This window comes from Paraburkholderia sp. J41 (genome assembly GCF_905220235.1).
Classification (GTDB): domain Bacteria; phylum Pseudomonadota; class Gammaproteobacteria; order Burkholderiales; family Burkholderiaceae; genus Paraburkholderia.
The window spans coordinates 170,753-226,808 of sequence record NZ_CAJMZE010000009.1; the positions used below are offsets into that span (position 1 = coordinate 170,753).

At 67.5% G+C, this 56,056-nt stretch carries 49 protein-coding genes, 1 tRNA gene and 1 pseudogene (1 of these 51 only partly in view); 27 read left to right on the top strand and 24 right to left on the bottom strand.

Annotation, left to right across the window (positions count from 1 at the left end):
• The 4 genes from U5805_RS12125 to U5805_RS12140 form a co-directional block, all read left to right on the top strand.
• Window positions 1-728: the 3' portion of an SPOR domain-containing protein gene (locus U5805_RS12125; protein ID WP_322103714.1), read on the top strand. Its footprint begins 97 nt before the window's first position; 728 of the gene's 825 nt are visible here — the last part of the coding sequence; the start codon falls outside the window, past its left edge; its stop codon occupies window positions 726-728.
• A gap of 161 nt (window positions 729-889) precedes the next feature.
• On the top strand, window positions 890-1,543 hold the full coding sequence (locus U5805_RS12130; protein ID WP_322103715.1) for a thiol:disulfide interchange protein DsbA/DsbL: 654 nt from the start codon (window positions 890-892) through the stop codon (window positions 1,541-1,543).
• Complete coding sequence (locus U5805_RS12135; RefSeq protein WP_322103716.1) at window positions 1,543-2,331, top strand: SDR family oxidoreductase; 789 nt, start codon at window positions 1,543-1,545, stop codon at window positions 2,329-2,331. Before U5805_RS12130 ends, U5805_RS12135 begins: the two co-directional genes overlap by 1 nt.
• Window positions 2,332-2,616: 285 nt before the next feature.
• On the top strand, window positions 2,617-4,224 hold the full coding sequence (locus tag U5805_RS12140; protein ID WP_322103717.1) for an ABC transporter substrate-binding protein: 1,608 nt from the start codon (window positions 2,617-2,619) through the stop codon (window positions 4,222-4,224).
• A 108-nt stretch (window positions 4,225-4,332) separates the two neighbouring features.
• Here the strand turns inward: U5805_RS12140 and U5805_RS12145 are convergent, their stop codons facing one another.
• A complete protein-coding gene (locus tag U5805_RS12145) occupies window positions 4,333-5,454 on the bottom strand; it encodes a hypothetical protein (RefSeq protein ID WP_322103718.1) in 1,122 nt (373 codons plus the stop codon).
• Window positions 5,455-5,836: 382 nt separating this feature from the next.
• Here U5805_RS12145 and U5805_RS12150 point away from each other — a divergent pair, with 382 nt between their 5' ends.
• A complete protein-coding gene (locus U5805_RS12150) occupies window positions 5,837-6,142 on the top strand; it encodes a hypothetical protein (protein ID WP_322103719.1) in 306 nt (101 codons plus the stop codon).
• Between the two features lie 256 nt (window positions 6,143-6,398).
• Here the strand turns inward: U5805_RS12150 and U5805_RS12155 are convergent, their stop codons facing one another.
• The 3 genes from U5805_RS12155 to U5805_RS12165 form a co-directional block, all read right to left on the bottom strand.
• Complete coding sequence (locus tag U5805_RS12155) at window positions 6,399-7,409, bottom strand: sulfate ABC transporter substrate-binding protein (RefSeq protein ID WP_322103720.1); 1,011 nt, start codon at window positions 7,407-7,409, stop codon at window positions 6,399-6,401.
• A 150-nt stretch (window positions 7,410-7,559) separates the two neighbouring features.
• Window positions 7,560-8,339, bottom strand: coding sequence for an enoyl-ACP reductase FabI (gene fabI, locus U5805_RS12160; protein WP_322103721.1), 780 nt, complete (start codon window positions 8,337-8,339; stop codon window positions 7,560-7,562).
• A 315-nt stretch (window positions 8,340-8,654) separates the two neighbouring features.
• Window positions 8,655-11,486 carry a DUF3141 domain-containing protein gene (locus tag U5805_RS12165; RefSeq protein ID WP_322103722.1) on the bottom strand — a complete coding sequence of 944 codons (2,832 nt, stop codon included), beginning with the start codon at window positions 11,484-11,486 and terminating at the stop codon, window positions 8,655-8,657.
• 755 nt (window positions 11,487-12,241) lie between these two features.
• Here U5805_RS12165 and U5805_RS12170 point away from each other — a divergent pair.
• Both U5805_RS12170 and U5805_RS12175 read left to right on the top strand, forming a co-directional pair.
• The gene (locus tag U5805_RS12170) at window positions 12,242-13,183 is read left to right on the top strand and encodes a phosphate acetyltransferase (protein ID WP_322103723.1); all 942 of its coding nucleotides are present in this window, start codon (window positions 12,242-12,244) and stop codon (window positions 13,181-13,183) included.
• Window positions 13,180-14,436: an acetate/propionate family kinase gene (locus tag U5805_RS12175; RefSeq protein WP_322103724.1), complete on the top strand. Its 1,257-nt coding sequence runs from the start codon at window positions 13,180-13,182 to the stop codon at window positions 14,434-14,436. The genes U5805_RS12170 and U5805_RS12175 overlap by 4 nt, the downstream gene beginning before the upstream one ends.
• Before the next feature lie 17 nt (window positions 14,437-14,453).
• Here the strand turns inward: U5805_RS12175 and U5805_RS12180 are convergent, their stop codons facing one another.
• The gene (locus tag U5805_RS12180; protein ID WP_322103725.1) at window positions 14,454-15,056 is read right to left on the bottom strand and encodes an alpha/beta hydrolase; all 603 of its coding nucleotides are present in this window, start codon (window positions 15,054-15,056) and stop codon (window positions 14,454-14,456) included.
• Between the two features lie 185 nt (window positions 15,057-15,241).
• On the opposite strand from U5805_RS12180, the gene U5805_RS12185 reads away from it, so the two are divergent.
• Genes U5805_RS12185 through U5805_RS12210 form a run of 6 tightly spaced genes read left to right on the top strand, consistent with a single transcriptional unit; the run spans window position 15,242 to window position 19,385 of the window.
• Entirely contained in the window at window positions 15,242-16,189 is a 948-nt protein-coding gene (locus tag U5805_RS12185; protein WP_322103726.1) for a glyoxylate/hydroxypyruvate reductase A, read from the top strand.
• A 37-nt stretch (window positions 16,190-16,226) separates the two neighbouring features.
• Window positions 16,227-17,150, top strand: coding sequence for a hydroxymethylglutaryl-CoA lyase (locus tag U5805_RS12190; RefSeq protein ID WP_322103727.1), 924 nt, complete (start codon window positions 16,227-16,229; stop codon window positions 17,148-17,150).
• Window positions 17,151-17,208: 58 nt separating this feature from the next.
• Window positions 17,209-17,727, top strand: a complete 519-nt coding sequence (locus U5805_RS12195; RefSeq protein ID WP_322103728.1) for a YbaK/EbsC family protein — start codon at window positions 17,209-17,211, stop codon at window positions 17,725-17,727.
• A gap of 20 nt (window positions 17,728-17,747) precedes the next feature.
• Window positions 17,748-17,954 carry a DUF1289 domain-containing protein gene (locus U5805_RS12200; protein ID WP_322103729.1) on the top strand — a complete coding sequence of 69 codons (207 nt, stop codon included), beginning with the start codon at window positions 17,748-17,750 and terminating at the stop codon, window positions 17,952-17,954.
• Window positions 17,951-18,400 carry a MaoC family dehydratase gene (locus tag U5805_RS12205; RefSeq protein WP_322103730.1) on the top strand — a complete coding sequence of 150 codons (450 nt, stop codon included), beginning with the start codon at window positions 17,951-17,953 and terminating at the stop codon, window positions 18,398-18,400. Before U5805_RS12200 ends, U5805_RS12205 begins: the two co-directional genes overlap by 4 nt.
• Window position 18,401: 1 nt before the next feature.
• Complete coding sequence (locus U5805_RS12210) at window positions 18,402-19,385, top strand: MBL fold metallo-hydrolase (RefSeq protein WP_322103731.1); 984 nt, start codon at window positions 18,402-18,404, stop codon at window positions 19,383-19,385.
• 207 nt (window positions 19,386-19,592) lie between these two features.
• Here the strand turns inward: U5805_RS12210 and U5805_RS12215 are convergent, their stop codons facing one another.
• Entirely contained in the window at window positions 19,593-20,912 is a 1,320-nt protein-coding gene (locus U5805_RS12215) for a DUF445 domain-containing protein (protein ID WP_322103732.1), read from the bottom strand.
• 349 nt (window positions 20,913-21,261) lie between these two features.
• Entirely contained in the window at window positions 21,262-22,155 is an 894-nt protein-coding gene (locus U5805_RS12220) for an alpha/beta hydrolase (RefSeq protein ID WP_322103733.1), read from the bottom strand.
• 326 nt (window positions 22,156-22,481) lie between these two features.
• Between U5805_RS12220 and U5805_RS12225 the strand changes: the two genes are divergently transcribed.
• Window positions 22,482-23,450 carry a nitronate monooxygenase family protein gene (locus tag U5805_RS12225; RefSeq protein WP_322103734.1) on the top strand — a complete coding sequence of 323 codons (969 nt, stop codon included), beginning with the start codon at window positions 22,482-22,484 and terminating at the stop codon, window positions 23,448-23,450.
• Between the two features lie 458 nt (window positions 23,451-23,908).
• Here the strand turns inward: U5805_RS12225 and U5805_RS12230 are convergent, their stop codons facing one another.
• The 3 genes from U5805_RS12230 to U5805_RS12240 form a co-directional block, all read right to left on the bottom strand.
• Window positions 23,909-24,868 carry a LysR family transcriptional regulator gene (locus U5805_RS12230; RefSeq protein ID WP_322103735.1) on the bottom strand — a complete coding sequence of 320 codons (960 nt, stop codon included), beginning with the start codon at window positions 24,866-24,868 and terminating at the stop codon, window positions 23,909-23,911.
• Window positions 24,869-25,028: 160 nt separating this feature from the next.
• A complete protein-coding gene (locus tag U5805_RS12235; RefSeq protein ID WP_322103736.1) occupies window positions 25,029-26,126 on the bottom strand; it encodes a porin in 1,098 nt (365 codons plus the stop codon).
• Window positions 26,127-26,823: 697 nt separating this feature from the next.
• Window positions 26,824-27,408, bottom strand: a complete 585-nt coding sequence (locus U5805_RS12240; protein ID WP_322103737.1) for a hypothetical protein — start codon at window positions 27,406-27,408, stop codon at window positions 26,824-26,826.
• A 720-nt stretch (window positions 27,409-28,128) separates the two neighbouring features.
• Between U5805_RS12240 and U5805_RS12245 the strand changes: the two genes are divergently transcribed.
• The 3 genes from U5805_RS12245 (at window position 28,129) to U5805_RS12255 (ending at window position 31,523) form a co-directional block, all read left to right on the top strand.
• On the top strand, window positions 28,129-29,184 hold the full coding sequence (locus U5805_RS12245; protein WP_322103738.1) for a bile acid:sodium symporter family protein: 1,056 nt from the start codon (window positions 28,129-28,131) through the stop codon (window positions 29,182-29,184).
• A 16-nt stretch (window positions 29,185-29,200) separates the two neighbouring features.
• Window positions 29,201-29,548, top strand: a complete 348-nt coding sequence (locus tag U5805_RS12250; RefSeq protein WP_322103739.1) for a hypothetical protein — start codon at window positions 29,201-29,203, stop codon at window positions 29,546-29,548.
• Window positions 29,549-29,672: 124 nt separating this feature from the next.
• Window positions 29,673-31,523 (top strand): phosphodiesterase, encoded by a 1,851-nt coding sequence (locus tag U5805_RS12255; RefSeq protein WP_322103740.1) that lies wholly within the window; start codon window positions 29,673-29,675, stop codon window positions 31,521-31,523.
• Window positions 31,524-31,664: 141 nt separating this feature from the next.
• Here U5805_RS12255 and U5805_RS12260 read toward each other — a convergent pair whose 3' ends face one another.
• Entirely contained in the window at window positions 31,665-31,820 is a 156-nt protein-coding gene (locus tag U5805_RS12260; RefSeq protein WP_322103741.1) for a DUF3309 family protein, read from the bottom strand.
• A gap of 223 nt (window positions 31,821-32,043) precedes the next feature.
• Here U5805_RS12260 and U5805_RS12265 point away from each other — a divergent pair.
• The 5 genes and pseudogenes from U5805_RS12265 to U5805_RS12285 all read left to right on the top strand — a co-directional run.
• Window positions 32,044-33,045: pseudogene (locus U5805_RS12265) on the top strand (LacI family DNA-binding transcriptional regulator); the annotation flags it as partial.
• 280 nt (window positions 33,046-33,325) lie between these two features.
• The gene (locus tag U5805_RS12270; RefSeq protein ID WP_322103742.1) at window positions 33,326-34,615 is read left to right on the top strand and encodes an AGE family epimerase/isomerase; all 1,290 of its coding nucleotides are present in this window, start codon (window positions 33,326-33,328) and stop codon (window positions 34,613-34,615) included.
• Window positions 34,616-34,626: 11 nt separating this feature from the next.
• A complete protein-coding gene (locus U5805_RS12275; protein WP_322103743.1) occupies window positions 34,627-35,613 on the top strand; it encodes a carbohydrate kinase in 987 nt (328 codons plus the stop codon).
• Between the two features lie 334 nt (window positions 35,614-35,947).
• Entirely contained in the window at window positions 35,948-36,169 is a 222-nt protein-coding gene (locus U5805_RS12280) for a hypothetical protein (RefSeq protein ID WP_322103744.1), read from the top strand.
• An 80-nt stretch (window positions 36,170-36,249) separates the two neighbouring features.
• Window positions 36,250-36,495: a hypothetical protein gene (locus tag U5805_RS12285; protein ID WP_322103745.1), complete on the top strand. Its 246-nt coding sequence runs from the start codon at window positions 36,250-36,252 to the stop codon at window positions 36,493-36,495.
• 197 nt (window positions 36,496-36,692) lie between these two features.
• Here U5805_RS12285 and U5805_RS12290 read toward each other — a convergent pair whose 3' ends face one another.
• A complete protein-coding gene (locus tag U5805_RS12290; protein WP_322103746.1) occupies window positions 36,693-36,974 on the bottom strand; it encodes a hypothetical protein in 282 nt (93 codons plus the stop codon).
• Between the two features lie 158 nt (window positions 36,975-37,132).
• Here U5805_RS12290 and U5805_RS12295 point away from each other — a divergent pair, with 158 nt between their 5' ends.
• Window positions 37,133-38,134, top strand: coding sequence for an ion channel (locus U5805_RS12295; protein WP_322103747.1), 1,002 nt, complete (start codon window positions 37,133-37,135; stop codon window positions 38,132-38,134).
• A 188-nt stretch (window positions 38,135-38,322) separates the two neighbouring features.
• Window positions 38,323-41,949 carry an indolepyruvate ferredoxin oxidoreductase family protein gene (locus U5805_RS12300; protein WP_322103748.1) on the top strand — a complete coding sequence of 1,209 codons (3,627 nt, stop codon included), beginning with the start codon at window positions 38,323-38,325 and terminating at the stop codon, window positions 41,947-41,949.
• 70 nt (window positions 41,950-42,019) lie between these two features.
• Here U5805_RS12300 and U5805_RS12305 read toward each other — a convergent pair whose 3' ends face one another.
• On the bottom strand, window positions 42,020-43,303 hold the full coding sequence (locus U5805_RS12305; protein WP_322103749.1) for an EAL domain-containing protein: 1,284 nt from the start codon (window positions 43,301-43,303) through the stop codon (window positions 42,020-42,022).
• A gap of 865 nt (window positions 43,304-44,168) precedes the next feature.
• Between U5805_RS12305 and U5805_RS12310 the strand changes: the two genes are divergently transcribed.
• The gene (locus U5805_RS12310) at window positions 44,169-45,839 is read left to right on the top strand and encodes a Na+/H+ antiporter (RefSeq protein WP_322103750.1); all 1,671 of its coding nucleotides are present in this window, start codon (window positions 44,169-44,171) and stop codon (window positions 45,837-45,839) included.
• Between the two features lie 494 nt (window positions 45,840-46,333).
• On the opposite strand, the gene U5805_RS12315 is transcribed toward U5805_RS12310, so the two are convergent.
• The 5 genes from U5805_RS12315 to U5805_RS12335 form a co-directional block, all read right to left on the bottom strand.
• Entirely contained in the window at window positions 46,334-47,638 is a 1,305-nt protein-coding gene (locus tag U5805_RS12315) for a solute carrier family 23 protein (RefSeq protein WP_322103751.1), read from the bottom strand.
• Window positions 47,639-47,997: 359 nt separating this feature from the next.
• A complete protein-coding gene (locus tag U5805_RS12320) occupies window positions 47,998-48,669 on the bottom strand; it encodes a DUF2239 family protein (RefSeq protein ID WP_322103752.1) in 672 nt (223 codons plus the stop codon).
• Between the two features lie 111 nt (window positions 48,670-48,780).
• A complete protein-coding gene (locus U5805_RS12325) occupies window positions 48,781-49,764 on the bottom strand; it encodes a putative DNA-binding domain-containing protein (protein ID WP_322103753.1) in 984 nt (327 codons plus the stop codon).
• Window positions 49,761-50,639 (bottom strand): DUF692 domain-containing protein, encoded by an 879-nt coding sequence (locus tag U5805_RS12330; protein ID WP_322103754.1) that lies wholly within the window; start codon window positions 50,637-50,639, stop codon window positions 49,761-49,763. Before U5805_RS12330 ends, U5805_RS12325 begins: the two co-directional genes overlap by 4 nt.
• A 28-nt stretch (window positions 50,640-50,667) precedes the next feature.
• Window positions 50,668-50,922, bottom strand: coding sequence for a DUF2282 domain-containing protein (locus tag U5805_RS12335; protein ID WP_322103755.1), 255 nt, complete (start codon window positions 50,920-50,922; stop codon window positions 50,668-50,670).
• A 250-nt stretch (window positions 50,923-51,172) separates the two neighbouring features.
• On the opposite strand from U5805_RS12335, the gene U5805_RS12340 reads away from it, so the two are divergent.
• Complete coding sequence (locus U5805_RS12340) at window positions 51,173-51,481, top strand: DUF4148 domain-containing protein (RefSeq protein WP_322103756.1); 309 nt, start codon at window positions 51,173-51,175, stop codon at window positions 51,479-51,481.
• 311 nt (window positions 51,482-51,792) lie between these two features.
• Here U5805_RS12340 and U5805_RS12345 read toward each other — a convergent pair whose 3' ends face one another.
• A complete protein-coding gene (locus tag U5805_RS12345) occupies window positions 51,793-52,176 on the bottom strand; it encodes a hypothetical protein (protein WP_415914578.1) in 384 nt (127 codons plus the stop codon).
• A gap of 202 nt (window positions 52,177-52,378) precedes the next feature.
• Here U5805_RS12345 and U5805_RS12350 point away from each other — a divergent pair, with 202 nt between their 5' ends.
• Entirely contained in the window at window positions 52,379-52,825 is a 447-nt protein-coding gene (locus U5805_RS12350; RefSeq protein WP_322103757.1) for an SRPBCC family protein, read from the top strand.
• Between the two features lie 202 nt (window positions 52,826-53,027).
• On the opposite strand, the gene U5805_RS12355 is transcribed toward U5805_RS12350, so the two are convergent.
• The 5 genes from U5805_RS12355 to U5805_RS12375 all read right to left on the bottom strand — a co-directional run bounded on the left by U5805_RS12355 (window position 53,028) and on the right by U5805_RS12375 (window position 55,559).
• Window positions 53,028-53,103: transfer RNA gene (locus U5805_RS12355), tRNA-Ala, on the bottom strand.
• 78 nt (window positions 53,104-53,181) lie between these two features.
• Window positions 53,182-53,544: a c-type cytochrome gene (locus U5805_RS12360; RefSeq protein ID WP_322103758.1), complete on the bottom strand. Its 363-nt coding sequence runs from the start codon at window positions 53,542-53,544 to the stop codon at window positions 53,182-53,184.
• Window positions 53,544-54,326, bottom strand: a complete 783-nt coding sequence (locus U5805_RS12365; RefSeq protein ID WP_322103759.1) for a BON domain-containing protein — start codon at window positions 54,324-54,326, stop codon at window positions 53,544-53,546. Before U5805_RS12365 ends, U5805_RS12360 begins: the two co-directional genes overlap by 1 nt.
• A gap of 28 nt (window positions 54,327-54,354) precedes the next feature.
• The gene (locus U5805_RS12370; RefSeq protein WP_322103760.1) at window positions 54,355-54,942 is read right to left on the bottom strand and encodes a phosphoheptose isomerase; all 588 of its coding nucleotides are present in this window, start codon (window positions 54,940-54,942) and stop codon (window positions 54,355-54,357) included.
• A 137-nt stretch (window positions 54,943-55,079) separates the two neighbouring features.
• The gene (locus U5805_RS12375; RefSeq protein ID WP_322103761.1) at window positions 55,080-55,559 is read right to left on the bottom strand and encodes a YraN family protein; all 480 of its coding nucleotides are present in this window, start codon (window positions 55,557-55,559) and stop codon (window positions 55,080-55,082) included.
• Window positions 55,560-56,056: the final 497 nt, after the last annotated feature.

Below are 56,056 nucleotides of genomic sequence, written 5' to 3' on the forward strand. Positions count from 1 at the left end.
CGGTGGTCGTGGCGCTCTACATCACGCGCGCGCCCACGCCGTTCGTCTCGAAAGTCGCGCCGCCCGCCGCTTCCGACGCGAGCCAGAACGGCCAGTACGACCCGAACCGCGCGTTGCAGGGCAAGTCGCCGGGCCAGCCCGTGCCGCAGGCCGCGCAGAGCACGCCGCCCAACACGGCGCCGGGCCAGACCACGAACCAGTCGCAGTCGTCGGGCATGCTCGACGAGCCGCAGATCGTCGAAGTGCCGCCTTCGGGCTCCGCCGACAACGGCGCGAACAACAACGGCGTGGCGGTCGCGCCGAAGCCCGCCACCGGCGACACGGTGACGAGCGGCACGGCCATCGCGAAGAAGCCGCAGGCGCCTTCGTCGGCCGCCAACCCCGCGCAGATTCTCGCGGGCAACCAGCCGCAGAAGCCCGCCAACGCGGTGCCCACGCCGCCGCCCGCCAAGGCCGCGCCGGGCAGCAACGCGGCCGCCGCCGACGCCGGCACGGGCTATTTCCTGCAAGTGGGCGCGTACAAGACGTCGGGCGACGCCGAGCAGCAGCGCGCGCGCCTCGCGTTCCAGGGCTTCGAATCGAAGGTCACGCAGCGCGACGCCGGCGGCGTGACGTACTTCCGGGTGCGCATCGGGCCGTTCTCGAAATTCGACGACATGAACTCGACGCGCCAACGCCTGTCCGACGCCGGTATCGACACCGCCGTCATCCGTTTCACGAAGCAGTAACCGCTGTTTTCGCCCGGCGCGGCGCGCGGCTGTTCCGCCGCCGCCCGTCAACGCCGGGCCGCGCCACTCCGTTCTTACGCACATGCCGGCCGGCGCACGCGCCGCCCGCTCGAAGCCAGATGACCGGCCGCCCGATCTTGCCCTGTGGGAATCCCAACGCCATGAAACGACTTATCGGAACCCTTCTGCTCTCGCTCTCCCTCGCCGCCGGCGCGGCGCACGCCTCGCCCAGCGCGCCCGTCGCGGGCAAGGAATACACGGTCCTCAAGACGCCGCAGCCGCTCGACGTGCCCGCCGGCAAGATCGAGGTGATCGAATTCTTCTGGTACGGCTGCCCGCACTGCAACGCGTTCGACCCGACGCTCGAAGCCTGGATCAAGAAGCAAGGCCCCGACGTCGTGTTCAAGCGCGTGCCGGTGGCGTTCCGTGACGATTTCATCCCGCATTCGAAGCTCTATTACGCGCTCGACGCGCTCGGCCTCGCGCAAAAGCTCACGCCCGCCGTGTTCCACGAAATCCACGTGAACAAGAACTACCTGCTCACGCCGGAAGACCAGGCGAAGTTCCTGCAAACCCAGGGCGTCGATCCGAAGAAGTTCATGGACGCGTACAACTCGTTCTCGACGCAAAGCGCGCTGCAACGCGACAAGGCGCTGCTCGACGCGTACAAGATCGACGGCGTGCCGACCATCGCGATCCAGGGCAAGTACGAAACCGGCCCGGCCATGATGCAGATGGGCGAGCAGCAGGCGCTGCCCGCCACGGTGCAAGTGATGGACTTCATCGTTTCGCAGATCCGCGCGAAGAAGATGTAATGCGCAGCCCAACGGGCGGCGCGCCGCTGAAGGTCTTCATCACCGGCGCGTCGAGCGGTATCGGCGCCGCGCTCGCCGCCGAATACGCGCGGCGCGGCGCCGTTCTCGGGCTGGTCGCGCGCCGCGCCGACGCCCTCGCCGCTCTGCGGCAGGCTCATCCCGATCGCGCGATCGACTTCTATGCCGCCGACGTGCGCGACGCCGGCGCGCTCGCCGCCGCCGCGCGCGACTTCATCGCGAAACACGGCTTGCCCGACGTCGTGATCGCCAACGCGGGCGTGAGCCGCGGCGCGCTCACGGGCGAAGGCGAACTCGCCACCTTCCGCGACGTGATGGACACCAACTACTTCGGCATGGTCGCCACCTTCGAGCCGTTCGCGGCGCAGATGGCGAAGGCGCGGCGCGGCACGCTCGCCGGCATTGCGAGCGTCGCGGGCGTGCGCGGGTTGCCCGGCTCGGGGGCGTACAGCGCGTCCAAGGCCGCGGCGCTCGCCTATCTCGAAGCGCTGCGCGTGGAAATGCGGCCGCACCGCGTGCCCGTCGTGACCATCGCGCCCGGCTATATCCGCACGCCGATGACGGCGAACAATCCCTACCGCATGCCCTTCCTCATGGACGCCGACCGCTTCGCCGCGAAAACGGCCGACGCCATCGCGCGCGGCGCTTCGTTTGCGGTTTTTCCGTGGCCGATGCGCGTGGTCGCCATGCTGTTGCGCGCGCTGCCACGCTGGCTTTACGACTTCGCGTTCGTGAAGGCGCCCCGCAAGCCGCGCTCGGCCGGGCACTAGCGGCAATCCGCGCGCCATATCGGTATCTGGAATAAATGGTTGTCCCGGCAATTTCCCTTCAGTAAGCTTGCCTGATCCGGGCGCCTGGGCACAGCGGATCGCCGGATCGCCGCTTGGGCGTTTTGCCCGATGCCGGCGAAACCCCGCTCAAGCTCAGGCAGCACCACGCAGCACCAGACAACGCCACGCAACGCCCGCAACACCACGCAAGAAGGCACCATGCGGCAACCGAACAGGCAGCGGCCTGGCGGGTGCCGCCCGTCACCGAAGAACCACGGAGATCCCATGCGCTTCACCCCGCCCGCCCTCGTGCTCGCGACCGCGCTCGGCGCCGCGTGCGCCTTCGCGTCCGCGCCCGCGTTCGCCAAACCGCTGACGGTCTGCACCGAGTCGAGTCCCGACGGTTTCGACGTCGTGCAGTTCAACTCGCTCGTCACCACCAACGCTTCGGCCGACGTCATCTTCAATTCGCTCGTCTCCTACGACGAAGCGCGGAAGAAAGTCGTGCCCGCGCTCGCGCAGAAGTGGGACGTGAGCGCCGACGGCCTCACCTACACGTTCCATCTGCGCCCGAACGTGCAGTTCCAGACCACGGAATGGTTCAAGCCCACGCGCACGCTGAACGCCGACGACGTGGTGTTCACCTTCGCGCGCATGCTCGACGCGAACAATCCGTGGCACAAGGTGGCGGGGCCGAGCGGCTTTCCGCATGCGCAGTCGATGGGGCTCGTGAAACTCGTGAAGAGCGTGACCAAGGTCGACGCGAACACGGTGAAGTTCGAACTCAACGAGCCCAACGCCACCTTCCTCTCGATCCTCACGATGGGCTTCGCGTCCATCTATTCGGCCGAATACGCCGATCAGCTTCTGAAGGCGGGCAAGCAGGTCGATCTCAACGCGAAGCCGGTGGGCACGGGTCCGTTCGCGCTCAAGAGCTACACCAAGGACGCCGTGATTCGCTACGACGTGAACCCGACCTACTGGGGGCCGAAGCCGAAGGTCGATCGCCTGATTTACGCGATCACGCCCGACGCCGCCGTGCGCGCGCAGAAGGTGAAGGCGGGCGAATGCCAGATCGCGCTGTCGCCCAAGCCGCAGGACGTGGCCGACGCGAAAAAGGACAAGTCGCTCAAGGTGGTCGAAACGCCCGCGTTCATGACGGCGTTCGTCGCGCTCAACACGCAGAAAAAGCCGCTCGACAACCCGAAGGTGCGCCAGGCGCTGAACCTCGCGTTCGACCGCGCGACGTATCTCAAGACCGTGTTCGACAACACGGCCACGGCCGCGTCGAACCCGTGGCCGCCCACCGCCTGGGGCTTCGACAAATCGGTTCAGGCGTATCCGTACGACCCGGCGAAGGCGAAGCAACTGCTCGCCGAAGCCGGCGTGCCGAACGGTTTTGCCACCACGATCTGGGTGCGCCCGAACGGCAGCGTGCTCAATCCTAACCCGCGCGCGGGCGCCGAATTGCTGCAAGCGGATTTCGCGAAGATCGGCGTGAAGGCCCAGATCAAGGTGATCGAATGGGGCGAGCTGATCAAGGAAGCCAAGCAAGGCCAGCACGACACGCTGTTCATGGGCTGGGCGGGCGACAACGGCGACCCCGACAACTATCTCTCGCCGCTCTTTAGCTGCAACGCGGTGCAGTCGGGCATCAACTTCGCGCGCTACTGCGATCCGAAGCTCGACAAGCTCATCGCCGACGGCAAGGCCACCGCCGATCAAGCCAAACGCACGCAGCTTTACGACGCCGCGCAGAAGATCATCCACGACGAGGCGCTGTGGATTCCGCTCGGCTACCCGACCGCCTCGGCCATCACGCGCACCAACGTGAGCGGCTATCAGGTGAGCCCGTTCGGCCGCCAGAACTTCGGCAACGTGGCGGTGCAGTAAGCCGTTACCGCCGCGCGATCGCCGGCGCTCGCACGCCGACAAAAAGCCGGGCGCAGCCGGGCGCTTGCCGCCCGGCTTTTTTATGCGCCGTCGCTCGTGAGCGCGCGCTTACGCGACCAGCGCGCGGGCGGGCGCCGTCTCCCGCATGGCATGGCGCGCGGTTGGGCGCAGCAGCGTTTCCCAGGCGCGCTTCGGCATGACGTCCTCGCCGAGCGCGCTGTGCATCGACAGGTTCGTCACGCTCACGCCGCGCCGCCGCAGCAGCGCGGCCGCGTGCCGGAACGAAGGCGCGATCACGTCGCGCAAGTGCGCGTCGAGCTGGCTCGCCTGCATCGCGCCCGGCTGCTCGTAGAAGCGCGGCGTGCGCGCGGCATCGACGAGATCGAGGCCATGCACGTAGATGTCGCTGAAACCGAGCGACGCCAGCACCTGCAAGCCCGTGTACGCGACCGTGCGCCCTTCGAACACGCCGCGCCGGATGTCGAGGCTGAAGCCGAGCGTGCGCCGCGCGTCGAACCAGGCGAGCGCCGCGGCGTCGCGCGCGGCCAGCAGTTGCGCATCCAGTTGTTCGGTGGTGAGCGCGCTTCGGCCGGCCGGGAACAGCATCTCGTCGAGCAGGAACACGCGGCAGCGCATGCGCGAAGGCGCGCAGCGCTGCGCGATGTGCCACATGACGCAGGGCGTCGCGAACAGCGTAAGCGGCTCGGCGACGATCTGATCGACGAGTTCGCCGTGATTGCGCACGAAACCGGCATCGACGATGCAGTAATAATCGAAACGCACGTCGAACCTGCGCCGCAGCGCGATCGCGCCGTTCACGCCCATCGCGCGCCGCATGTCGAGCGCCTCGTAGTCGATGCCGTTGATCGACGGCCCCGTGGCGATCAGGTGGCATTCGCCGTTGTCGCTGAAGGTGCCGGCCTTGCGGCCCGCCGCCATCGGCATGCCGTTCACGCACGGCACGCGCTCGCCGCGAATGCGCATGCCCGCGAGACGCCCGGCTTCGTCGCGCTCGATCGACACGCCGAACCCGAGCCGCTCGTTGTGCTGGTACGCGCGCGAATGCGTGTAGCGATAAAGCAGCTTGAACAACGTGTTGCGGGCGCGCTTGAGCGGCTTGAGCGGCTTGAGTGGCGTGAGCGGCGTGGGCGCGTGCGGACGCGGCGGGCTCGGCTCGCTGCGCGCGGCGGACTCGCGCACGGGCCGAATGGCCTGGACTTCGGAAATCATCGACAAACCCCGTATCGAATCGAAGCCGCTCGCGTGGCGCCTTCGTTATTGAAGGGCGAGTCTAAATTTCGTGTTCGTTACAAGGGTTACGAGACAGGCCCGCAAGATTACGCACGTTTACAGGAGACGCTTAAAACGAGGCGCGACGGGCCGCGTGAAAGGGGTGGTAATCATTACAGCGCTTCGCCGACGATATCGAATTGCAACGGCGCGCGCGCGGGCCAGCGCCGCGAAGCCGCGCCGCGCGGCCCTCGCGCCCGAATCGGCGGCGCGCGCCGCGTAAGATTCGCGCGCACATTGTTGCAGTTTGGTAACTCAAGCCGGCGCGCGCGCCGCTACATTGAATCCATCGCAACGCCATCTCTCAACGAAGGGGGCACACATGAAAACGAAACTCTTTGCCGCACTGGGCGCCGGCGCCCTGGTTCTCGCCGCTTCGCAAACCGCCATGGCCGGCGTCGCGGTGGGCTTGAACATCGGCGTGCCCGCTCCGGTTTATGTGGCGCCCGCGCCGGTGTACGCGCCGCCGCCCGTTTATGTCGCGCCGCGCCCGGTTTATGTGGCGCCGCCGCCGGTGCGCGTCGCATACGCGCCGGCTGTCGTGATCGGCTGGCACGGCGACCGCTACTGGGACGGCCACCGCTGGTACGGCCGCCGCGAATGGAACGCGCATCGCCGCTGGTATTGAGGCGCGCTGGTTCTGACGTGCGCTCCTATCGACGTGCGCTGGTATTGACGCGCGCCGATTCTGACGTGCGTTGCTATTGACGTGCGCCCGGGCGTCGAGCGCCTGCGCCGCGGAAGTACACGCGATCGCCCCACAAGCCGCGCCGCCGCCGTGCCGCCGTGCCGCCGTGCCAAAACAAAACGCCTCACAGAAAACCTGCGAGGCGTTTTTCATGCGCGCCCGGCTTGACCGGGATGCGTTGCGCCGCCGAAACGCGCTACTTGCGATCCGCGACGATCTGGTCGTAGGTGCCGCCGTCGGCGAAATGCGTGGCTTGCGCCTTCTGCCAGCTACCGAACACCTGCTCGACGGTGAAGGTCTTGATCGGCTTGAACTCGCTCGCGTGCTTCGCGAGCACCTGCGCATTGCGCGGCCGCAGATGATGTTCGGCGATGATCTCCTGCGCCGCCGGCGTCCAGAGATAGTCGAGATAGGCCTGCGCGACCTTGCGCGTGCCGCGCTTGTCCACGACCTTGTCGACGATCGTGACGGGCGGCTCCGCGAGCAGGCTCACCGAGGGATACACGGGTTCGAAGTCCTTCGCGTCCCCGCCCGTGACGATCAGGTTCACCTCGTTTTCGAACGTCACGAGCACGTCGCCGATCCCGCGCTGCGTGAACGTCGTGGTCGCGCCGCGCCCGCCCGCGTCCAGCACCGGCACGTTCTTGATGAGCGCGCGCTCGAAGTCGAGCGCCTGCGCGTCGGTCGCGCCCTGCTGCTTGCGGTAGCCCCACGCCGCGAGATACGCGTAGCGGCCGTTGCCCGAGGTTTTCGGATTGGCGATCACGACCTGCACGCCCGGCTTCGCGAGATCGTCCCAGTCCTTGATGTGCTTCGGGTTGCCCTTGCGCACGAGGAAAACCATCGTCGTGGTGTAGGGCGCGCTCGCGTCCGGCAGGCGCGTGCGCCAGTTCGCGGGCACGAGATGGCCGCGCTCGGCGAGCAGGTCGATGTCGTTGGGCTGGTTCATCGTCACGACGTCGGCCTGCAAGCCTTGCAGCACCGAAAGCGCCTGCGCGCTCGAGGCGCCGTGCGACTGCCGGATCGACACCGTTTCGCCGCCCTTCTTCTGGTAGTCGGCGATAAAGCTCGCGTCGATGTCCTTGTACAGCTCGCGCGTCACGTCGTACGAGACGTTGAGCAGCGACGTTTCGGCGTGCGCCGCCGTCACCGTCAACGCGATGATGCCCGCGCCGAGCCAGCGCGCCGTGCGTCCCAAACCTGCCATGGTGATCCCCGTTTTCGTTGAATGGCGTGGCGGCCTGCCCGCGAGAACGCTCAGGAGACCGAACGCCCGATTCTAGCGAGCCGGCGAAAACGGATTAGATGGATGTGAAATATGCATATGCCGGCGCCTCGCGTCATGCGGCGCCGCGCGTCACGCCATGATGTGCGCGCCGCCGTCGATATACACCGTGTTGCCGCTCATGCGGCGCGCGTAGCGCGTGGCGAGGTACGCGGTGGCGTAGCCCACGTCCATGATGTCGACGAGTTCGCCGAGCGGCGCGCGATCCACGGCGTCGGCGAGCATGCGGTCGAAGTCGGGCAGGCCCGAGGCCGCGCGCGTCTTGAGCGGTCCCGGCGAAATGGCGTGAACGCGAATGCCGAGCGGCCCGAGTTCGTAGGCGAGATAGCGGCACGACGCTTCGAGCGCCGCTTTCACCGGTCCCATGAGGTTGTAGCTGGGCACGACGCGGTTCGCGCCGTCGTAGCTCATCGCGAACAGCGTGCCGCCGTGCGGCATGAGCGGCGCGGCGCGCTGCGCCATGCGAATGAACGAATGGCACGAGATATCCATGGCCCGGGCGAATCCTTGCGCCGACGATTCGAGCAGGCCGCCTTGCAAGTCGGCCCTGGGCGCGTAGGCGATCGAGTGCAGCGCGATGTCGAGCGTGCCCCAGGTCGCGCGCACGGCGTCGAATACGGCGTCGAGCTGCGCGTCGTCCTCCACGTCGAGCGGCAGCAGCAACTGCGCGCCCAGCTCGTTCGCGAGCGGTTCGACGTAGGGCTTCGCCTTGTCGTTGAGATAGGTGAGCGCGAGTTGCGCGCCGAGATCGGCGAACGCGCGCGCGCAGCCGTAGGCGATGGATTCGGCGTTCGCGACGCCCGTCACGAGCGCGCGCATGCCGGCAAGCGGCCGGTCGGGAAGTGTCTGCATGGCTGACCTCGCTGGGGTGGTTATGCGGACGGCTGCGCGGGTTGAGGCGTGGGTTTGCGCGTGGTTCGGTGCGTTGGCTTCGGCGCTTGGGTTTCGGCGCTTGGGTTTCGGCGCTTGGGCTTCGGTGCTTGGGCTTCGGTGCTTGGGCTTCGGTGCTTGGGCTTCGGTGCTTGGGCGTGGCTCGCTGTTTCGGCGTTTGACGCGTTACTGGCGGCGTTGCCTGCGCTGCGGCTTTTCAGGGCGCGAAACGCCGCAGCGCGATTGCAGCACGACGGCGCGCCGCGGAGCGCGCTCGCGCGCGGCGTTCATGCACGTCTACTCGCCCGAGCCGCGCGTTGAACGGCGGCGCGTGGCCGGCGTGCCCGCCGCGCGTGTCGGCGTGGGCGCGGCGGCCGCGCGCGCCTTGCGCGGCGTTTTCGCAGCGGCAGGCGTCTTTTTTGCCTCGGCGGACTCGGCCTTCGCGCTCACCGCACGCGCCGCGCGGCGCGCCTTGGCCGGCGACGAATGCGGCGCGGCGCCCTTCGCCTCCTTCGCCTCCTTCGCCTCCTTCGCCTCCTTCGCCTCCTTCGCCTCCTTCGCCTTCGCCTCCTTCTCTTCCTTCGCTGCGGACACGCCGTGCGATTGCTCAGCCTCGCTCGCCGCAAGCCCGCCCGGCCCGGCGTCCGCCGCCGAATCGCCCGCCGCCGATCCCGCGTCTTGCGCCGTCAAGCCCGCCTTCTCGCTGCCCGGCTCCACGCCCAGCGCGCGCTGCACGTCGCGGAACCGCTCGCGGCGCTCGCCTTCTAGCGGCCCGGAAACCGTCGCGATGCGATACACCGCCGCGAGCAGCGCGCGGCGCGTCGGCATGTCGGGCACGAGCGCGGGCAGCGCCTCGATCGCCGCTTGCGGATCGAGTTGCACGACCGCGCCCTGGCGGCGCGCGGCCTCCTTGAGTTCGGCGATGGTGGGTTGCCGCTCGCCCAGATACTCGCGCGCGAGTTCGCGCATGCGCTGGAACGGCCGGTACTGCACCGTGTGCATTTCGTCGGTGAGATACGCGGCAATGCGCATGAACGCATCGACGAGCGAGCCCGTGGTGAGATGCGCGCGCGCCGCGCGCAAGCGCGACTGCGCGAGTTCCTTGCGCAGCATCGCGAGCGGCGGCGCGATCGGGTCGAGCGGCGTGTTGGGCGCCACGCCCACCCACGCCTGCACCCACGGCGCCGTATAAACGCTGTAGAACGTGCTCTCGACCCACGCATCGCGCGCGTCGCGATAGGCGTCCCAGGCAGCCTCGATGCTCGCCGAAGCCTGCTTTTCCAGCAGCGTGAACGGATTGTCGGGCGCCGCGGGCCTGCGATGCGCGCGCACCGCTTCGGCCACGGCGGGCAGCATGGCGAGCGCGGGATTCGCGTCGCTCAGCACGCCGCGCTCCACGCGCGAGGGCGTCGCCTCGCGAATCGCATGCGCCGTGAACGCATTGCTCGAAGCGCGCACGAACGGCGAAACGAACAGATCGTAAAGACGCTGATTGTTCTCCGCGATGCGGCGCACGACCTCGAACGGCTGCTCGTCGTCGCGGCCGTCGTCGAGCGCGAGAATGTCGTCGATGGTGCGGCGCTCGAAGTGAATCTCGTAGCGCCCTTCGAGCGCCTCGAGGCGCGCGGCGTCGGGCGTCGTGTCGCTGATCTTCGCCTCGTAGAGTCCCGGCGGCAGCACGTCGATGAGATCGAGCGCCGAAAATAGTTCGGTGTGCTCTTTATTCGCCACGCTCGCCGAAACGAAAATGCCCAGGTGTCCCACCTTGTCGTGCAGGCAATACACGATCACCTGCTCGTTCGCGACGATCTCGTCCACGCTCGCGTAAAGGTCGGGAATCCAGTTGAGCGCCTGTTGCGGCGGCGTGATGTTGTCGCCCCACGAAGCGAGCACGATGATCGGCGTGCGGATATTGCGCAGGTCCACCGGCGCGCGCGCGTGCTTCGCATAGACCTCGTTGCGCGTGAGGTGATTGCCGACGAACAGGTTCTGCACGATCCAGTCGATTTCGGCGCGATTCAACTGGAAGTGGCCGCCCCACCAGCGCTCGAATTCGAGAAAGCGCTCGCGTTCCGTATCGACTTTCGAATAGAGGCCGTAGAGCTTGCCCCAATACGTGTTGGCCGGATTGAGGTTTTCGAAGTTCTGCACCAGATGCGCGCCGTCGAAGCGTCCGTCGCCGAGATCGGCCGCGAACGACGACATCCACGTGCCGCCGAGCATGCCGCCCGAATAGCGCATGGGGTTCTTGCCGCGCACGCCGGCCCAGTACGAAAGCGGCGAGCCCGCGAGCATCAGCGGCCCGACCAGCGCGGGCGCGGAAGCGGCGAGCAGCGCGGCGGCCCAGCCGCCCTGGCAATTGCCGATCACGAACGGCAGGCCGTCGGACTCGGGATGCAATTCGCGCACGCGGCGCAGGAACACCGCTTCGGCCTTGCCGACCGATTCGATGGTCTGCGTGTCGCACGGCACCGGAAAGAACGTGACGAAGTAGACCGGATGCCCCTTGCGCAGCGCGATGCCCACTTCGCTGTCCATCTTGAAGCCCGCGATGCCGGGGCCGTGGCCCGCGCGCGGGTCGATCACGACGAACGGGCGCATGCGCGGGTCGGTGGGCGCATCGGCGTCGGGCTTGATGCGCAGGAGTGCGTAATTGCAGGGATCGTCGAGTTCGCGGCCGTCGGCGATCACGTCGTAGTCGAACGCGAGCACGGGCGGCATGCCGGCCTGCTCGTGCAGATACGTCTGGTTGCCGCGCTCGCGCAGCACGTCGAGAAACAGCACGCCGCGCTGCCATGCGTCGAACAGGTAATCGTAGAGCGGCTGCGCGGCGGCGGGCGCGAGCGGCTCGGCCTGCCTTGCCGCGCGGGCGCCCGCACCGTCGCCCTTGCCGGCGGCGCCTTCGGCCGCGGCGTGGACGGCGGCGGCCGTCCCGGTGAGCGAGGTCGCGGGCGTCATGGCGTTGCGAGGCGCGGCGGCGAAGGGCCAGAACGGCGTGAACGTCGGCAGCGACGAAAGCGACGCGAAGGGCCAGAAAGGCGCGCCGGCGTCGAGCGTCGGCAGGAACGAAAACGGAGAAGGCGACGAAACCAGCGGCGACGAGAAAGACTGCGGAGTGGAAACTGCCACGAGACGAATCTCCTTTAAGGGAGCGCGGGGAACGCGGGTGCCGCAGGCGGCGGCTGCGTCGAACCGGTGCGGCGCGCGACGCGGGCGAAGGCGGCGCGCGTCGCGATCGGGCGCACGGGCCAGGCGAACCGCGAGCCGTACGGAAAACGGCGAAGCGACGCGACTTGCGAAGCGGCGAAGCGGCGAAGCGGCGAAGCTTCGAAACGACGAAGCGACGCAGCGGCGAAGCAACGAAGCGGCGCGACCTGCGAAGCGGCGAAGCAACGCGACTTACGAAGCGTCGAAGCAACGAAGCAACGAAGCAACGAAGCAACGAAGTGCAGCATGAACCATCGCACGCGAAAACAGCCACGCGGCTGCTCAAGCCGCCCAAGCCGCCCAAGCCGCAACCCCAGCGCAAATCGCTCGGGCCGCGACATTTCACGCCGAAGCCACGTTCGAGCCGCGCAAGCCCGCCCTTCACGGCGCACGCGCCGCACCATGCTGCACTGCGGCATCTCAAAATCTAGGCAGCGCGCGCCCGAAAGTCAAGGCGCGCGAGCGCCGCCCGTCGGCCGCCAGATTCAGCGCCGATCATCGCGCCGCGCCGTGAACGAAGCGTGACAAGCGCGAGCGGCCTGCCTGCGTCACGATGCCGCCTACAAATCGCGTGCAGGTTTCTGACCAGCCACATCGCACTGGACTACACTGTTAGCGCCTTGCGCGCCGCAGCAATCCGCTCGTTCTTCCTGCCTGGATTTCGTCTGGAGTCCGTCATGACCGCATCGCCCGACAAATATTCGGTTCTGCTCGCCCGTTGCGGCGGGCTCGCGCCCGTGCCCACGGCCGTCGCGCATCCGTGCGACGTTGCCTCGCTCGCCGGCGCGCTCGACGCCGCCAATCTGGGCTTGATCGTGCCGATCCTCGTCGGCCCGGAGGCGAAGATTCGCGCCGTGGCCGAGGAAGCCGACCTGCGCCTCGACGGCGTCCGGATCATCGACGCGCCGCACAGCCACGCCGCCGCCGCGCGCGCCGTGCTCGCGGTGCGCGAAGGCGAGGCCGAACTGCTCATGAAAGGCAGCCTGCACAGCGACGAACTGTTGCACGAAGTCGCGCTGGGCGCGAACGGCCTGCGCACCGAGCGCCGCCTTTCGCATGTGTTCGCGATGGACGTGCCCTCGTATCACAAGCCGCTTTTCATCACCGACGCGGCCGTCAACATCTTCCCGAAGCTGGCCGACAAAGCCGACATCGTGCGCAACGCCATCGAACTCGTGCAGGCGCTCGGCATCGGCACGCCCAAGGTCGCCATTCTCGGCGCGGTGGAAACGGTCTCCGACAAGATGCCTTCGACCATCGACGCCGCCGCGCTCTGCAAGATGGCCGACCGCGGCCAGATCGTCGGCGGCCTGCTCGACGGCCCGCTTGCGTTCGACAACGCCATCAGCGCCGAAGCCGCGCGCATCAAGGGCATCCGCTCGCCGGTCGCGGGCGACCCCGACATCCTGCTCGTGCCCGACCTCGAAGCGGGCAACATGCTCGCCAAACAGCTCACCTTTCTCGCGGGCGCCGAAGCGGCCGGCATCGTGCTCGGCGCCCGCGTGCCCATCATCCTCACGAGCCGCGCCGACAGCGTGCGCTCGCGCATCGGCAGTTGCGCGATTGCCGTGCTGGTCGCGCACGCGCGGCGCGCGCGCAAAGCCACGGAGATCCTGTGAATCACGCTCATGACGGACACAGCTTGCCCGGCCACGTCGTGCTGGTGGTGAACGCGGGCTCGTCGAGCATCAAGTGCTCGGTGTATCGCGTGATCGAGGATGCGGGCGTGGAAGGCGGCGCGCGCGCGATTCACGGCGCGGGCGGCCAGATCGAGGGCATCGGCGTGGCGCCGCGCGTGGTCGCGCACATGGCGGACGGGCGGCTGATCGTCGACGAAAAATTCCCGGTCGCGCAAGTCGCCGACCACGACGCCGCCTTTCGCCTGCTGCGCCTCGTGCTCGCCGTGGGTTTGCGCGACACGCCGCCCGCGGCGATCGGCCATCGCGTCGTGCATGGCGGCGCGCAATACCGCGAAGCCGTGCTGATCGACGACAAGGTGATCGGCGATCTCGACGCCCTCACGCCGCTCGCGCCCTTGCACCAGCCGCACAATCTCGCGGCCATTCGCGCGGTGCGGCTCGCCGCGCCCGAGTTGCCGCAGGTCGCATGTTTCGACACGGCGTTTCACGCGACCAACGGCATCATGGCGCAACTGTTCGCGCTGCCGTATCACTTCTACGACGAAGGCATTCGCCGCTACGGCTTTCACGGTCTCTCGTACGAATACATCGCGAAGCATCTGCATCAAGTGGCGCCCGAAATCGCGCGCGGGCGGCTCGTGGCCGCGCATCTCGGCAACGGCGCGAGCCTGTGCGCGATGCACGACGGCAAGAGCGTGGAAACCACCATGGGCCTCACCGCGCTAGACGGCTTGCCGATGGGCACGCGCAGCGGCGCGATCGACGCGGGCGCGGTGCTCTGGATGATGGCGCGCGGCATGGACTATCACGCGATCGAAAAACTGCTTTATCAGGAGTCCGGATTAAAAGGGCTTTCGGGCGTGAGCAGCGACATGCGCGAACTGCTCGCGAGCGACGCGGATCGGGCGAAGCTCGCGATCGACTTCTACACGTATCGCATCGCGCAGGAAGTGGGCAAGCTCGCAACCGTGCTGGGCGGCCTCGACGGCCTCGTGTTCACGGGCGGGATCGGCGAACATGCCGCGCCGGTTCGCGCGCGGGTGTGCGAGCGCCTTGCGCCGCTGTTCGGCGTGACGCTCGATGCCGAAGCCAACCTCAAGGCGAACGCCGGCGGCCAGGAACGCGTGAGCGCGCGCGACAGCCGCGTGCCGGTGTTCGCCGTGCCCACCGACGAGGAAGGCATGATCGCGCTGCACACGGCGCGCCTGTTGCGCACCGCGCCCGCGCACTGAAGCCGCGCCGGCGCGCGTCAGGCGAACGCCGGTCCGCTCGCGTCGAACGCCTCGTCGCGCAGGCGCGCGGGCGCGGCGCCATGCACGAGCGTATCGACGAAATACCTCGCGCGCGGCCACGGCCCGAAACCGGCCGCCGTGTTGATATGCCCCGCGTCGCCGAGATTCACGAATGCGCTGCCCAACTGCTGCGCGAGCGTGCGCGCGCCTTCGAGCGGCATCCACGGATCGGTTTCGCTGCCGATCAGAATCGACGGCACCGCGAGCTTCGCGGCCTCGAACAGCCCGGCGAAGCGAAACTTTTCCGGGCTCGCGGGCGCGACGAACAGCACGCCGACGATATCGGCGTCCAGCACGCCTCGCAGCAACGCATGCGCCGCGACGAGGCAGCCGAAGCTGTGCGCCGCCAGCAGAAACGGGCCGCGCTCGGCGGCGAGACAGTTGGCGAGCGCCGCGCTCCAGACCGCGAGATCGGGCGCGTCCCAGTCGTCCTGCCCGGCGCGCAGCGAGCGCGCGAACTGGCGTTCGAGCCAGCTTTGCCAATGCGCGCCGTCGCTGCCGTGCAAACCGGGCACGGTGACGAGGCGGGGCGGCCAACGCGTTTGCGCGCACGAAAGCATGATTTTTTCCTCGCTGAATCATGGCGTGATTCGATTGTGGCGTTCGCGGGCCTCGGGCCGAACCAATTTTTTTTGCTTAGCTATTTCGCGGCCGCGCCGCAACGGCATCGGGAGAAAACCGCGCGGCGGGCGCGGGCCCGAAAACGTAGAATGTGACCCATGCCCAGTTTTTTGCGCCTCGCCCCATGAAAATCCTGTTCTGGCTCCCGCAAGCCGATGCGTCCGCGTGGCTGCACGGCCTCGCGCGCGCCCTGCCCGACGCCGAATTGCGCGAATGGCAGCACGGCGACACGGCCCCCGCCGACTACGCGGTCGTCTGGCAGCCGCCGCGCGAAGTGTTCGCCGCGCCGGGCCTGCGCGCGATCTTCAACCTGGGCGCGGGCGTGGATGCGATCCTCGCGCACGAACGCGAAGCGCCGGGCACGCTGCCCGCGAACGCGCTGCTCGTGCGCCTCGAAGATTCGGGCATGGGCTCGCAAATGGCCGAATACGTGCAGCACGCGGTGCTGCGCTATCTGCGCCGCTTCGACGAGTACGCGCTCGCGCAGGCGCGCCGCGAATGGCATGTGCTCGCGCCGCATCCTCGCGAGACCTTCACCGTGGGCGTGCTCGGGCTCGGCGTGCTGGGCGCGCAGGTCGCGCGCGCGGTGGCGTCGCTGGGCGTGCCGGTGCGCGGCTTCGCGCGCAGCGCGAAGACGCTGGACGGCATCGAGACCTTTTCGGGCGCGCTGCACGGCCCGCAATTCGACGCGTTTCTCAGCGAGGTCAAGCTGCTCGTGAACCTGCTGCCCGCCACGCCCGACACCGAAAACGTGCTCGACGCGCGCACCTTCGGCAAACTCGCGCGCGGCGCGTATCTCGTGAACGTCGCGCGCGGCACGCATCTGGCCGAAGCCGACCTGCTCGACGCACTCGAACGCGGCACGCTCGCGGCCGCCACGCTCGACGTATTTCGCGAGGAGCCGCTGCCCGCCGACCATCCGTTCTGGCGCGAGCCGCGCATCACGATCACCCCGCATAGCTCCGCGCTCACCTTGCGCGACGAAGCCATCTCGCAGATCGCCGACAAGATCGGCGCGCTCGCGCGCGGCGAAGCGGTGAGCGGCGTGGTACACGTGCAGCGCGGCTACTGAACACGCCCTTATCAGACAGACACAGCAGGAGACGAACATGGCCTTACCGAACGCAGTGAAAATCGTCGAAGTCGGTCCGCGCGACGGCTTGCAGAACGAAAAGGAATTCGTTGCCACCGCAACCAAGATCGAACTCGTGAACCGTCTGTCGAAAGCGGGCTTTCCCAACATCGAGGCCGCTTCGTTCGTTTCGCCGAAATGGGTGCCGCAGATGGCCGACGGCGCCGACGTCATGGCCGGCATCGAGCGGCGCGCGGGCACGATCTATTCGGTGCTCACGCCGAACCTGCGCGGCTTCGAAGGCGCACTGGCCGCGCGCGCCGACGAAATCGTGATTTTCGGCGCGGCCAGCGAGGCGTTTTCGCAGAAGAACATCAACTGCTCCATCGCCGAAAGCATCGAGCGTTTCGCGCCCGTTGCGCAAGCCGCGAAAGAACACGGCGTGCGCATTCGCGGCAGCGTGTCGTGCGCGCTCGGCTGCCCGTATCAGGGCGAAGTGCCGGTGGCTTCGGTCGTCGACGTGGTGGAGCGCTTCGCCGCGCTCGGCTGCGACGAGATCGACATTGCCGATACCATCGGCGTGGGCACCGCGAAGCGCGTACACGAAGTGTTCGCGGCCGTCACGCAGGCGTTCCCGCGCGAGCGGCTTTCGGGCCACTTCCACGACACCTATGGCCAGGCGCTCGCGAACATCTACGCGGCGCTCGAAGAAGGCATCGCGATCTTTCATGCTTCGGTGGCCGGGCTGGGCGGTTGCCCGTACGCGAAGGGCGCGACCGGCAACGTCGCGACCGAGGACGTGCTGTATCTGATGAACGGCCTCGGCATTCGCACCGGCATCGACCTCGATCAGGTCGTCGCCGCCGGCGACTTCATCTCGAACGCGATCGGCCGCGCGAACGTCTCGCGCGCGGGCAAGGCGCTGCTGGCGAAAGCGCGCAGCGAAGCCGCGTGCGCCTGAATCCGCGGAATCCGCGCTTCCACATCCATTCGATCGGCAGTCCGAAGGAAAACGATTCATGACCGAAACCCTCGCTACCCACTCCGGCAATCTCGACGATCTGCCCGATTCCGCGCGCCGTGTCGCGCTGCTGCTGCGCGAGCGCGGCCACGCCAAGCCCGTGGTGATGCTGCCCGAAACCGGCAAGACCTCGGCCGAAGCCGCCGCGGGCCTTGGCTGCGAAGTCGCGCAAATCGCCAAGTCGATCCTGTTTCGCCGCCGCAAGGACGATGCGCCCGTGCTCGTGATCGCGAGCGGAGCGAATCGCGTCGACGAAAAGAAGGTCGCCGCGCATGTGGGCGAAATCGGCCGCGCCGACGCGAAGTTCGTGCGCGAGAAAACCGGCTATGCGATTGGCGGCGTGTGCCCGATCGGCCACGCCACGGCGCCCGTCACGCTGATCGACGCCGATCTTCTCGCGCTCGACAGCCTGTGGGCCGCCGCCGGTCATCCGCATGCGGTGTTCAATCTTTCGCCGCGCGAACTCGTTGCGCTGACCGATGCGCCGGTGGTGGACGTCGCGTTGCGCGACGCGTGAGCGCCTTGCCCCGCACGCCGATGAGCACGCCCTCGCCCTGCATCAACATCTGCCGCATGAACGCGCGGACGGGCTTGTGCGAGGGCTGCCTGCGCACCATCGACGAGATCGCGTCGTGGTCCGCACTCGACGACGAAGCGAAGCGCGCCGTGTGGGACGCCATCGAAGCGCGCCACGCGCAATGGCTCGCGCGAAATCAGTCAGCACAACCAGGAGATTTGCCATGAATGCGCCCGCGCGCGTCGTGACGATCGGCGAGACGTGCCGCTCGACGCTCGCGCTCACGCCCGAGTCGGTGAAATCGTTCACGCTGCTCGTGAACGACCTCAACCCGCTCCATCTCGACGATGCCTACGCGGCGCAAAGCCGCTTCGGCGGCCTGATCGCCTCGGGCACGCAGCCCACGGCGCATTTCATGGCGCTGCTCGCCACGCATTTCTCGCAATACGCGCAACCGCTCGGGCTCGAATTCGACATCAAGCTCAAGCGCGCCGCCTATGCCACCGACGTCATCACGTTCGAATGGCGCGTGCAAGAAGCGTACTGGAAACCGAGCCTGAACGGCGATCTCGTGAAGCTCTCGGGCGAGGCCAGAAACCAGCACGGCGCGACGCTCGTCGTGGGCCACGCGACCATTCTCGTCATGCCGAAACCCACGCACGCCGCGCACTGACATGAGCACCGTGCCTGCCGCTTCGTCTGCTTCCTTGCCCGCGCCCCTGCCTGCCTCCCTGCGCGTGTTCGAGCGCGGCTGGCTCTCGTCGAACAACGTGCTGATGATCGACGAACACCGCACGGCGCTCGTCGATACGGGCTACGCCACGCATGCGGAGCAAACGCTCGCGCTCGTGCGGCACGCGCTCGATCATGGCGGCAACCGGCGCGCGCTCGATCTCATCGTCAACACCCATCTGCACTCGGATCACTGCGGCGGCAACGCGCGTTTGCAAGCGCAATGGCCCGCGTGCGCCACGCTCGTACCGGCCGCCGGCGCGAGCGCCGTGCGCGAGTGGGACGAAGCGCGCCTCACGTTTCGCGCGACGAGCCAGACCTGCGAGCGCTTTGGCTTTACCGGCACGCTCGCGGCGGGCGACCGGCTCACGCTCGGCGGCTTCGAATGGCAGGCGATCGGCGCGCCGGGCCACGATCCCGATTCGCTGATGCTCTACGCCGCCGAGCCACGCGTGCTCATCAGCGCCGACGCGCTCTGGGAAAACGGCTTCGGCGTGATCTTTCCCGAACTCGACGGCGCGAGCGGTTTCGCCGAACAGCACGCGGTGCTCGAAGCCATCGCGCAACTCGACATCGGCACGGTGATTCCCGGTCACGGCGCGCCGTTCGCGAACGTGGGCGCCGCGCTCGAGCGGGCGTTCTCGCGCCTCGCGTGGCTGCGCGCCGATCCCGCGCGCAACGCCAGGAACGCGCTCAAGGTGCTGATCGTGTTCAAGCTGCTCGAAGTGCGCGCGATGAGCTTCGACGCGCTGGAAGCGCTGGTCGGCGAGGCGTCGATGCTGCGCGCCGCCGCCGCGCAACTGGCGCCGCGCGCGGCGTGGCCCGCGCTGCTGCGCGGCCTGGCGGCGGAACTCGTGAAGAACGGCGTGCTCGTCGCCAACGGCGATCGGCTCGAAGTGCCCGTTTCGGCGGTAAAAGTTTCGTAACCGGCGCTATCGCGGACGAAAAAAAACGCTCGTCCGTTTCCGGGCGAGCGAATTAGCTCTGACGTGATCAAACTGTCGAGCGCATGATACTCGCGCAAAAAATGGCGCAGCATCGGTGATTTCCCTAAAAATTACGGACGTTCGCGGCGAATGACTTCGCCATGCGACTTCGCGGATTACTCTCGCCGATTTATTTCGGATTCCCGATCAATAGCCGAGATGCAGCCGCAGCAGCTCGAACAGGTGCGAGCACAGATACAGCCCGAGCCCGATCGCGCCGCCGATCACCGTGCCGTTCACGCGTATTTCCTGCAAGTCCTTGCCGATCTTCAATTCGATGAGCCGCGCCGTGTCGCGCGTGTCCCAGTTGCGCACGGTGTCGCGAATGTGATGCGTGAGATAGCGCGCGAAATCGGGCGCCATGGCGCGCGCGGCGTCTTCGAGATGCGCGTTGATCGAGGCGCGCAACGCCGCGTCGGCGGCCAGCGTTTCGCCGAGCCAGCGCCCCGTCGCGGCCACTTTCGCGTGCAGCGACGAATCCTCGCGCGCGAGGTCGTCGCGCAGCCACGCGCGCAGGCTGTCCCACAGTTCGCGCGTGTAGTCGTTGAGCGCGCTGCCTTCGCGCAGACTCGCCTTCAGTTCCTCGCCCTTGCGCAAGAACGCGGGATCGCTCTTGAGCTGCACGATGAGCTTGTCGACCACTTCGTCGAACTTCTGCCGCAAATGATGCTCGCGGTCCTCGCTCACCTGGAGCAGCAGGCGGTTCACCGCGCTTTCCAGCACGCGCGCGCCGCTTTCGCCGATCCACTCCGAGGGCAGAAACTTCTCCGTCTTCGGAAACTCGCCCTTCAGGCCGTCGACGATACGCGCCGCCACGAACGTGCGCGTGCCTTCGTCGCGCAACAGCGCGCCGAGCTGATCGAGCATCTGGTCGAGCAATTCCTGGTGACGGCCGTCTTTCGTGAGCGTGTCGAGCAGCGCGCCCGCCGACTTCGAGAGATCGACGCGCGCGAGCGCCGCGTGCAGGCCGTCGCGGATGAACGCCTGAATGCGCGCGTCGTCGGTGAAGCCGAGCACGCCCGACATCATGCGCACCGCGTAGCCGCCGAGATGGCGCGCGTTTTCTGGCGCGGCGAGCCACACGGCCAGCCGCTCGACGGGATCGTGACGGCGGATCAGCCCGACGAGCGAGCCGACGTCGAGAAACTTGTCGCGCACGAACACGGCGAGTTCGTCGGCGATGCGGTCCTTGTTGCGCGGAATCACGCCCGTGCGCGCGGAAACGAACGGAATGGGCACGCGCCGGAACAGCGCGACCACGGCGAACCAGTCGGCGAGCGCGCCCACCATCGCGGCTTCGCTCACGGCTTTTACCCCGTCGATCACGAGGCCGGGCGGCGAAAGCGCGGTGCCGACGAACACGATGGCCGCGACGATCAGCAGCAGCAGCGCGCGGCGCTTGGCGCGCGCGAGTTCGGCTTCGTCGCGGGAAGAGGTCGAGGCGGGAGATTCGTGCGGGGGCGTCATGCGCTGGGCGTGGCGGGTGGGCATCGCCACATTATGCGGCCGGGGCGCGAATGGCTTTGCGCCAGCGCACGGCGGGGGACCGTTGCGGGGGCGCTGCGAGATCGCTGTTCGGTTGGCCGCGCAGTTTGGCCGCGCAGTTTGGTCGCGCCGTTTGCCGTTTGCCGTTTGCCGTTTGCCGTTTGCCGTTCAAGGCACAACGCGCCGAAGGGTTCTACCGAATGCTTCGGCGAACGGCTCGCACCGCGTCCGCATCGCGTCGTCTGTCGCGTCGCTCGCCGCATGGCTCGCCACGAAACCGTCCGCTTGCCCGACCGCCGCCCAAACCGCGCGCCCGGCCTCCAGCCTCCACTCAGCGCTCGGTCGTCTCGAAGAAAGCCAGCATTTCCTCCACGAGCGCGTCGCTCGCCTCCTCGGGAATGTAGTGGCCGCACGGCAGCGCGCGGCCGCTCACGTCGCGCGCGACCTTGCGCCATTCCGCGAGCGGGTCGAAGCAGCGCTCGATCACGCCTTGCTCGCCCCACAGCACGCGCAGCGGGCACGCGACCTTGTTGCCGCGTTCGAGATCGGCGCGATCGTGTTCGAGGTCGAGGGTGGCCGAAGCGCGATAATCCTCGCACATCGCATGCACCGCGCCCGGCTGGCGCAGCGCGGCGCGATACGCGTCGAGCGCGTCGGGCGAGAACGGCGCGAGACCCGCGTGGCGGCTGCCCATCACGCGCTCGATATAAACGTCGGGGTTCGCCGCGATCAGCGTTTCCGGCAGCGGCTCGGGCTGGATCAGGAAAAACCAGTGGAAATAGAGCGTGGCGAACTCGCGGTCGGTTTGCTCGTACATGGCGAGCGTGGGCGCGATGTCGAGCAGCATCAGCCGTTCGACGGCTTGCGCATGATCGAGCGCCATGCGATGCGCGACGCGCGCGCCGCGATCGTGCGCGCAAACCAGAAAGCGCTCGAAGCCGAAGTGGCGCATGACCTCGACCTGATCCGCGGCCATCGCGCGTTTCGAATACGCCGCATGGCTCGCGTCGCCAGGCGGTTTGGACGAGGCGCCGTAGCCGCGCAGGTCGGTGGCGGTCACGGTGAAGTGCCGCGCGAGCGCGTCCGCGCAGCGATGCCAGATCACGTGCGTTTGCGGATGGCCGTGCAGCAACAGGAGCGGCGGGCCGTCGCCGCCTTTCACTCCGCAGATGTCGACGCCGCTCGCGGTGCGAACGCTGAAGGGCTGGAATCCATCGAAGGGCATGGCGCGGGTCTCTTCGGCTTGTTGGTCTCCCGACATTGTATGAGCGCCGCGCGCGGCGCCGGCGGCTTTCGGGTCCGCCGGCGTAGAAACCGAACACTCACTCCAATGTCCCGGCCGCCGTGCCGCGCCAACCTGCGGCCTATAATCGAACGATCGTTAGCAAAGGCGTGCGACGCGCCCGCCAATGCCGCAGCGCGGGCCGAAACCGGCGGTCGCGTCCGCGCCGGAGCGCGTCGCCACCTTCGAAACCGCGCCGCCGCCGCGCAACACCGCGCAACCCAAGCCGCCCGCGCTTCGCTCGCGGGCCTCACACGGAGACTTCTCACATGGCATTGCCCGCCGTCCTGCAAAACCTCGCGCTGCCCGTCGTGGCCTCGCCGATGTTCATCGTCAGCTATCCCGATCTGGTGCTCGCGCAGTGCAAGGCGGGCATCGTCGGTTCGTTTCCGGCGCTCAACGCGCGCCCGGCCGAGCTGCTCGGCGAATGGCTCACGCAGATCCAGGCTGAACTCGCCGCCCACAAGGCCGCGAACCCCGACGCCGTGATCGGCCCCATCGCCGTGAACCAGATCGTGCATCAGTCGAACGCGCGGCTCGAACACGACGTGCGCGTGTGCGTCGAGCACAAGGTGCCGATCTTCATCACGAGCCTGCGCGCGCCGCCTAGGGAACTGCTCGACGCCGTACACAGCTACGGCGGCATCGTGCTGCACGACGTCATCAATCTGCGCCACGCGGGCAAGGCGCTCGAAGCGGGCGTGGACGGGCTGATTCTCGTCGCGGCGGGCGCGGGCGGCCATGCGGGCACGACTTCGCCGTTCGCGCTGGTTGGCGAGGTGCGCCGCCTGTTCGACGGGCCGATCGTGCTTTCGGGCGCGATCGCCAACGGCGGCTCGATTCTGGCCGCGCAGGCGATGGGCGCCGATCTCGCCTACATGGGCACGCGCTTCATCGCGACGCGCGAGGCGCATGCGGTGGACGCGTACAAGCACGCGATCGTCGAAGCCAAGGCCGCCGACATCGTCTACACGAATCTTTTCACGGGCGTTCACGGCAACTACATTCGCGAAAGCATCGTGAACGCCGGGCTCGATCCCGAAGCGCTGCCCGAATCGGACAAGTCGAAGATGGACTTCGGCGCGGGCAGCTCGAAGGCGAAGGCGTGGAAGGACGTATGGGGCGCGGGCCAGGGCGTCGGCCTGATGGACGACGTGCCGTCCGTCGCGGAACTCGTCGCGCGCCTGAAACGCGAGTACGACGAAGCGAAAACGCGGCTGGGCGTGGGCGCGCGGTAAGGCGCGTCCGGCGGGTGAAGCGGCGACGAAGCGGCGGCAAAAGGACAATAGCGCGGCGATAAAGCAGCGATGCGTGCAGTAATTTCAAGCTGCATTAACGCGTACTAACGCCGCATCCACGCCGCACTAACGCTGCACCCATGCGGCAACAATCGCGGCATCGTGCGGAACACCGGCGTCAACCTGCTTGCGCGCGCATCCACGCCGTACCAACGCCGCATCCATGCCGCACCCATGCCGCAACAATCGCGGCATCGTGCGGAACGCCAGCGTCACCCGGCTTGCGCGCGCCTCCACGCCGCACCAACCGCCGCATCCAGGCCGCATCCACCGCAAAAACCGCGGCATCGCGCGGAACGCCAGCGTCACCCGGCTTGCGCGCGGCCTCCACGCCGTACCAACGCCGCGCCCAAGCCGCACCCACCGCAAAAACCGCGGCATCACGCGGAACACCGGCGTCACCCGGCTTGCGCGCGCGCCGCCGCCGCGCGTATCGCCGCCACGTCCGGCCACAGCGCGTGACCGGAAAATCGCGCGGCCAGAAAATCCACGAACGAGCGCACCTTCGCCGAAAGATGGCGGCGGCTCGCGTACACGGCGTAAATCGGCAACTCGCGCGGCGGCAGCGCGTCCACGAGCAGCGGCACGAGGCGGCCTTCGGCGATGTCGTCGCCGATCACCTCGGTGCCGAGCATCGAAAGCCCGCCGCCTTGCAGCACGACCACGCGCATGGCTTCGAGATGATTGACGATGAGGTTGCCGCCCGGCTTCGTCTTCGCGCTTTCGGCGCCCGCGTGATCGGCGAACAGCGCGAGTTCCTGCGCCGAAGCGCCCGCGTATTGCACGAAGCGGTGGCGCGCGAGATCGGCGACGTTCTTCGGCATGCCGTGTCGGCGCAAATAGTCGGGCGCGGCGCACAGCACGATATGCGCGCTCGCGAGCGGCCGCGCGATCAGCGACGACGACTTCAGCCCCGAAGGCGCGGCGCGAATCGCCACGTCGAAGCCTTCGTCGATCAGTTCCACCACGCGGTCGGACAACGTGATGTCGACGGTCACTTGCGCGAACTCGGCCGCGTAATCGGCCACGGCGCTCATCACGTGCCGCAGCCCGAACGCCGTCAGCGACGACACGCGCAGCCGCCCTTGCGGCACCACGCTCGCCGCGCCCACGACCTGCGCGGCTTCGTCGAGTTCGGTGAGCGCAAGCGCCACGCGCTCGTAGTATTCGCGGCCCGCTTCGGTCGGCGCGACGCGGCGCGTGGTGCGGTTCAGCAGGCGCGCGCCGAGCTGCTGCTCCAGATGCGCGACGTGCTTGCTCGCCATCGCCGCCGACATGCCCATGCGCTCCGCCGCCGCGACGAAACTGCCCGCCTCCACCACCTGGCGGAACGTTTTCATGCTGACGAGGGTATCCATCGCGCGCCTTTCGATCTCAATGGGAGGGAATCAATCGGCGTTATTTTGCGCGGTTTATCAAATGCCGGTAGGCAAACGCGCATTCGCCCGTCGAACGCGGACGATAAAAAACCCCGCGCCGCTTCACGCGGGCGCGGGGTTTCGAAGGCGGCGAGCGCGCTTAGAACTTCGCGCGAATGCCGACGCCGTAGGTCATGCCGCTCGACATGTTGTCGTAGTGGTCGTACATGTAGGCCGCATAGAGGTCGGTGCGCTTGGAGAGCGCGTAGTCGTAGCCGATGGCGGCCGTCTGGTGCGTCTGGTTCAGGCCGCCCGTGTCGCGCGAGTACGCGTACGAGGCCATTGCCGTGCCCGGCCCGACCGGCACCGAAACGCCGCCTTGCGCCGTGTTCACGTGGAAGCTGCCGATGTCTTCCCAGTTCGCCGTGTACATGTACTGGCCGAAGAACTTCACGTACTTGAGATCGTACGAAAGGCCGACTTGCGCGACGCCCTGGCTCTTGATGCCGACGACGGTCGCGTCGCCGCTCACGATGCTGCCGATGTCGCCCGGCGTGTTGTTGAAGTTCACGTACTGATACACGGCCGTGGCCGCGAACGGGCCGTGGAAGTACAGCGCCTGAACGCTCCACTTCTTCTGGCCGTTCTCGCCCGCCTGGTTGCCGAACGCGTACATGGCCGAGCCCGACAGACCGTTGAAGTTCGGCGTCGAATACTGCACGGCGTTGTTCCAGCCCGAGTCGCCGATCACGCCCTGGTCGGTCGTGTAGGTCGGGAACGTCGAAAGGCCGAGGTACACGTGGTACACCATCGGCGAGAACGTGTACGAGTCGATGAACGGGTTGAAGAGAATCGTCGAGACGAACAGTTGCGTCGTCAGGCGGCCCGCCGTGAGCGTGCCGTACGGCGACTCGAGGCCGACGTATGCGTTGCGCGCGAAGAACGTGTCGCCGGTGAAGCGGCCGTAGTTGCCGTTCTGTGCGCGGAAGAAGCTTTCGAGGGTGAAGATCGCCTTGTAGCCGCCGCCGAGGTCTTCGGAGCCCTTCAAGCCCCAGTACGACGTCGACATGCCGCCGCCGCCCACGTTCCACGCCGTCTGGCTGCCGGGGAAGCGCGTGGCGCCGACCCATTCGTCGACCTGACCGTAGAGCTGGACGCTCGACTGCGCAAATGCCGACGACGATGCGGCGGCAAGAACGGCGGCGATCGCACTCGCCTTCAGGGTGGTGCGCAGCGCGCGGCTCTTGGTGGTGTTCATGGGTTCTCCAGTCTTTGTCAAAAAAAGTAGGCGGCTTGGCTTGAGGCCTTGTTTATCGTCGTTCGCAGTGGGGGGCCGCTTTCCAGATCGTTTTGGGCAGGTCCATCTTTGCGGACCATTTTTACGGTCAAAAATATTGGGTGTTATCGCCGGTATATCGGCGGGAATAGTTTGTCGCGGAAAAAACCTGTCTATTCCCTCTTCCGGCCCCGTTGCGCCGCGTCGCAGCACGCCGTTCGATGCGCCGTGGGCCCGCGCGGGCGGGCATTCTGCCGGAACTCGCGAGGCGTGAATGACGCGCCGCCGTAACGAAGTCGAGATTTGATGACGAAAGGCTTATGTATGACGAGAGATTTCCAAAAAAGTGTGGTATCCACGCGTCAAATTACGGCCGAGGCGCCGGCGAGGGCGCGTGAACGGCGTTGCGGATGGGCAATACGGGGAGGCGCGCGATGCGGCTAAAGCGCGGGCGCGAAAGGAATGTGTAAAGCGGGGATCGGGGCGCGCACGGTTAAGGCTCCACGTTGCGGAGCCGGGTCGCGAAATCGAGCGGAGGAGCGAAGCCGTGTGAAGCCGTGTAAAGCCGGTGCGAAGCTATTTGCGGAGCCGGGTTACGGCCCCACGGCGGCGTCGAATCACAGCGCGCATTGCGCGGCGCGGATTCAATCGCGCGACTTCACGATGCGAATAGCGGGACTCAGTTGCGGTACGGCGAAGGCATCGGCGGGCGCGGCACGTCGCCGCCGCCGCGCTGGAGCGGACGGAACGCGGCGCGTTCTTCGTTGTAGCGCGCAACATCTTCGCGGATCGAACCCGCGCGCACCGGAGAATCGGCCGGAGGATGCGGAACCTGGCGCGTTTCGGCGCTCACCGGCGTGATGGGATTGCCGCCGCCGCGCGCGTTGCCGCCGCTGCCGCCGTTCCCATAGCCGTTTCCATAGCCGTTCCCGTAGCCGTTTCCATAGCCATCGCCGAAACTGCCGTAAGACGCACCGCCGTAATGACGCACGGCCGGCGCGCCTTCCACGGCGCCTTGCCATGTGCCTGCCGCGCGGGCGCCGCGTTCGCGATGACCGCTTTGGTCGGCAACACGCACGCGCGACGGCGCGCGCGTGGCTTGGTCGCCGGGCACGCGCGACGGCGCGCGCATGGCTTGGTCGCCGGGCACGCGCGGGCTGAACACGGCGCTGTGGACATTGCCCGCGCCGCTCATGACGCCGCGCATCGGATAACCGGTATTGCCGCCGCGCGCGCCGCCGCCCCAGCCGGGCATCGAACGCATTTCGGGCGCGCGCGCGAATCCGCCTCCGCCGCGAGCGGAAAAAGCGGGGTGGGCATGGACCAATACCGCGAAGGACGCCAGTCCGGCGCCCAGAACCCATCGTCCCAGTTTTGACAACCCTGCGTGCATTGTGACGTTTCACCTGCCCGACGATCCGCATGGCGGCGCGCCACTCGGGCCATGGCGCGCCATTGCTGGAAGGCCGCCACGCGCCGCAGGTTGCGGATCAGCGGTGCAGGACCGCAGTGCGTAACGATTGCCGGCGCAACGGCCGGCACATTCCTTTCACGGTAATTTATGGGCGCCCCGGATAGGTGTCGAGCCAAAAAGTGTTATGCCGCCCGAACGGTTGTAACACCATGTTACTGCACGGTTTTTTGGTATCGAATGGGCTCTGTCGCAGGGCCGGAAGGCCCGCTGCGCGAGGCTTTCAGGACCGCGCGCGCGACGGTCTGAAAGTATGAAGAATGGCCGGAGTTTCGCGTCTTGTGGATGTTCCGGCTGCGCCGGGAACGGGCCTCGCGAGTTCGCTCGTCAAGACACGGAAGCTGCATTTAATTTCGCAATACATTCTGCTTTATCATTAATCAATGCTTCAAATGAATTTGCTTTTTCAATCGTCCTGCGCGGACAATAGCGTTTTGCATCTGCAACCTCGTTTTCGACCGCGCGCTGCGCTCGCGCCCCGCGCGCCCGAGTCGCGCATTAGAGATACGTCCGATGGCCCGCCCGAAATTCCTGCCCGATAACTTCACGCTGTGCCTCGTCGGCACGGTGATTCTTGCGAGCCTGCTGCCCGTTCACGGTCAGGCCGCCACCGCATTCAACTGGCTCACCAATATCGCGGTCGGGCTGCTGTTCTTCCTGCATGGCGCGAAGCTCTCGCGCGAAGCGATCGTCGCGGGCGCCACGCACTGGCGCCTGCATCTGGTCGTGCTCGCGAGCACTTTCGTGCTGTTTCCGGTGCTGGGCCTCGTGCTCAAGCCGGTGCTTTCGCCGCTCGTCACGCCCGCGCTCTACGCCGGCGTGCTGTTCCTCTGCACGCTGCCTTCCACGGTGCAGTCGTCGATCGCCTTCACGTCGATCGCGCGCGGCAACGTGCCCGCGGCCGTGTGCAGCGCGTCGGCGTCGAGCCTGATCGGCATTTTCGTCACGCCCGCGCTCGTGAGCCTCGTCGTCACCAGTCAGAACGCGAACGGCGGCTCGGCGTGGCATACGGTCGGGAACATCGTGCTGCAACTGCTCGTGCCGTTCGTCGCGGGGCAACTGCTGCGTCCGCTGATCGGCCGCTGGATCGAGCGCAACAAGAGCGTGCTCAAGTTCGTCGATCAGGGCTCGATCCTGCTGGTGGTGTACGGCGCGTTTTCGGAAGCCGTCAACGAAGGGCTCTGGCATCACATTCCGCTCGAAGCGCTCGGCGGTCTGCTGGTGGTGAACGCGGTGCTGCTCGCGCTCGCGCTCGGCATCACGATGTTCACGAGCAAGAAGCTCGGCTTCACGCGCGCGGACCAGATCACCATCATCTTTTGCGGCTCGAAGAAAAGTCTCGCCGCCGGCGTGCCGATGGCGAAGGTGATCTTCGCGTCGAACGCCGTGGGCGCCGTGGTGCTGCCGCTCATGCTGTTCCACCAGATGCAGTTGATGGTGTGCGCCGCGCTCGCGCAACGCTGGGGCGCGCGCGACCTGAGCGCCGAGCGAGAGGCGAGCCAGGGCGACGAATCGACGTCGAACGCCGCCGCGGCTTCGCGCGAGCGCGCGGCGGCGGCGCGCCGCTGAGGAGTTGGCGTCGGAGTTGGCGCGGGTTTGTGCGAGGGCGCGGGCATCGCCTTCGCTCTGGCCTCGCCATCGGCATCGCCATCGGCATCGGCCTGACGTCGCCATCGCCATCGCCATCGCCATCGCCATCGCCATCGCCACCGGCATCGACATCGGCATCGCCATCGGCATCGCCATCGGCATCGACATCGGCATCGACATCGGCATCGACATCGGCATCGCCATCGCCATCGCCATCGGCGTCTGCCACCGCCATCGCCCCAAGCCTCCACTCAGCGGCCCCGGACCGCCTCCGCACCGCATCGATCCGGGCGCCGCTTTTCTCATGTCCGGCACGCAAGTGACGCTCATGCGCAACGCATGAGCCGCGCGCAAACGGTTGCGCGCCTTCGGCGGGCCGGAACCGCTCCCGCTGTCACCAAAATTTCACTTAATTCATCCGATCATGCGCTGTTAAGTTCAACGTCTACGCCCGTCCTGGCCTGTTCATGTCTGCTTGCGCGCCACTCCCCAGCGCCGCGCCCGGTGTTGGGGCTTTGATCGCCCAGCGCCAGTTGCGCGCCGTTTTTCAGCCGATCGTCGATTTCGAGAATGGCGCGATCCTCGGTTACGAAGGGCTGATTCGCGGGCCGTGCGGCTCGGCGCTCGAATCTCCCGCCGCGCTGTTCGCCAGCGCTCACGCCGAAGGCTGCGCCACCGCGCTCGAACGCGAGGCGGCGCGCACCTGCATCGTGGCGTTCGCCGCGCTCGACTGCCCCGGCAAGCTGTTCCTCAATTTCAGCGCCGACGCGCTGCGCCAGCTCGCCGACGCCGCCGGCCCCGGCGGCGACGGCTCGCTCGCCCTTTTCCACGGGCCGCTCGATCCGGCGCGCGTGGTGATCGAGCTGACCGAGCAAAGCGCCATCGACGATCTGCGCAACTTCGCGCTCGTCGTCGAACGCCTGCGCGCGGCGGGCGCGCAGTTCGCCCTCGACGACTACGGCACCGCCAACGCGAGCCTGAGCCTCTGGGCGACGCTGCGACCCGACATCGTCAAGATCGACCGCTTCTTCATCCACGAGATCGCCAACGATCCGCTCAAGTTCGAGGCCGTGCGCGCCATGCGGCATTTCGCGCAGGCGAGCGGCGCGCGGCTCGTGGCCGAAGGCATCGAAAACGCCGCCGACCTGATCGTGCTGCGCGACATGGGCATCGACTGCGGCCAGGGCTTTTTCTTCGGCCGCCCCGAAGCGCAGCCGCTGCGCGTGCTCGCGCCCGAAGCGCGCGAGGCGATTCGCGCGGACCATATCGCCGTGTTTCCCGAAGCCACGCGCAGCGCCGCCACGCAGTCGGCGAACGCCGCGCCCGCCGGCAAAATGCTCGTGCGCGCGCCCGCGTTGCCGCGCAACGCCACCAACAACGACGTGCTGGAGTTGTTCAACAGCCGCCCCGACTTGCACGCCGTGGCCGTGGTGGAGGGCGAAACGCCCATCGCGCTGCTCAACCGCCGCGCGTTCATGGACCGCTACGCGCTGCCGTATCACCGCGAGCTGTTCGGCAAGAAGGCGTGCATGCAGTTCGCGAACGGCTCGCCCGTGCTGATCGAGCAGACCATGAGCGTCGAGCAGATGGCGGCGCTGCTGGCAAGCGACGACCAGCGCTATCTCGCCGACGGTTTCGTCATCACCGAAAACGGCCGCTACGCCGGGCTCGGCACCGGCGAAAGCCTCGTGCGCGCCGTGACCGAAGTGCGCATTCAGGCGGCGCGTTACGCGAATCCGCTCACCTTTTTGCCGGGCAACATTCCGCTCAGCTCGCACATCGAACGGCTGCTCTCGCACGACGCGGGCTTTCATGCGTGCTATGTCGATCTGAACCAGTTCAAGCCGTTCAACGATCAGTACGGCTACTGGCAAGGCGACGAAGTGCTGAAGTTCGCGGCGCAGGCGCTCGCGGACGTGTGCGATCCCACGCGCGACTTTCTCGGCCACGTGGGCGGCGACGACTTCCTGATCCTGTTCCAGAGCGAAAGCTGGCGCGAGCGCGCCTGCCGTGCGATCGCCACGTTCAACGAGGGCGCACTGCGCTTTTACGCGCCCGAGGATCGCGCGGCGGGCGGCATCCACGGCGAGGACCGCCACGGCCATCCCGCCTTTTTCACCTTCGTCACGATGGCGATCGGCTGCGTGCGCGTGGCCGCCGGCGAAGGCGCGCGCCACGGCAGCGACGCCATCGCCTCGCTCGCGGCGCTCGCCAAGCGGCGCGCGAAACAGGAAGCCACGGGGCTTTTCGTCATCGAGGGCAGCGAAAGCCGCGAGCGCCTTCCCGCGCTCGCGAGCGCCGCCGGCGGCGGCCGCTAGGCGGCGCACGCATCGCTTTCCCTCGCCTGGATTCCCAAAGGAAACGGGCCGGCCGCGCGGTCATACCGCGCGCCGGCCCGTTTGTTTTTCTAGTTTTTCAGGCGCTGGCCGATCCAACCGCCGACCGGGCAGCGCGGGCGGTCATATCGTCCCCATCAACACCAGCACGATGACGACGATCAGCACGACGCCCAGCGTGCCCGATGGCGCGTAGCCCCACGAGCGGCTATGCGGCCATGCCGGAAAGGCGCCGACGAGCAACAGGATCAGAACAACCAGAAGCAGGGTGCCAAGCATGATGCCTCCGAAAGTTTAAGTGATTGCGCTCGTCATTCCGCAACCGCCGTGCCCGAGTCGAAAATCGCTGTTTAGTTTATTTTACTAAACTCGTGAATTTGCGTTTAATACCCGTATTACGGGTATTTACCGCGCTTTTCCAGCGTCGATTCGGGATTCTCTCCGCGATTTTTACTATACAATCGCCCGCACATCGAAGGACGCAGCGGAACACGCAAGGATCATGGGGACGACCATTCGTGACGTCGCGCAGGCGGCCAACGTGTCGATCGGCACGGTGTCGCGTGCGCTGAAGAATCAGCCGGGGCTATCGGAAGCCACGCGCGAACGCGTGGTGGAAGTGGCGCGCTCGCTCGGCTACGACGTCGCGCAGTTGCGGCCGCGCATTCGCCGGCTCACGTTCCTGCTGCATCGCCAGCACAACAATTTCGCGGCCAGCCCGTTCTTTTCGCACGTGCTGCACGGGGTGGAAGACGCCTGCCGCGAGCGCGCGATCGTGCCCGCGCTCCTCACCGCCGGTCCCGCCGACGACACCGTTCAGCAGCTTCGCCTGCACGCGCCCGACGCCATCGCCGTGGCCGGTTTCGTCGAGCCGGAAATGCTCGCGGCGCTGGTCGCGCTGCAACGCCCGCTCGTGCTGATCGACCTGTGGGCGCCAGGCCTGCGCTCGGTGAACGTCGACAACGCGGCGGGCGCGGCGCTCGCCATGCAGCATCTGTTCGCGCTCGGGCGGCGGCGCGTTGCGTTCATCGGCGGCTCGCTCGCGCATTTCAGCATCGCGCAGCGCGCGCTCGGCTACCGGCGCGCTTTCTTCGAGGCGGGCATGCTGTTCGATCCGTCGCTCGAAACCACCATCGACGGCGGGCTCGATCCCGACACCGGCGCCGCGCTCGCGATGCAGCGCCTGATCGACGCCGCGCGCGCCGAATCGCGGCCGCCGCCCGACGCCCTGTTCGCCTACAACGACGCCGCCGCGCTCGCGGCCATGCGCGTGTGCGCGGCGAACGGCCTGCGCGTGCCCGAGGACATCGCCATCGTCGGTTTCGACGACATTCCCGGCGCCACGCACGTCTCGCCCGCGCTCTCGACCATCGCCGTCGACAAGGAAGCGCTCGGGCGGCGCGGCGTCGAACTGCTGCTCGAAGAAGCGCCCGCCGAACGCGAGATCCGCCTGCCGGTGCGGCTGGTCGCGCGCGCGAGCACGCTGGGCGCGGCCGGCGCGCCTGCCATCGGCATGAACGCCGATGCGCGCCACGCAGCGCCGCCGCACGCGCGCCAGCAAGCGTCCGAGCCCGCGCGCGCCCAGACGCGGCCGCCAGCGCACCCGCCCGCGCGGCCGGGCGCATCGGCGAAACCGGCCAGGCCGCGAAAACCGGCCGAGGCTCTTGAGCCGCCGCAAGCGGCGCCGGCCGCCGAAGCGCCGCAAAAAACCCGTTGAAGCCACAATCCACCGTTTACGCCTCGTCCCGTAAGTCCAGTACGCAGTCCAGCAAGAAGAGAACGCCATGACGACGACCGCCACTCCGCTTTCCGCTTCACAGCCAGCGATTTCCCCGCCAACCGACGCGCCGCGCGTCGCGAGCTTTCGCGACCGCGACTTCCTGCTCGGCCACGTTCAGGACACGCTGCGCTTCTACGCGCCCAACGTGTTCGACCGCACGGGCGGCTTTTTCCACTATTTCCGCGACGACGGCTCCGTCTACAACGCGCACTCGCGCCACCTCGTGAGCAGTTGCCGCTTCGTCTTCAATTACGCGATGGCGTATCGCGAGTTCGGCGATCCGCAGCATCTCGACTACGCGCGCCACGGCCTGCAATTCCTGCGCGACGCCCACTGGGACCCGCGGCTTCAGGGCTACGACTGGGAGATCGACTGGCGCGACGGCCAGAAGCAGGTGCTCGACGGCACGCGCCACTGCTACGGCCTCGCCTTCGTGCTGCTCGCCTATGCGCACGCCGCGATGGCCGGCATCGAGGAAGCGAAGCCGATGATCGCCGCCACCTTCGAGCTGATGGAGCACCGCTTCTGGGACGGCGCGGCCGGCCTTTACGCCGACGAAGCCACGCCCGACTGGACCGTGTCGAGCTATCGCGGCCAGAACGCCAACATGCATACGACCGAGGCGCTCATCGCCGCCTACGAGGCGACCGGGCATCTCGTCTATCTCGACCGCGCGGAGCGCGTCGCGTCGAACATCACGCTGCGCCAGGCGAAGCTCTCGCAAGGGCTCGTGTGGGAGCACTTTCACGCCGACTGGTCGGTGGACTGGCACTACAACGAGGAAGACAGCTCGAACATCTTCCGCCCGTGGGGTTTCCAGCCTGGCCACCAGACCGAATGGGCGAAGCTGCTGCTGCTGATCGAACGCCATCGCCCGCTGCCGTGGCTGCTGCCGCGCGCGATCGAACTGTTCGACGCGGCCATGGCGCACGCGTGGGACAACGATCACGGCGGCCTCTACTACGGCTTCGGCCCCGACTACACCGTGTGCGACCACGACAAATACTTCTGGGTGCAGGCCGAAACCTTCGCCACGGCCGCGCTGCTCGGCAAGCGCACCGGCAACGAACGCTTCTGGGACTGGTACGACGAAATCTGGCGCTATAGCTGGAAGCATTTCGTCGATCATCGCCATGGCGCGTGGTATCGCATCCTCACCTGCGACAACCGCAAGTACAGTGACGAAAAGAGCCCGGCCGGCAAGACCGACTATCACACGATGGGCGCCTGCTACGAAGCGCTGAACGGCCTGCCGGGACGCGGCATGGCGCCGGTTATCGGACGCGAAGCATAAGGATTACGACGATGAGCACCTGCGGCACCGGCCCCGACTTCTCCTCCGGCTTCCCGGCCTTCATCTCGGCCGGCGACATCCTCACCGATCTCGTGCGCGCGAGCGCACCCGAAAGCGCGGCGCATGCGCTCGCCGGCGCGGGCACGCCCGGCGCGAATTCGCACTGGAGCGCGCATCCGGGCGGCGCGGGCTGGAACGTCGCGCGCGCGGTCGCGCGGCTCGGCTTGCCCACGGCCTGCGCGGGCTCGCTCGGCACCGACAACTTCTCCGACGAACTCTGGAACGCGAGCGTCGCCGCCGGGCTCGACATGCGCTTCATGCAGCGCGTGGAGCGCGCGCCGCTGCTCGCGATCGTGCACGAGACGCACCCGCCCGCGTACTACTTCATCGGCGACAACAGCGCCGACCTCGCCTTCGATCCGGCCAGGCTGCCCGACGGCTGGCGCGCGCACGCGAAGTGGGCGCACTTCGGCTGCATCAGCCTCGTGCGCCAGCCGCTCGGCGAAACGCTCGCGACGCTCGCCGCCGAACTGCGCGCGGCCGGCGTGAAGATCAGCTTCGACCCGAACTACCGCAACCTGATGGCGCACGGTTACGAGCCGATCCTGCACCGCATGGCCGCCCTCGCCGATCTCATCAAGGCGTCGGACGAAGACCTGCGCATGCTGTTTCCGGGCCTCGCCGAAGCGGACGCCATCGCGGCGCTGCGCGCGCTCAATCCCGCCGCCACGCTGCTGGTCACGCGCGGCGCGCAGGCGGCCACGCTCTACGCGGGCAGCGAAACGATCGAAGCCGCGCCGCCGCGCGTCGAGGTGGCGGATACGGTGGGCGCGGGCGACGCCTCCATCGGCGGCTTGCTGTTCAGCCTCATGAGCACGCCGCAGCGCGACTGGCGCCAGCATCTCGCGTTCGCGCTCGCGGCGGGGGCGGCCGCGTGCCGCCGTCCGGGCGCGTATTCGCCGACGCTCGACGAAGTGGTCGCGCTGATCGCCGACTAGGACGCGCCTCACGTCGCGTTCGCCTCACGTCGCGTTCGCCTCGCGTCGCGTTCGCCGCGCGTCGCGTTCGCCGCGCGTCGCCTCGCCTCGCGTTCGCGCCTCGCCTCGCGTCGCCTCACCTCGCGTTCTTTACGTCGCGCGTCAAGGCCGGGCTTCCCTGCCTGCCGACCGTGAGCACGGCGCGCGCCGCGCCGTGCGCCGTCATACGCGCGCCACGCGGCCGTCACGTGCGCGCCCCGCAGCCGCGCGGGCAACGTGCTAGCATGGAATTTCCCTCGCCGCCGCCAGCCTCGGCCCTACATCGGCGTGGGATTTCCTTCCACAGGAGCCGGTTATGGAAGACGTCACCTACACCAAGGGGATCTATACGGCCGTCGCCACGGTGCGGCCCATGGACGCCGGCCAGTATCAGGGCCTCGTCTCCCTGGCGCGCGACGACGGCGAAGACCTCGAGAACGCGCTTTACGAAGTCGAAGCGGCCTCGGGCACGCCGGAAGAAGCTCTCGAGGAAGCCAAGGCGCTGGCGCATCGCCTCCTTGGCGAGCTGGAACTGTAGTCCCGCGCGGTTTCGCCACGGTTTCGCCGCAATCCCGTCGCGGTTTGGACGCGAGACCGCGAACCGGCTGGAGGTGAATCATGACCGAACAGCTCTTTCTCTACGGCGTCTACGCCATTCACGTGCATCCGCTCGAATTGCAGGGCGCGCGCTGGGACGCCGAATATCAGATCACGCATCGCGACAAGGCGGTGCAGACGTGGGTCACGATCGGCGGCAACGCGGGTTTCGACGCGCCCGCGCAGGCCGTCGAGGCCGCGCGCCGCCAGGCGATCGCCGACATCGATCACGGCGCCGGCATCCCGAAGCCGCACGGCTTTCCGTGACCGAGGGGTTTCGCCGGCGCGGCTCGCGGACGCGGTTTCACGAAAGCACGGTTTCGCTCGATGCCGTTTTCCTGAAGCGCCGGCTTTCCCGCGCGCACGGCCGGCCCTGAAGCAAAGGCTTCCGGCAAGGCCGCGCCCGACGGCTTTTCCGGCCGCCCGCGCGCCGTTTTTCCGCGCGCCGCGGCGCTGGCGCGTATTCACGCGTCGCCGCGCCGAGGCAAATACCCCGCGCCGTCGTCGACGCGCTTCTCGTCGCCTAGTTTCTCGTCGCCCCGCTTCTCGTCGACGCGTTTCTCATCGCCCGGCTTCTCGTCGCCCGGCTTCTCGTCACCCCGCTTTTCATCGCCCGGCTTCTCATCGCCCGGCTTCTCATCGCCCGGCTTCTCGTCGCCTGGTTTCTCGTCGCCGCGCCGAGGCAAATACCCCGCGCCGTCGTCGCCGCGCTTCTCGTCGCTCGGCTTCTCGTCGCCCCTTCTCATCGCCCCGCTTCTCGTCGCCCCGCTTCTCGTCGCCCGGCCTCTCATCGCCCCGTTCCTCATCGCCCCGTTTCTCATCGCCCGGCTTCGCGCCGGCTTGTCCTGTCTCCCGGGCGTTGCTACGCTCTTTGCCTTGCGCACCCCGAATCGACAGGACCATCATGACGCCCGACACGCCCGAGCGAGTCGCCGCACACGAAGCGGCGCAGCAGGCCGAGGCCGCGCCCGCCGGATCGCCGGGCACGCAGCCGCCCGCCGGCGCGCGGGCGCGGCGCGGCGCGGGACGCCGGCTGCGCGTGGGCGCGCGCGAAGTGCTCGTCTACGGCATGCCGCTGCAAACCTGGGGCGACTTCTACCATTCGGCGCTCACCATGCGCTGGTCCACGTTCTTCGCCTCGCTGGCCGCGCTGTTCCTGCTGCTCAACGCCGGGTTCGCATGCCTTTACCAGCTTGGCGCGGCGCCCATCGCGAACCAGTCTCCGCACGGCTTTCCCGGCGCGTTCTTCTTCAGCGTGGAAACGCTCGCCACGGTCGGCTACGGCGACATGCATCCGCAAACGCTCTACGCGCACCTCGTCGCCACGCTCGAAATCTTCGTGGGCATGTCGAGCATCGCGTTGGCGACGGGCCTGATCTTCGCGCGCTTCTCGCGCCCGCGCGCCAGGATCATGTTCGCGCGCGAGGCGGTCGTGCATCCCATCGAAGGCCGCCTCACGCTGATGGTGCGCGCCGCCAACGCGCGCCAGAACGTGATCGCCGAAGCCGGCGCGAAGCTGCGGCTGATCCGCGTGGAAACCACGCCCGAAGGCTATACGTCGCGGCGCATTCACGACCTCAAGCTCGTGCGCGACCAGCATCCCCTCTTCACGCTCGGCTGGAATCTCATGCACGTGATCGACGAATCGAGCCCGCTGCACGGCGCCACGGCCGAGCTGCTCGCGAGCCAGAACGCCTCGCTGCACGTCGTGATCGAAGGCTCCGACGAATCGACGGCGCAGACCATGCAGGCGCGCTATAGCTGGTCCGACCAGCACATCCGCTGGCATTACCGCTATGTCGACCTGATGCGCGACGAAGACGGCGTCAGCACGCTGGACTACACGTATTTTCACGATGTCGTGCCCTTCGACGGGGAAAAGCCCTACGGACCTCGATTGATATAGGTCAAAGCATGGCTGCGCGCACAACGAAAGAATCCACTCGAATGCCGGCTCGCTTGAGCGGGCTTTGGCGCGGTTCGCGGTTGCGCCCGGAGAGTTAGCAAAAAATTTCCGTAATTGGCGCGAAAAAATAGAGTCTTTCCCGCCGGGCTTGCGCGCCCGGCGAACGCATAACACGGAGACTCCCCCACATGACCGCGCGCCCCGCTTTCGGCGACTCGCCCGCTTCCCCGCCGCTCGCCGATTACAAGCTCACCGACAACCTCACCGCCACGCGCGGCCGCATCTTCCTCACCGGCACCCAGGCGCTGATACGCCTGCCGCTCATGCAGCGCGCCCTCGACCGCGCGCGTGGGCTGAACACGGCGGGCTTCATCAGCGGCTATCGCGGCTCGCCGCTCGGCATGGTCGATCAGCAAGCGTGGAAGGCGAAGACACTGCTCGCCGCCGCCGACGTGCGCTTCCTGCCCGCCATCAACGAGGAACTGGGCGGCACCGCCGTGCTGGGCACGCAGCGCGTGGAAGCGGACCCCGAGCGCACGGTCGAAGGCGTGTTCGCGATGTGGTACGGCAAGGGTCCGGGCGTGGATCGCGCGGGCGACGCGCTCAAGCACGGCAACGCCTACGGCTCGTCGCCGCACGGCGGCGTGCTCGTGGTGGCCGGCGACGATCACGGCTGCGTCTCCTCGTCGATGCCGCATCAGAGCGACTTCGCGATGATGGCGTGGCACATGCCGGTCGTGAATCCGTCGAATATCGCCGACATGCTCGAATTCGGCCTGTACGGCTGGGCGCTTTCGCGTTTCTCGGGCGCGTGGGTCGGCTTCAAGGCGATTTCGGAGACGGTGGAATCGGGCTCGACCGTCGACCTCGACGCCATTCGAACCGACTGGCAAGCGCCGGATGCGCAAACCTCGGGTTTCACGCCGCCGCCGGGCGGCCTGCACAACCGCTGGCCCGACCTGCCGAGCCTCGCCATCGAGCAGCGTCTCGCGGCCAAGCTCGACGCCGTGCGCCACTTCGCGCGCGCGAACAGCATCGACAAATGGATCGCGCCCAGCCCGCATGCGAACGTGGGCATCGTCACCTGCGGCAAGGCGCATCTGGACCTCATGGAAGCGCTGCGCCGGCTCGATCTCACCGTCGCCGATCTCGAAGCGGCGGGCGTGCGCATCTACAAGGTGGGGCTTTCGTTTCCGCTGGAGATGTCGCGCATCGACGCCTTCGTGGCGGGCCTCGACAACGTGCTCGTGATCGAGGAAAAAGGCCCCGTGATCGAGCAGCAGATCAAGGACCATCTCTACAACCGCACGAGCGGCGCGCGCCCCGCGATTGCCGGCAAGCACGCCGAAGACGGCACGCTGCTGCTCCCCGACCTCGGCGAATTGCGGCCCTCGCGCATTCTGCCGGTGTTCGCCGCGTGGCTCGCGAAACACAAGCCCGCGCTCGACCGCCGCGAGCGCGTGGTCGATCTCGTCGCGCCGCAAATTCTCTCGAACGTCGCCGATGCCGTGAAGCGCACGCCCTACTTCTGCTCGGGCTGCCCGCACAATACGTCGACGAAAGTGCCCGACGGCTCCATCGCGCAGGCCGGCATCGGCTGTCATTTCATGGCTTCGTGGATGGAGCGCGACACCATGGGCCTGATCCAGATGGGCGGCGAAGGCGTGGACTGGGCCTCGCATTCGATGTTCACCAAAACGCCGCACGTATTCCAGAATCTCGGCGACGGCACCTACTTCCACTCGGGCATTCTCGCGATTCGCCAGGCCGTGGCCGCGAAGGCCAACATCACCTACAAGATCCTCTACAACGACGCCGTGGCGATGACGGGCGGCCAGCCCGTGGACGGCACGATTTCGGTGCCGCAGATCGCGCGCCAGGTGGAAGCCGAAGGCGTCTCGCGTTTCATGGTGGTGAGCGACGAGCCCGGGAAGTACGACGGCCATCACGGCATTTTTCCGCGAGGCACGACGTTCCATCATCGCCGCGAACTCGACGCCGTGCAGCGCGAGCTGCGCGAAACGCCGGGCGTGACCGTGCTGATCTACGATCAGACCTGCGCCGCCGAAAAGCGCCGCCGCCGCAAGAAAGGCGAATTTCCCGACCCGGACAAGCGTCTTTTCATCAACGAGGAAGTGTGCGAGGGCTGCGGCGATTGCGGCGTGCAGTCGAATTGTCTTTCGGTCGAACCGGTGGAAACGGAACTGGGCCGCAAGCGCCGCATCGACCAGTCGTCGTGCAACAAGGACTATTCGTGCGTGAACGGCTTCTGCCCGAGTTTCGTGACGATCGAAGGCGGCAAGCTCAGGAAGGCGGCGGGCGCGGCATTCGATCCCGAGGCGCTGGCCGCGCGCGTGAGCGCGCTGCCGGTTCCGGCAACGCCGCTCGACAACGCGCCCTACGACATTCTCGTGACGGGCGTGGGCGGCACGGGCGTGGTGACGGTAGGCGCGCTCATCAGCATGGCGGCGCATCTCGAAGGCAAGAGCGCTTCGGTGCTCGATTTCATGGGCTTCGCGCAGAAAGGCGGCTCCGTGCTTTCGTTCGTGCGCTTCGCCGCGACGGACGCGCTGCTCAACCAGGTGCGCATCGACACGCAGCAGGCCGATCTGCTGCTGGCCTGCGACATGGTGGTGGGCGCGAGCGCCGACGCGCTGCAAACGGTGCGCCACGACCGCACGCGCATCGTCGTGAACACGCACGAGATTCCCAACGCGTCGTTCGTGCAGAACCCCGAAGCGAATCTGCACGCCGACGCGCTGCTCGCCAAGATGCGTCACGCGGCAACCAACGGAGCGGCGCCGGCGCACGATCCGCTGTCGAGCTGCGACGCCCAGGCGCTCGCGCAGCGTTATCTCGGCGACACGATCGGCGCGAACATCGTGATGCTCGGCTTCGCGTGGCAGCTCGGCCTCGTGCCGGTGTCGCTCGCGGCGCTCACGCGCGCGATCGAGCTGAACAACGTGGCCGTGCAGGCGAACCTGTTCGCGTTCGCGATCGGCCGTCTTGCCGCCGCCGATCCGGCTGCCCTCGAAGCGCTCGATTCGCGGCGCGCGCATGCGGCGAAACTCGCGACTCGCCCGCTCACGCAAACGCTCGACGCATTGATCGCCGATCGCGAAGCGCGTCTGCTCGCCTACGGCGGCGCGGGTTACGCGAAGCGCTATCGTGCGCTGGTGGATGCCGCGCGTCATGCCGACAAGAGCGACGAGCAGGCGCTCGCGCGCGCGGTGGCCACGACGTTCTACAAGCTGCTCGCGGTGAAGGACGAATACGAAGTCGCGCGCCTGCACAGCGACCCGGCGTTCCGCGCGGCGCTCGAAGCGCAATTCGAAGGCCGCGCCGGCAGCGACTTCACGGTGAAGTTCAACCTCGCGCCGCCGCTCGTCGCGCGCGAAAAGAACGGCCAGCCGCCGCGCAAGATGCAGTTCGGCCAATGGCTCTGGAGCGCGCTGGGTCTGCTACAGAAGGGACGCGGCCTGCGCGGCACCTGGTTCGATCCGTTCGGCAAGACGCTGGAGCGCCGCATGGAGCGCGCGCTCGCCGACGACTACGAAGCGACGCTGCGCGGCGCGCTCGCGCAACTCAGCGCCGCGAACGCCGGCGACGTCGCGAAGCTCGCCGGCCTGCATCAGCGCGTGCGCGGCTACGGTCACGTGAAGCTCGCGAACGTCGCGGCGGTGAAGCGCAGCGAACGCGAACTGGCGGCGCGCCTGAATCTCGACGCGCGCACGAGTCCGGCGGTTCGCGAGGCGCTGGAGTCGTTCAAGGGCGCGGGGGCGTTGCGCGGGATTCCGGTGGTGGCGGCGAAGTAGTCTCGCCTCGAAGCCGGAATAAACGGCGCGCGATCGGACCCGCGCGCCGTCTTTCATGCTGCGCGGCCGCTCACTCCATTTCGTCCTCGCCGCCCTGCCAGTCCACGTCGCCGCACAGCACGTGCAGCCGCTCGCCCACCGGCACCGCCACGGAAAGCGTCACGCACGGCAGCGCCTCGTTGATCGACAGATACGGCCCCGTCACGTGCGCGTGCCCCGGCGTCGCGAGCGCCGCGCGAAAGTACGGACGGCGCAGCCAGCTCGCGCCCTGCGCGTCCTCGAGCGGCAGGAAGCGCGCATCGCGTTCGGCGCGGTCCACGCGCAGCACGACGTTGCGGCCCGCCTGGCGCCCGTTCGCGTCGAGCAGATAACAGCGCGCCGCGTGGTCGAGCGCCAGAAAATTCCAGCACACTTCCTCGAGCGGCTCGCCCGCCGAAAGCCGTTCGGCGGCGCGCTCGAAGGCGCGCAGATACGGCGCGAGCCGGTTGCTCGTGCCGCGCTCGCGCGTTTCGGTCTGCTGACGATAGCGCTCGGTGGCATCGGCGATCACGGCCTGCGCGTGCGCGGCATCGGCGAGACCCGGCGCGGGGCGCGCGAAGAACTGGCCTTGCACGAAGTCGGCGTTGCAGGCGAGCGCGAGTTGCGCCTCGTGCTCGGTTTCCACGCCTTCGACCAGCACGAGCTTGCCCGCGTCGTGCAGCAGCGAGACCAGCGCGGGCAGCGTGGCGGCGCGGTCCGCGCGCTGCTGGGCGTGCAGCAGCATGATGCGGTCGAGTTTGACGATGTCGGGGTTCAGTTGCCACACGCGGCCGATGTCGACATTGCCCGCGCCGAAGTCGTCGAGCGCGACGAGAAAGCCGCGCGCGCGAAAGTCCTCGATGGCGTGCGCGAGCGCCTCGAGATCGGCGCCTTCGTCCTCGAGCACTTCGAGCACCACGCGGCGCGGCGCGAGATTGAGACGCCGCAGGTTCGCGAGCAGCGAGGCGGTGTGATACGACTCGATCAAGGTGCCCGGATGCACGTTGAGAAAGAGCCATTCGCGCTCCGCGCCGAGCAGATCGAAATTCTCCAGATGCAGCCCTTGCGTGATGCGGTCCACGTGCAGCGCTTCGCCCACGCGCGCCGCGCCGCCGAACACGTCGGCGGCGGAAACGGGCCGGTCGAGCGCGTCGTGCGCGCGCAGCAAGCCCTCGTAACCCACCGCGCGCATGTGCGAGAGGCTGAAGACGGGCTGAAACACGCTCGTGAGCGTGAGGCCGCCGTGTTGCGCGCTGTAGCGCGTCAACCCCGAGGTGACGCTGAGATCGAAGCCGTGCGGGGCCGCGGCCGGTTTGTCCTGTTGCTCTGTGATCATGCTTTCCTCTGGCGCCTCGAAAAAACGCTGCGATCAAGTGATCGCGCCCGCCGCGCGTTGGTCCGTGGGCGTTGCCTTTGCCTGTGCCGATGCGTCGATGCCGTTGCGTCGCCGCCATCTCAAGCAAGGTCCGTGCTCGCTTGCGTCCATGATCGGGTACGCATCGCGAACGATGCGCCATGCGGCCGCATGCGCCGGGACTGGGCACGCCATGCACCGCGCGCGGCCCGACCTCATGCACCGTTATCGTGCGCCGATGATGCGCCTTTCGCGACGCCGTCGCACCGGCGCTGGCGCACATAACGCGACAATCCGCGCCGCGCGTCGGCGGAGAAATTGATGATCAAAACGGCTTTGGTGCGATGCGGCGGCTGCCTGGCACGGCGGGCGACTCGACGCCGCGGCCGGCAAAACTGCGCGCTTCGCGGCGGCGCATGGCGGCCTCGGGCTACACTTCGGGCCTGAATGCGGCCTCGCGGCGCGCGGAATGCGCCTCCGAACCTTGCTGCGAATTTGCCCCGAATCCGGCTCGAATCTGACCCGAATCCGACTTGGGGCGGTCCGAATCTGGCCCGAAAGCGGCGCGAATCGGGCGCCCTCGCGGTCCTAATGCGGCCCTGACGCGGTCCTAATGCGGTCCTAACGCGGCCACGGCACAGCGCCAACCCAGCGCCAACCCAGCGCCGATTCGGCCGAATGCGGCTCGAACACCGGCTCGCGAGTTCGGCATCCGCCAAAATCCGGCGCGGTGCGCGCGGCCCAAAAGCCGCAAGGCGTTCGTGCCGCCGATGCCCGAAGCCGCGCCGGGCCGCCGCCAGACCGCCCGCTTCCCACGACTTCGCTTGACTTCGCTTTTCTCGCTTCGATGGACATTCTTTTCACCGTTCTCATCCTGCTGCTCGCCGTCGCCGTTTCGGGCGTGGTCGTGCGCGTCGTGCCCGTGAAAGTGCCGCTCCCGCTCGTGCAGATCGGCATCGGCGCGCTGCTCACGCTGCCGCGCGTGAATCCGCACGTGACGTTCGATCCCGACATCTTCATGGCGCTGTTCATTCCGCCGCTGCTGTTCGCGGACGGCTGGCGCATTCCGAAGCGCGAATTCTTCATGCAGCGCCGCGCGATTCTCATGCTCGCGCTCGGCCTCGTGCTGCTCACGGTCGTCGCCGTCGGGTACTTCGCGCACTGGCTCGTGCCGCAGATGTCGCTGCCCGTCGCGTTCGCGCTCGCCGCCGTGCTCTCGCCCACCGACGCCGTGGCGCTCTCGGCCATCGCCGGCAAGGACCGCATTCCCGCGCAGCTCATGCACATCCTCGAAGGCGAGGCATTGATGAACGACGCGTCCGGCCTCGTCGCGCTCAAGTTCGCGGTGGCGGCCGCGCTCACCGGCGTGTTCTCGCTGCGCGCGGCCACGCTGAGCTTCGTCCTGATCGCGGCGGGCGGCCTCGCGCTGGGGGCCGCGATCGGCTGGCTTTTCAGCTTCGTTTCGGCGCGCTTTCTGAACGTGACCGACGACGGCGATCCCGCGCCCGGCGTCGTGCTCACGCTGCTGATCCCGTTCGCCGCCTATCTTTTCGCCGACCACCTCGAAGTTTCGGGCGTGCTGGCCGCCGTCGCGGCCGGGATGATGATGAACTACACGAGCGCCGCGCACACGGGCCCGGTTTCGACACGCGTGCGCGCATCGAGCACCTGGTCGATGATCGAATTCGTGTTCAACGGCATGGTGTTCACGCTGCTGGGCCTGCAATTCCCCGGCATTCTCGGCAAGGCGCTGCTCGACGCGCACCACACGAGCGACGCGCAGATGCTGCGCCTCATCGGCTATATCGCGGCCGTGCTCGCGGCGCTCTATGCGATGCGGTTTTCGTGGGTGTGGCTGCTGCGCTGGATCGCGAGCCGCGGCGCGGCGCGTCAGGGCGTGTCGAACGCGGTGCCGGGTCTGCGCACCGTCGCGATCACGACGGTGGCCGGCGTGCGCGGCGCGGTCACGCTCGCGGGCGTGCTCTCGCTGCCCGTCGCGCTCGCGAACGGCACGCCGCTGCCGGGCCGCGACAGCGCCATTTTCATTGCGACGGGCGTGATACTCGCGTCGCTGCTGGTGGCGATCGTGGGCTTGCCGCTGCTGCTGCGCGGCGTGCGGCGCAGCGCGGTGCACGGGCCGCAGGCGGCGGAGGAGCGCGCGGCGCGCGTGCAGGCGGCGCAAGCCGCGATTCGCGCCGTCGACGCCGTCCACGAAAAGGCCACCGGGCAGCTCGACGAAACCGAAGCCGCCTATGCCGCCGACGTCACCGCGCGCGTGATGGACGGCTATCGCCGCCGGCTCGCCTCGCTCGACGCCGACCGCGACCGCAGCGCCCACGCGCGCCGCGCCGAAGCGCTCGAAGTGGAGATGCGGCTCGCGGGCATGCGCGCCGAGCGCGCGACGCTGCTCGCGCTGCGCAATCACCTGCGCATCAACGACGAAACGCTCTCCAAGCTGATGCGCGAGGTCGATCTCGCCGAAACCGCGATGACCTCGCGCGGACGCAATCGCACGTAAGCGCCGGGATTGCCATCGGCTGATTGTTGTTCGCCGATTGCCGTCCGCTGATTGCCGTCTGCCGATGCCGTCCGCTGATGTCATCCGCTGATTGCCGTCCGCTGATTGCCGTCCGCTGATTGCCGTCTGCGGATTGCCGTCTGCGGATTGCCGTCTGCTGATTGCCGTCTGCGGATTGCCGTCTGCGGATTGCCGTCTGCGGATTGCCGTCTGCGGATTGCCGTCCGCCGATTGCCGTCCGCCGATTTCCGTCCGCTGATTGCCGTCCGCTGATTGCCGTCCGCTGATTACCGTCCGCCGATTTCCATCCGCTGATCGTTTATCGACGGATTCCTCCCCGGCCGACGCGGCGCGGCGATTCCTTATCGACATTTATCGACAGTTCGCGGCCAAGCCGCGCGCGCCGCAAACAAAAACGCGCGGGACGGAACCCCGTCGCCGCGCGCATGCCAACCGCGCCGCGCCTACCTCGCGCGCGCAACCTCAATCGACGCTCACACCGCCGCTTGCTGCGCGGGCTTCCTGCGCAAGAGCGCGTACAGAATGATCGCGCCGAAGGTCGCGGTGCCGATGCCGCCCAGACCGAAGCCGCCGAGCCTGAGCGAGAAGTCGCCCGCGCCCAGCACGAGCGTGACGGCCGCGACAATCAGATTGCGGTTGTCCGAGAAGTCCACCTTGTTGACGACCCAGATGCGCGCGCCCGTCACCGCGATCAGCCCGAACACGACGATCGACACGCCGCCCAGCACCGGGCCCGGAATCGTCTGGATCACGGCGCCGAACTTCGGCGAGAAACCCAGCACGAGCGCGATCAGCGCGGCGATCACGAACACGAGCGTCGAATAGATTTTCGTCACCGCCATCACGCCGATGTTTTCCGCGTAGGTCGTCACGCCCGTGCCGCCCGCGAAGCCCGAAACGATGGTCGCGATCGCGTCGCCGAGAAACGCGCGGCCGATGTAGCGGTCGAGGTTGTAGCCCGTCATCGCCGAAACGGCCTTGATGTGGCCGAGATTTTCCGCGACGAGGATCACGGCGATGGGCACGAGCAGCGCCATCGCATGCGCGTCGAACGCGGGCGCGGTGAACTTCGGCAGACCGAACCATGCGGCGTTCGCGACGATCGAGAAGTCGATCGGCTTGCCGAGGCCCATGCCGTTCGTGACGATCGCATAAATCACGTAAGCGATGATCAGGCCGACGAGGATCAGGAGCCGTTGCAGCATGCCGCGCGTGAACACGGCCACGCCGCCCACGCACAGCACGGTGACGATGGCCATCCACGAATCGAACTGCGAGCCGCTCACGCCCTTCACGGCGATGGGCGCGAGATTCAGTCCGATCACGCAAACGATCGCGCCGGTGACGACGGGCGGCATCAGCGTTTCGATCCACTTCGTGCCGACCGCCGAAACGACGAGCCCGATCACCGCATACGCCACGCCGCACGCGATGATGCCGCCGAGCGCGAGCGCAATGTTCGGGTTCGGACCGTGGCCGGCGTAGCCCGTCACCGCGATCACGAGGCCGATGAACGAGAAGCTGGAGCCGAGATAGCTCGGCACGCGCCCGCCCACGACGAAAAAGAACAGCAAGGTGCCGATGCCCGACATGAAGATGCAAAGGTTCGGATCGAAGCCCATCAGCAGCGGCGCAAGCACGGTCGAGCCGAACATGGCGACCACGTGCTGCACGCCCATCGCGAACATCTGCGGCCAGGCAAGACGCTCGTCGGGCGCGACGACGCTTTTGACGTCGCCCGTTTGCGCGCGCCAGCGGGGGAAATAAGAATCGGACATCGGGGCTCCTCTCGCGGATCGGGTTCTGTTTTATTGGCGCGCGAGCCCGCGGAGCCCGAAGCTGCGCGGCGGCGGCCGTTGATATAAATCAGGCGCGAGTGTACGGAGCCGGAATCGGCGTGGCAAGCAGCGTGTGCGTCGCCCGACTGATCGTATTTGCGGGCTTGCGCGACACGCCGCGACGCAGTTTAAGACTTCTCCTATTTCACCGGCGTAAGGCTCTCCCTACACTTTCCTTGCTGCGTGACCCCATGACAGTTCATGCAGAGGTTGTAAGTTGTAAACTCTCCGACTTCTCCGCTCCTGCTCTCCAGCTCGAGCGGTTTTTTTTTGCCTCGCGCTTCCTGCTTTTCCGCCGCTCATTCGAACGCGTCCGCCGCCAGTTCGCGCGCGTACTCGCGCACGCCTTCGGGCCACGCGGCCATCGACGTTTCGAAACGCGCGCGCTCGCCCGCGTAAAGCGCGCGCAACGCGTTTTCGTAGTCCGGCAGATTGCCCGCCAGCGCCGTCATGAAACGATGCGCCGCTTCCTGCGCCAGACGCCGGCGCTCGCGCGCCTCGCTTGCGTGGCGCGCACCGTCCACGAGCCGCCGCAGTACCACGGAAGCGCCGCCCGGCTGCGCCGCGAGCCAGTCCCAATGACGCGGCAGCAGCGTGACTTCGCGCGCCACCACGCCCAGCTTCGGACGCCCGCGGCCGCGCGGCGCGCTTTCTTCTTGCGCGCTTTTTTCTTGTGCGTTTTCTTCTTGCGCGCTTTTTTCTTGTGCGCTTTCTTCTCGCGCGGTTCCTACTGGCGCGCTTCCGTCGGCGGCGTGCTGCGGCGCCGGTTCTCCATACCGCGCCGCAATGTCCTTCTTCGTGCCGCGCAGATCGAACTCGACCGGGCGCGCGTCGCGGTCGTCAAAAACGAGAATCGAGGCGCTTTCGTCGCGTTGCGCATGCGCTTTCACCGCAAGCGCCACGGCAAGCGGCGCGCCGCGCGCGATCAGTTGTGCGCCCGCGAACGCGGTGACGCTGGGAGCTGCCGTCATGGCTTTCCTGTTGAATCGTATGAGATCACGAATTTTACCCGGGTAATTTTATCGACGCAATATCGGCCGGATCACTCATGACGCTCGCTTGCGGAATTTGCCGCCGCGAGTTCAATCGTCGATCAATCCGACGATCGCGCCGGCGTCGATCCACGCGCGCCACGTTGCGCCGAAATCGAACGCGGGATCGACGTTAAACGCCTGCGCCAGCGCCGCATCGAGCGACGCGCCTTCGTGCAGCGCGACGAACGCCGCATGCGCGGCCTGCGTTTGCGCGATCACGGTGGCGCGCCATTGCGGCCGCACGACGAGCGCCCACGCGGGCGCGTCGATGCGGGCGGGCCATGCGCCGCCCGGCTGATGCGCGCGCCAGATCGCGGGCGCGTCGAAACGCAGCGCCAGCGCCGCGCACGCGGGATGCACGGCAAGGCGCGCCTGCGCCAGACGCGGAGCGCCGATCGACTGCCATTGCGCCGCGCTCAACGGCGCGGCGTCGGCCGCGAACGCCGCGACGTGCAGCGCCCATTCGAGCCGCGCGACGTCGGCGAAACAGGCGTAGCGCGCGTCGGTTTCGTAGCGCGCGATGAAGTCCGCCAGCGCCGCGCCGAAGCGGTTCAGATCGGCGTCGTGCGGCGCGTGGGCGCGCGCGTAGGCCAGCGCCAGCGCGTCGAAATACGTTTCGCCGGTGAGCGCGGCGAGCACCGGATACGCGCCTGCGAGCGCACGCCGCCGCGCCGCGCGAACGTTGCCGCGATAAAGCCCGAGGCGCGTGTGCAACAGCGCGGCGTCAGCCGGGAACAGGAGATGTTCTAGCGAAGGGTCGGCGGAGGCATCGTCGAGTGCCGTGGCGAAGGCGTGTTGGGCGTTGGCGAATGGGGCGAGCGCCTCTTGTGCTTCTGGTGCTTCTTGCGCCTCTTGCGCCTCTTGCGCCTCTTGCGCCTCTTGCGCCTCTTGCGCTTCTTGCGCTTCTTGCGCTTCTTGCGCTTCTTGCGCCTCTTGCGCTTCCGCCGCTTCCGCCTCTTGCGCTTCCGCCGCTTCCGCCGCTTCCGCCGCTTCCGCCGCTTCCGCCGCTTCCGCCGTTCCGCGCCTAATCATGCGTTTTCCGTCGCACGCGCAGGCGGCAAACGACGCGCAAGACGCTCGCGGGCAAGCCGCGCTTCGTCGAGCAGCACATCGAGCGCGGGCACGTCGGTGTCCCATTCGACGAGCGTCGGCGTCGCGCCGAAGCGATCGAGCGCCGCTTCGTACAGCGTCCACACTGCGGGCGCGACGCGCGAGCCGTGATCGTCGATCACGCCGGCCGGCGTCACGCAATGCCCCGCGAGATGAATTTCGCCGACGACGTGCGCGGGCAACGCCGCCAGCGCCTCAAGCGCGTCCTCGCCATGATTGCGCTGATTGACGTAGAGATTGTTCACGTCGAGCAACACGCCGCAACCCGTGCGCTGCGCGAGCGCCGCGAGCATTTCGGCTTCGCTCAGCGTGTCGCCGCGAAATCGTACGTAGGCCGAAACATTTTCGATCAGCACGGTGCGGCGCAGCGCGTCCTGCATCTGCGCGACGCGCGCGCTCAGGTGGTCGAGCGTGGCGAGCGTGAGCGGCATCGGCAAAAGATCGTGCAACGCGCCGGCCGCGCTACGGCCCCAGCACAAGTGTTCGGAAACCACGGCGGGTTCGATGCGTTCGCACAGGCGCGCGAGCTTCGCGAGATGCGCCGTGTCGAGCGGCGCCGCCGAACCGAGCCCGAGTCCCACGCCGTGCAGACTCACCGGCAAATCGCGACGCACGGTTTCGAGCACGTGTAGATCGTAGCCGCCGTCGCCGAAGTAGTTCTCGCTGTGTACCTCGACCCAATCGACGCAATCGATCCAATCGACCCCATTCATCGCACGCGGCGCCGCCATGAACGCCGCGTAATGCGCGTGACGCAAGCCGATGCCGACGCCGCGCGGCGCTTTCTCCGCGCTCATCTCGCGCGCTCCACGCGGCGGTGCGCGCTCATTTTTCCGGCGTGCCGCCGAGCTTTTCGCAACTGCCCTTCGGCATGGTCTTGAAGTCGCCCTTATCGTGGTCGACCTTGGCTTCGCCCGCGCAATCGTGTACGCCGGTCTTGCTCGCGCAGTCGTTGTGGCCGGCCGTGGCCACGCCGTAGCACTGCACGGTGTCGTCCGCGTGGGCAACGCCGGCGCCGGCCGTGGTGAGCCCCGCGAGTGCGGCGGCGATCAGCGCCTGGCGGCCGAGACGGTTATTCATGGCGATTCTCCTTGAGCCTTCGAGCTTCGTTGATTGGACGCGGGCACACCGCGCGCCGCTTATTTTGCCTCACGCCGCGCGGCGCCAATTTACGGCGATTAAGGCGCGACGGGCGATTATCGCTATTTCAGTAATGATGTTTACTGAATAGCGATATTTATCTTTGATGTGCGCCGCAATAAAGTGTCAGCAACGGTTCGAACGACATGATTGTTACGAATCGACGACATAATTTTCGGAGGTTGTTACCATGAAGAATCTGATTGCTGCCGCGCTCGCCGCTACTGTCCTCGCCGCTCCGGCGCTTTCGTTCGCTCAAGCCAGCCAGGCGCCCGTGACGCGCGCGCAAGTTCGCGCCGAACTCGTTCAACTCGAAAAGGCCGGCTACCGTCCGGGCGTGTCGAGCCCGTACTACCCGGAAGACCTGCAAGCCGCCGAAGCGCGCGTGAACCAGCAAAACGGCGCGGCCCAAGCCACGGCCTACGGCGCATCGACGGACGGCAGCTCGCAAGCCGGTGGCCGCGCGCCCAACGTGAAGCCGGTCTATTTCGGCAACTAAGCCGGTCTTCGCGGCGCGCTGGCGAGTATTGACCGACATCGCCAGCCCATGCGCCGCCTCGCGGGCCCGTTCCCTTCACCGGGAGCGGGCCCGTCGCGTTTTCGTCGCGTTTTCGTTGCCTCTTTCTACGTGGTCTGCACCTGCCTACGTGGTCTGCACCTGCCGCCATCTGCAAGCACCGCGGCAAGCACGGCCGCCAACACCGCGTGGAACGGGCGGCGACACGCGCACAAGGAAACCTCCGCCGCCGTAGGTTCGGCGGCTTTGCCCGGACTTCGGTCCGGGCCTTTTTCCGTTTTCCTTCCCCGCGTTCAGTAGCCGTGCGTGACGAGCGAGAGCACCGAAAGATCGGGGTGCGTTCCGTCGATGATACTGCGGCCGACGTGCAGGGCTTCGTCGATGGCGTCGGCTTCGCTGCCAAAGCTTTCGTCGCCGCTCGAATGAAACGGAACCGTGTGGCCCGGCAGCGCGACGTCCGCGCCGGGATGGCAAACGTAGGCCGAGTACGTGTAGCGGCTCGCCCCGTCCTCGACCGGCTCGACCGGCTCGACCGGCTCGGCACTCGCGTGGATTTCGAAGGCTTCGTAGTCGATCTGATGGCGGGCCGGGTTGGCGGACGGACTTGCGCATCGAGCGGCGGAGGGATGTGGCGGGCGATTCGCCGCCTCGTGCGTTGCGTGCGATCGAGCGTTCATCGTGCCTCCCGTCTCGTGCCGTTGGCGCGCCGCCCTTTGCCGCGCGGGCGCGGCCGCGGGTCTTGCGTCGTCGATTAAAAGTGTAGGCGATGCGGCGAGCATCATCAGGACACTTGCCCCGCGCCACGCGGCCGATGCAGAACGCGCCGCAACGCCTACCATGGCGAGATAGCTCTTACGATTCGCCCCGAGGAGACTCGCCATGCCCACGAACGCCGTTCGCCTTCATCGCGTGCTGCGCGCAACGCCCGAGCGCATTTATCGCGCATTCCTCGACGCCGCCGCGCTCGTGAAATGGCTGCCGCCAAACGGATTCACCGCCACCGTTCATCAACTCGACGCTCAGGCGGGTGGGCGCTATCGCATGTCGTTTACGAACTTCGCGACCGGGCTGAGCCACTCGTTCGGCGGCGAATATCTCGAACTCGTGCCGCCTACGCGCATTCGCTACACGGGCGTATTCGACGATGCGAATTTGCCTGGCGTCATGCAGACGACGGTTGAATTCCGCGAGGTTTTTTGCGGCACGGAAATGCATGTGGTGCAGGAAGGCATTCCTGAGGTGATTCCGGCCGAGGCTTGTTATCTCGGCTGGCAGGAGTCGCTGGTGCTGTTGGGGAAGCTGGTCGAGGCGAGCGGTGGGGAGTGAGTGAGATTGCGTTGACTGGCTGTGTCGGCGGCGCGGTTTGCGGATTGGACGTGCGGGCTGAGTGGGATTGCCGTTCAAGCGTTTTTGCCGATTGGCGCAGCTATTGGCGGATGTCGGCGGGTGGTGGCAGAAACAAAAAACCCGCGAAGCTTTATAGCTACGCGGGTTTCAGGATTTCACCGAACTTCTTGAAGCATGTTCTTGGTGGAGCGGAGGAGGATCGAACTCCCGACCTTCGCATTGCGAACGCGACGCTCTCCCAGCTGAGCTACCGCCCCAATCAGCCTTTGATTCTACACACCCCAAATAATACTTGCCAAGCCCAAAACCTGGCATAAGGCAAAATAAGGCAAAAATTATTTGGAAGGCGCGCCTGCCAGCACCCAGGCCACGACAGTATGGATATCCGCAGCGCTCATTGCGGGGTGCGAGGGCATCGGAATCGCGCCCCAAACGCCCGATCCGCCGTCGCGGACCTTCTTCTCCAGCTTCGCCTGCGCGCCGCCATCGCCCTTGTATTTCGCGGCGATGTCCTTGAACGAAGGCCCGACGAGCTTGCGATCCACGGCATGGCAGCCCATGCAGGCATTGCGGCTGGCGATCGCCGTCCCATCCGCGGCGGAAACGGGAGAAACCGGGGAAACGGCCGAAGCCGCCAACGCGGGAACCGAAGCCCCGCCCAAGATGGCCAGCATCGCCACAACGGCCAAATTCCGCATCACAGCGCCCCCGAATTACCGCGCGTCGTCGTGGAATTGGTCACCGGCGCGGGCGCCTGATGTTCGATCGGACGCGAACTCACGCCCGAATCCGGCACCGCGCCCACCGTCGCCTCGTCGGCGCTGGGCGCGGGCGCCACGGGCGCGCTTGCGGCGGCCGCGTTCGCCACTGCCGCCTGCTCCGGCTTGATGTACTGATAGCACTTCACGACCTGCACGACGCCCATCACCTTGCTCGTCGCGTCGGCGGCAATGTCGCCTTCGCGCGGGGTCACGAGTCCCATGAGGTACACCGTGCCGCGCTCGCTCACCACCTTGAAGTTGTTCGCCGAGATGTCCTTGTAGGCGATCAGCTCGGCCTTCACGCGGCCTTCGAGATACGAATCGTTGGCGCGGTCGGAGAACGAACTCGCGGGCGCGACCGTCAGCCCGTTGACGATCGATTCGACGTTCGTCACCGCGCGCACGACGCTTTCGGCCTTCTGCTTCGACGCTTCGTCGGGGACTTCACCCGTGAGCAGCACGCGCTGGTTGAACACGGCCACGTTCACGTGCGCCGCGTCGGGCAGGTTCTTGCCGATATCGGCGATCGCCTTCACCTGGATCTCGCGGTCCTCGGTTTGCGAACCCACCGTGCGCCGGTCGGTGGCGACCAGCGCCGTGCCGCCCGCGGCGCCGGCAAGCGCCAGAAAGCAGCCCTGAAGGCTCGCGCACAGCGAGGCCGCAAAGCCGATCGTCAGCGTGGTTCGGGCCAGCGCGCGCGTCATGCCGTATCTGCTCATCAACGTTCCCTCTCGTGGTCCTGCGGTGTCAGTCGTCGCCCAGCAGCATCGCGTCGATGCCGTCGCACAGGCAATGGATGGCTAAAAGATGCACTTCCTGGATGCGCGCCGTGCGATCGCCCGGCACGCACAAATGGATGTCGGTGTCGGCGAGCGCGGCGCTCACTTCGCCGCCGCCCTTGCCCGTGAGCGCGATCACGATCATTTCGCGCTCGTGCGCTTCCTCGATCGCGGCAAGCACGTTCGCCGAATTACCCGAAGTGGTGAGGGCGAGCAGCACGTCGCCGGGCTGGCCGAGCGCGCGCACCTGCTTCGCGAACACCTGCTCGTAGGCATAATCGTTCGCGACGGCGGTGAGCACCGAAGCGTCGGTGGTCAACGCAAGCGCGGGCAAGCCGGGGCGTTCGCGCTCGAAACGGCCGATCAGTTCGGCGGCGAACTGCTGCGCGTTCGCAGCCGAACCGCCGTTGCCGCAAGCGAGGATCTTGTTGCTGTTCGCCAGCGCGGCGAACATCGTGTCGACCGCGGCGGCAACCGGGACCGCCAGGGTTTCCATGGCCGCGAGCGCCAAGGCGGCGCTGTCGCGGAAGTGCTGTTGAATGCGTTCGACGGACATCGACTCTCTAATCTTTACTGCGGGTATCGCGAATCGTCCGCAGGGATGCGGCGTGCCGCAAGTTTAGCGCACTCGCGCGCCGTTATTTTCAACGGTCCTTTTCCAACGGCGATTTTTGCGGACGTTTTCGCGCCCTTTCATGCTTCGCCCGCGTCGAAGCGAAACGCGTCGCGCAGCCACACGAGCCGTCCGCTTTCGAACGCGATCACGTCGAAGCGGCACGCGGGCATCGGCCTATCGCGCCCGCCGCTCACGCACATCGTCGACAGGAAATGGCGTGCCGCGCGCAGCACGCGCTGTTGCTTGCGCCAGCCGACGCTTGCCGCCGCGCCGCCGAATTCGGGCCGCGCTCGCGCGCGCACTTCCACGAACACGAGCGTGCCGTCGGGCTCGCGCACGACGAGATCGAGTTCCCCGCCGCGGCAGCACACGTTGCGCGCGACGCTCTCGCATCCTTCGCGCCGCAGGAATGCGAGCGCGTGCGACTCGAAACGCGCACCGATCGCGCGCCGCCTCGACGCATTGCTTGCGCCGTTGGACCGGGCACATGGGGAAAAGTTGTGGGCATGCGCGGGTTCGTCGATCGGCGAGCGTGGGGCTTGCGGCGCTCGCGGCATCGGCGGGATTGGTGAGGCTTGCGATGTTTGGGGCGTTAGCGGCGTCCGTAACGCTTGCGGTATCCGCGCCACTTGCGCCACTTGCGGCATCGGCGCGGTTTGCGACATTCGCAGCACATGCGGCGCTTGCGACGTTTGCGACGTTTGCGACGTTTGCGACGTTTGCGACGTTTGCGACGTTTGCGACGTTTGCGACGTTTGCGACGTTTGCGGCGTTTGCGGCGTTTGCGGCGTTTGCGGCGTTTGCGACGTTTGCGACGTTTGCGGCACATGCGGCGTTAGCGGCGTCCGTAACGCTTGCGGTATCCGCGCCACTCGCGCCACTCGCGGCATCGGCGCGGTTTGCGACATTCGCGGCACATGCGGCGCTTGTGGCGTCTGCGGCGCGTGCAGCCCCCGCGCGCGCGCGCCCAAACCTTCGCGCCGCGATTCCCCCGACGATTCACCCGCGCCGCTTCCCTCGGGCGCGCCCGCTTCAGCGTGGCACAATGTCGGCC

What these genes read in the sequence shown, in the direction of transcription:
- U5805_RS12240 (WP_322103737.1), bottom strand. Translation starts at nt 27,408, where the DNA reads ATGCGTTCGATGCCCGGCTGGGGCGGCGGCGCGCGCGGCGGCAATACC.
- fabI (WP_322103721.1), bottom strand. Translation starts at nt 8,339, where the DNA reads ATGCAGACACTTCCCGACCGGCCGCTTGCCGGCATGCGCGCGCTCGTG.
- U5805_RS12340 (WP_322103756.1), top strand. Translation starts at nt 51,173, where the DNA reads ATGAAGAATCTGATTGCTGCCGCGCTCGCCGCTACTGTCCTCGCCGCT.
- U5805_RS12215 (WP_322103732.1), bottom strand. Translation starts at nt 20,912, where the DNA reads ATGACGCCCCCGCACGAATCTCCCGCCTCGACCTCTTCCCGCGACGAA.
- U5805_RS12155 (WP_322103720.1), bottom strand. Translation starts at nt 7,409, where the DNA reads ATGGCAGGTTTGGGACGCACGGCGCGCTGGCTCGGCGCGGGCATCATC.
- U5805_RS12365 (WP_322103759.1), bottom strand. Translation starts at nt 54,326, where the DNA reads ATGAGCAGATACGGCATGACGCGCGCGCTGGCCCGAACCACGCTGACG.
- U5805_RS12290 (WP_322103746.1), bottom strand. Translation starts at nt 36,974, where the DNA reads ATGAGAAGGGGCGACGAGAAGCCGAGCGACGAGAAGCGCGGCGACGAC.
- U5805_RS12320 (WP_322103752.1), bottom strand. Translation starts at nt 48,669, where the DNA reads ATGACGGCAGCTCCCAGCGTCACCGCGTTCGCGGGCGCACAACTGATC.
- U5805_RS12170 (WP_322103723.1), top strand. Translation starts at nt 12,242, where the DNA reads ATGACCGCATCGCCCGACAAATATTCGGTTCTGCTCGCCCGTTGCGGC.
- U5805_RS12370 (WP_322103760.1), bottom strand. Translation starts at nt 54,942, where the DNA reads ATGTCCGTCGAACGCATTCAACAGCACTTCCGCGACAGCGCCGCCTTG.
- U5805_RS12135 (WP_322103716.1), top strand. Translation starts at nt 1,543, where the DNA reads ATGCGCAGCCCAACGGGCGGCGCGCCGCTGAAGGTCTTCATCACCGGC.
- U5805_RS12285 (WP_322103745.1), top strand. Translation starts at nt 36,250, where the DNA reads ATGACCGAACAGCTCTTTCTCTACGGCGTCTACGCCATTCACGTGCAT.
- U5805_RS12130 (WP_322103715.1), top strand. Translation starts at nt 890, where the DNA reads ATGAAACGACTTATCGGAACCCTTCTGCTCTCGCTCTCCCTCGCCGCC.
- U5805_RS12310 (WP_322103750.1), top strand. Translation starts at nt 44,169, where the DNA reads ATGGACATTCTTTTCACCGTTCTCATCCTGCTGCTCGCCGTCGCCGTT.
- U5805_RS12235 (WP_322103736.1), bottom strand. Translation starts at nt 26,126, where the DNA reads ATGAACACCACCAAGAGCCGCGCGCTGCGCACCACCCTGAAGGCGAGT.
- U5805_RS12210 (WP_322103731.1), top strand. Translation starts at nt 18,402, where the DNA reads ATGAGCACCGTGCCTGCCGCTTCGTCTGCTTCCTTGCCCGCGCCCCTG.
- U5805_RS12185 (WP_322103726.1), top strand. Translation starts at nt 15,242, where the DNA reads ATGAAAATCCTGTTCTGGCTCCCGCAAGCCGATGCGTCCGCGTGGCTG.
- U5805_RS12205 (WP_322103730.1), top strand. Translation starts at nt 17,951, where the DNA reads ATGAATGCGCCCGCGCGCGTCGTGACGATCGGCGAGACGTGCCGCTCG.
- U5805_RS12260 (WP_322103741.1), bottom strand. Translation starts at nt 31,820, where the DNA reads ATGCTTGGCACCCTGCTTCTGGTTGTTCTGATCCTGTTGCTCGTCGGC.
- U5805_RS12220 (WP_322103733.1), bottom strand. Translation starts at nt 22,155, where the DNA reads ATGCCCTTCGATGGATTCCAGCCCTTCAGCGTTCGCACCGCGAGCGGC.
- U5805_RS12350 (WP_322103757.1), top strand. Translation starts at nt 52,379, where the DNA reads ATGCCCACGAACGCCGTTCGCCTTCATCGCGTGCTGCGCGCAACGCCC.
- U5805_RS12325 (WP_322103753.1), bottom strand. Translation starts at nt 49,764, where the DNA reads ATGATTAGGCGCGGAACGGCGGAAGCGGCGGAAGCGGCGGAAGCGGCG.
- U5805_RS12345 (WP_415914578.1), bottom strand. Translation starts at nt 52,176, where the DNA reads ATGAACGCTCGATCGCACGCAACGCACGAGGCGGCGAATCGCCCGCCA.
- U5805_RS12230 (WP_322103735.1), bottom strand. Translation starts at nt 24,868, where the DNA reads ATGGATACCCTCGTCAGCATGAAAACGTTCCGCCAGGTGGTGGAGGCG.
- U5805_RS12140 (WP_322103717.1), top strand. Translation starts at nt 2,617, where the DNA reads ATGCGCTTCACCCCGCCCGCCCTCGTGCTCGCGACCGCGCTCGGCGCC.
- U5805_RS12255 (WP_322103740.1), top strand. Translation starts at nt 29,673, where the DNA reads ATGTCTGCTTGCGCGCCACTCCCCAGCGCCGCGCCCGGTGTTGGGGCT.
- U5805_RS12360 (WP_322103758.1), bottom strand. Translation starts at nt 53,544, where the DNA reads ATGCGGAATTTGGCCGTTGTGGCGATGCTGGCCATCTTGGGCGGGGCT.
- U5805_RS12200 (WP_322103729.1), top strand. Translation starts at nt 17,748, where the DNA reads ATGAGCACGCCCTCGCCCTGCATCAACATCTGCCGCATGAACGCGCGG.
- U5805_RS12225 (WP_322103734.1), top strand. Translation starts at nt 22,482, where the DNA reads ATGGCATTGCCCGCCGTCCTGCAAAACCTCGCGCTGCCCGTCGTGGCC.
- U5805_RS12295 (WP_322103747.1), top strand. Translation starts at nt 37,133, where the DNA reads ATGACGCCCGACACGCCCGAGCGAGTCGCCGCACACGAAGCGGCGCAG.
- U5805_RS12245 (WP_322103738.1), top strand. Translation starts at nt 28,129, where the DNA reads ATGGCCCGCCCGAAATTCCTGCCCGATAACTTCACGCTGTGCCTCGTC.
- U5805_RS12335 (WP_322103755.1), bottom strand. Translation starts at nt 50,922, where the DNA reads ATGAATAACCGTCTCGGCCGCCAGGCGCTGATCGCCGCCGCACTCGCG.
- U5805_RS12195 (WP_322103728.1), top strand. Translation starts at nt 17,209, where the DNA reads ATGACCGAAACCCTCGCTACCCACTCCGGCAATCTCGACGATCTGCCC.
- U5805_RS12300 (WP_322103748.1), top strand. Translation starts at nt 38,323, where the DNA reads ATGACCGCGCGCCCCGCTTTCGGCGACTCGCCCGCTTCCCCGCCGCTC.
- U5805_RS12145 (WP_322103718.1), bottom strand. Translation starts at nt 5,454, where the DNA reads ATGATTTCCGAAGTCCAGGCCATTCGGCCCGTGCGCGAGTCCGCCGCG.
- U5805_RS12270 (WP_322103742.1), top strand. Translation starts at nt 33,326, where the DNA reads ATGACGACGACCGCCACTCCGCTTTCCGCTTCACAGCCAGCGATTTCC.
- U5805_RS12180 (WP_322103725.1), bottom strand. Translation starts at nt 15,056, where the DNA reads ATGCTTTCGTGCGCGCAAACGCGTTGGCCGCCCCGCCTCGTCACCGTG.
- U5805_RS12330 (WP_322103754.1), bottom strand. Translation starts at nt 50,639, where the DNA reads ATGAGCGCGGAGAAAGCGCCGCGCGGCGTCGGCATCGGCTTGCGTCAC.
- U5805_RS12305 (WP_322103749.1), bottom strand. Translation starts at nt 43,303, where the DNA reads ATGATCACAGAGCAACAGGACAAACCGGCCGCGGCCCCGCACGGCTTC.
- U5805_RS12150 (WP_322103719.1), top strand. Translation starts at nt 5,837, where the DNA reads ATGAAAACGAAACTCTTTGCCGCACTGGGCGCCGGCGCCCTGGTTCTC.
- U5805_RS12375 (WP_322103761.1), bottom strand. Translation starts at nt 55,559, where the DNA reads ATGCCGCGAGCGCCGCAAGCCCCACGCTCGCCGATCGACGAACCCGCG.
- U5805_RS12315 (WP_322103751.1), bottom strand. Translation starts at nt 47,638, where the DNA reads ATGTCCGATTCTTATTTCCCCCGCTGGCGCGCGCAAACGGGCGACGTC.
- U5805_RS12190 (WP_322103727.1), top strand. Translation starts at nt 16,227, where the DNA reads ATGGCCTTACCGAACGCAGTGAAAATCGTCGAAGTCGGTCCGCGCGAC.
- U5805_RS12275 (WP_322103743.1), top strand. Translation starts at nt 34,627, where the DNA reads ATGAGCACCTGCGGCACCGGCCCCGACTTCTCCTCCGGCTTCCCGGCC.
- U5805_RS12280 (WP_322103744.1), top strand. Translation starts at nt 35,948, where the DNA reads ATGGAAGACGTCACCTACACCAAGGGGATCTATACGGCCGTCGCCACG.